The sequence below is a fragment of the Bradyrhizobium sp. MI1.7 genome (assembly GCF_055811795.1).
Genome location: NZ_JBVVPO010000040.1, coordinates 17,033 through 73,626, shown reverse-complemented (window position 1 = coordinate 73,626; position 56,594 = coordinate 17,033). Strand labels below are relative to the sequence as shown.

Below are 56,594 nucleotides of genomic sequence, written 5' to 3'. Positions count from 1 at the left end.
TCAACCATCCGATCCGATTGATCGCCAACGCGCTGGGCGTGCCGCCGAAGGCGATGATCGAGATGGGCAGGAAGCACGGCGTGCCGGTTGCCGCCCTCGTCGGCGCCAAGGAGCATGCGTTGCGGCAGGTTGCGGCCGGCGTCGACATTCTCGTGGTGCAGGGCACCGAGGCCGGCGGCCATTGCGGCGAGGTCTCCACCCTGGTGCTGGTGCCGGAGGTGATCAAGGCGATCAAGAACATCCGCGACGTGCCGGTGCTCGCGGCCGGCGGCATCATGACGGGACGGCAGATGGCCGCCTGCATGGCGATGGGCGCGGCCGGCGCCTGGACCGGTTCGGTGTGGCTCGCCACCGTCGAGGCCGAGACCACGGAGATCTTCCGCGAGAAGATGATCGCGGCATCCTCGCGCGACGCGATCCGTTCGAAGGGGCGCACCGGCAAGCCGGCACGCCAGCTCCGCTCGGTCTGGACCGATGCCTGGGACCGCGCGCCGGAAAGCCCAGGCGCGCTGCCGATGCCGCTGCAAAGCGTCATCAGCCGCGACGCCTTCAACGCGATCGACCGCGCGGCGGCGAGCGGCAACGCCAAAGCGCGCGACCTCGTCAGCTATTTCGTCGGCCAGGGCGTCGGCCTGATCGACAGCGTGAAGTCGGCGGGCGCGGTGGTGCAGGAGTTCAAGGAAGAATTTGCCGAGGCCGTCGAGCACATGAATGCGCTGGTGGCGGAGTAGCATCCACATCGTCATTGCGAGCGAAGCGAAGCAATCCAGACTGCCTCCGCTGATGCATTTCTGGATTGCTTCGTCGCTACAACGCAAAATTGCTTCGCAATTTTGTCGCGAGCTCCTCGCAATGACGAAGCAACTAACATCGTGAATCGAGATTATGACTGACAAGACCAATATCCCGGAAGACCTCATCCCCGTCATCGTCGGCGTCGGCGAGATCATCGACCGACCCAAGGAGATTACCGACGGCCTCGAGCCGTTGGATCTGCTCGAACAGGCGCTACGGCGGGCCGAGCAGGACGCCGGCGCAAAACTGCTTGGCGAGGTGCAGTCGCTCGACGTCGTCAACTTCCTGAGCTGGCGCTATCGCGATCCGGAAAAGCTTTTGGCGCAGCGGCTCGGCATTGCGCCGGCGCATTGCTATTACGGCCCGGTCGGCGGCGAGAGCCCGATCCGCTACATCCACGAGGCGGCAAAACGCATCGCGCGTGGCGAGTGCACGGTGGCGGCAGTCTGCGGTGCGGAGGCGCAGTCGACCGCGACCAAGGCTGAGCGCGCCGGGATCAAGCTACCCTGGACGCCGTTCGCCCATGACGTCGAGGAGCCCAAGCGTGGTGCGGCATTCCAGAAGCCGCTCGCGGTGAAGCTCGGCGTGTTCCGTCCCGTCACGGTTTATCCATTCTATGAGTCCGCCTCCTCCGCCCATTGGGGCCAGACGCCGCGCGAAGCCATGGCAGAGTCCGGCACGCTGTGGTCGCGCTACTCCGAAGCCGCCGCCGAAAATCCCAACGCCTGGCTGAAGCGGCGCTATGCGCCGGACGAGATCACGACGCCGTCGGCGGACAACCGCCTGATCGCCTGGCCCTACAACAAGCTCATGGTCGCCAACCCCAGCGTCAACATGGGCGGCGCGCTGCTGCTCACCAGCCTCGCCAGGGCGCGCGCGGCCGGCATCGCCGAGGACAAGCTGGTCTATCCGCTCGGTGGCGCCTCGGCCGAAGAGCCGCGGGATTACCTCCTGCGCGATCAGTTCCATGAAAGCCATCCACAGAATGCGGTGCTGAAGGCGGCGATGGACCTCGCCGGCGGCGACGGATTCGACGCGATCGAGCTCTATAGCTGCTTCCCTTGCGTGCCCAAGATGGCGCGGCGGACGCTTGGCCTCGGGGCCGACGTGCAGCCGACCGTGACCGGTGGTCTCACCTTCTTCGGCGCGCCGCTCAACACCTACATGACGCATGCGGCCTGCGCGATGGTGCGGCGTGTGCGCGATGGTGCCAAGCTCGGGCTGCTCTACGGCCAGGGCGGCTTCGTCACCAAGCACCACGCATTGGTGGTGTCGAAGACGCCACGTGCGGCGCTGGCGCAGGAGACCAGCGTGCAAGCCGAGGCCGACCGCAACAAGCGCGCGGTGCCCGAGTTCGTCACGGAGGTTTCAGGCAGGGGCAAGGTCGAGAGCTTTACGATGCTCTATGGCCGCGGCGGCGATGTCGAACACGGTGTGGTGATGCTGCGGACGGCGGACGAGCGGCGCACACTCGCGCGCATTCCGGCGAGCGACGCGGCGACGCTGGCGCATCTGCTCAACATGGATCGCACGCCGGTAGGCTCGCTCGGCGAGATCGCGATGGCCGCGGATGACGTGCCGGAGTGGCGGGTGGCGTAGCTTTCGTAGGGTGGGCAAAGGCGCTCTTGCGCCGTGCCCACCATTCTTCCTCCAATCACATGAAGACGGTGGGCACGCTTCGCTTTGCCCACCCTACGAGATCAACCTAGCCCTTCGGCGCCTGCTTCTCCGACGCCGTCGCCGGCTTGCCCTTGGCACCGGCACCGCCGGCGACGCGAACCTGGTCGCCGTCGGAAATACCATCCGGCGGGGCAGTGATCACGCGGTCGTCGGGTGCGATGCCCGAGGCGAGTTCAATCTCCTTGCCGAGATCGCGTGCGATGGTCACGGTCTTGAACTGCACCTTGTCGTCGGGACCGACGGTCGCAACACGCAGACCGCTGCCGTTGAAGATCAGGGCACTGGCGGGAATGCTCAGCGGCGCGGTGTCGCGCTGAAGGTTGAGCTTCACGCTGGCATAGCCGCCGGGCATCAACTCGCCGTTGGAATTGTCGAGCCGAAGCTGCATGCGGGTGGTTCCTGAGGCGACGTCGACGGCCTGCGAGGACGCCTCGACCGTCGCCTGGAATGTCCGGTTCGGGTATTCCGGCATGACCATGGTGGCCTTGGCGCCGATCTTGATCGCAGGCACGTAGTTCTGGGGAACGTTGACGTAAACGCGCAGCTTGGTGATGTCGGAGACCACGAACATCGCCGGGCCGGAGCCGCCGCCGGCATTGATCAACGCGCCGACGTCGGTATCGCGCGCCGTGACCACGCCATCGAACGGCACCGTGATCTTCTTGTAGCCGGCCAGCGCTTCAAGCCGTTCGACATTTGCCTGGCCTGAGTGGACGGCCGCGTTCTTGTTGGAGAGATCGGCGGTGCGCTCGTCGATCTCCTGCGCGGAGACGAAGTTGGAGGCGACCAGCGTCTTGCGCCGGTTGAGCGTTGCTTCCGAGAGCCTGGCACTGGCCTGCTGGCTGGCGAGGTCGGCGCGGGCCTGAAGCAGTTGCTGGTCGAGGTCGGGCGCCTCGATCTCGGCGATCACCTGCCCCGCCTTGACGCGCGCGCCCATGTCGACGCTCCAGCTCTTCAGATAGCCGGAGACGCGTGCGAAGATAGGCGCGCGGTAATAGGCTTCGAGCCGACCCGGCAGGTCGATGGTGCCGTTGAGGGATTTTGCGTTCGGCAGGGTCACCGCAACGCTGGGAACGGCCTGATCGTCGGTCCATTCCTTCAGCTTGGAGCCCTGCTCCTCGCGGGCACGAATGCCGGTACCCACGACGAGGCCTGCCGCAATCAGCGCCACCACGCCGAAGATGCCCAGTTTCCGGTGCGACACCGGGGAGCGGGGTTCAGTGGGCGACATGCGGAGTCTCCAATGGGGCGGCGGCTTTGGCGCCCTGTTTCTTGTGTACCATACTGAACACCACGGGAACAAACATCAGCGTGGCGAAAGTTGCAAAGATCAGGCCGCCGATCACGGCGCGGCCAAGCGGCGCATTCTGCTCGCCGCCCTCCCCGAGCCCCAAAGCCATCGGCGCCATGCCGATGATCATGGCGAGCGCGGTCATCAGCACCGGGCGGAACCGGACGAAGCCGGCCTCGAGTGCAGCGGCGATGGGGTCACCGAGCTCCTCGTAGCGCTCGCGGGCGAAGGAGATCACCAGCACGCTGTTGGCGGTGGCAACGCCCATGCACATGATCGCGCCGGTCAGGGCCGGCACCGACAGCGTCGTCTCGGTCATGAACAGCATCCAGACGATGCCGGCGAGCGCGGCCGGCAGCGCCGTGATGATCACGAACGGATCGGACCAGGACTGGAAGTTCACGACGATCAGGAAGTAGATCAGCACGACGGCACCGAGCAGGCCGAACAGAAGACCGGTGAAGGCGCTGTTCATGGTCTGCACCTGGCCGAGCAGCACCACGGAGGAGCCCTTCGGCACGTCCTTGGCGGTGTCGGCGATCACCTGGCGGATGTCGGCGGCGACCGCGCCGAGATCGCGACCCGAGGTCGTGGCAAAGATCTGCACCAGCGACTGGATGTCGTATTGCGACACCACCGCGCTCGAGGTCGAGCGCTTGATGTCGGCGATGCCGCCGAGGATCGGCGATTGCGAATTGCCGGTGGCCGTGATCGGCAGCGTCTGGAGCGCGCTGAGCGAGTCGATCTGGTATTGCGGCGTCTGCATCACGATCGAGTAGGACACGCCGTTGTCCGGATTCAGGTAGTAGGTCGGCGCTACCTGCGAGGAGCCGGCGAGATTGACCACGAGGCTGTTGGTGACGTCGCGCTCGGTCAGGCCGACATATTGCGCGCGGGTGCGGTCGACGTCGATGTTGAAGGTGGGATTGTTCGGCGACTGCTGGATACGCGCATCGGCAACGCCGGGAATCTTGCGAACCTTCGCCAGCAGGTTGTTGGCGTAGGCAAAGTTGGCGTTGATGTTGGCGCCGCGGATCTGCAGGTCGATCGGCGCCGGCGCGCCGAAGTTCAGGATCTGGCTGACGATGTCGGCGGGGAGGAACGCGAAGCTGACGCCGGGGAACAGGCGCGGCAGCTGCTCGCGCAGCACGCGCACGTGCTCTTCCGTCGGCTTGTGGCCCTCTTTCAGCTTGATCTGGATGTCGCCGTCCTGCGGGCCGATCACGCCCGTGTTGTTGTAGGTCATGTTGATGCCGGAGATCGGCATGCCGATGTTGTCGGTCAGCGTCTCGATTTCGCCGGGGATCAGCTTGCGGATCGCCTTCTGGACGTCTGCGAGCTGGTTGGCCGTCTCCTCCACGCGGGTGCCGACCTGGGTGCGGACATGCATCAGGATATTGCCGGCATCGACCGCCGGGAAGAAGTTGCGCCCGAGGAACGGCACCAGCGCGAAGGACGCGCCGACCACGCAGAGGAAGCCGATCACGAACACCGCGCGGTGCACCAGCGCCAGTCCCAGCAGATTATGGTAGCCGCCGCGGATGCGCTCGAACCGCTTCTCGAAGCCGCGCTGGAACCAAACCAGCGGATTGCGCGACTTCGGCGGGCCGCCCTCGTGATGGACGTGCGCCTGCAGCAGATAGTTCGCCATGGTCGGCACCAGCGTGCGCGACAGGATGAACGACCAGATCATCGCGAACATCACGGCTTCGGCCATCGGCACGAACAGGAAGCGGGCGACGCCGGAGAGGAAGAACATCGGCACGAATACGATGCAGATGCACAGCAACGAGACGAAAGCCGGCGTCACGATCTGGTTGGCGCCGTCGAGGATCGACTGCTCGACCGGCTTACCCTGCTCCAGATGGTAGTTGATGTTCTCGATGGTGACGGTGGCGTCGTCGACGAGGATGCCGACCGCGAGCGCAAGGCCGCCGAGCGTCATGATGTTGAGCGTCTCGCCGATCGCCGACAGCATGACGATGGCGCCGAGCACCGAGAGCGGGATCGAGACCGCGATGATGACCGTGGAGCGCCAGCTGCCGAGGAACAGCAGGATCATGACGCTGGTCAGCAGCGCCGCGATCACGCCTTCGATCGCGACGCCTTGAATCGCACCGCGGACGAACACCGACTGGTCGCCGATGAAGCCGATCTTCAGCGCGTCCGGCAGCTGGTCCTTGACGTCGATCACCTTCTGCTTGATGCCGGCGATGATGTCGAGCGTCGAGGTCGCGCCCGCCTTCAGCACCATCATCAGCACCGAGCGGTTGCCGTCGACATGGACGATGTTGGTCTGCGGCGGATTGCCGTCACGCACGGTCGCGACGTCGCGCACATAGACCATCGCGCCATTGACGGTCCTGATCGGCAGATTGCCGAGCTCGTCGATCTTCAGCGGCGAGTTGTTGAGCTGGATGTTGTATTCGAACTGGCCGATCTTCTGGGTGCCGACCGGCGTGATCAGGTTTTGGGCTGCGAGCGCGTTGGCGACGTCCTGGCCCGACAGGCCGCGCGCCTGGAGCGCGGTCGGATCGAGGTCGATCTGGATTTGGCGCTGCTTGCCGCCGAACGGATACGGGATCGCCGCGCCGGGCACGGTGACCAGCGGGGTGCGCAGGTTATTAATGCCGATATCGGCGAGGTTCTGCTCGGTCAGGCCATCGCCCGACAGCGCCACCTGGATGATCGGAACGGTCGAGGCGGAGTAGTTCAGGATCAGGGGCGGCGTTGCGCCCGGCGGCATCTGCTTCAGCAGCGTCTGCGAGATCGCGGTGACCTGCGCGTTGGCGGTGCGGATGTCGACGTTCGGCTGGAAGAAGATCTTGATGATGCCAAAGCCGTTATAGGAGTTGGCGGTAATGTGCTCGATGTCGTTGACGGTCGTCGTCAGCGCGCGCTGGAACGGCGTGGTGATGCGGCCGGACATCTGGTCCGGCGGCAGGCCGGTGTACTGCCAGACCACCCCGATCACGGGGATGCGGATGTCCGGGAAGATGTCGGTCGGCGTCCGCAGGGCCGCGAGCGGCCCGATGATCAGGAGCAGAAGCGCGAGCACGACAAACGTGTAGGGTCGGCTCAGGGCAATACGGACCAGAGCAATCATCGGTCAGGCAATTCCAAATCGGGGGACAGGGAACACGCCCCACGGGTTCCTGAGGCTGATTTACCCGAACACCGTGGAAATGGCCAACGACGGCGCCGCCCCGTGCGGTCACTTCCCTGCTATCGCACTGCGAAATCGCATTCCAGATATGCAGCCTGCGGCCGGAATATTACGGAAGCGGCTTACCCCCGTAAAAAGAAGCGGCTTACCCCCGTAAAAAAGCGGCGCCCGCAGGCGCCGCTTTCAGAACTGCGATCGTGTCCCGGCTCAGGCTGCGCGGACGTTGGTCAGGAACTTGCTGACCTCGGTCTTGAGGCGGCTCGAGTCGTTGGACAGCATCTGCGCTGCCGACAGCACCTGCGAGGAGGCCGTGCCGGTCTCGGTCGCACCGCGCTGCACGTCGGTGATGTTGGAGGAGACCTGCTGTGTGCCCTGCGCCGCCTGCTGCACGTTGCGGGCGATCTCCTGGGTCGCTGCGCCCTGCTCTTCCACCGCAGCCGCAATCGCCGAGGAGATTTCGGAGAGACGCTCGATGGTCGAGGAGATCTCCTTGATGGCGCCGACCGAGTCGTTGGTCGCCGCCTGGATGCCGGAGATCTGCTGGCCGATCTCGCCGGTCGCCTTGGCGGTCTGCTCGGCGAGCGCCTTTACCTCGGAGGCGACCACCGCGAAGCCGCGGCCGGCTTCACCGGCACGCGCCGCCTCGATGGTGGCGTTCAGCGCCAAGAGGTTGGTCTGGCCCGCGATGGTGTTGATCAGCTCGACGACGTCGCCGATGCGGGAAGCCGCCTTCGACAGCTCGCTGACGCGCTCGGTGGTGGCACGGGCCTGGCCGACGGCGTCGCCCGCCATCCGCGCTGATTCCTGCACCTGGCGGCTGATCTCGCCGACCGACGAAGCCATCTCCTCGGTGGCCGAGGCCACCGACTGCACGTTGGTCGAGGCTTCCTCCGAGGCCGCGGCGACCGTGGTCGCCATCCGCTGTGAGCGGTCGGCGGTCGAGGTCAGCGTCGAGGCGGAGGCTTCGAGCTGGGTCGAGGCCGACGACACGGTCTGGACGATCTCGCCGATCATCGTTTCGAAATCGCGGGTGATGCCGTCGACGCGGCGGCCGCGCTCGATCTTGGCTTCGGCATCGGCGGCGGCGGCCTCGTCGGCGGCTTTCTTGGCGATCAAGGCTTCCTTGAAGATCTGGAGCACGTCGGCCATGGCGCCGATCTCGGTCTTCTCGCCGCGATGCGGGACTTCGGCGGAGAGGTCGCCCTTGCCGAGCGCCTGCATCGGCTGGATGATCGAGTTGATGCCGGCGGAGACGTCCTGGACCAGGTAGAAGCTGACGCCGATGCCGATGATCACGGCGGCGCCGAGGATGATCGAGACCAGCATGAAGGCATAGAAATAGCTGTCGGCGGCATCCTGGGCAGCCTGGTCGCCGCCCTTGGTGTTGAGATCGATGTCCTTCATCAGGACCTCATCCGACGCAAGGCCGATCTTGTTGACCGTCTTGGTGTTCAGCTCCTGGGCGTCATGCGGGACCTTGCCGGCCTCCTTGCGTGACAGCGCCATGACGTCTTCGGTGCCCTTCTTGTAGTCGTCCCAGAGCTTGGCCCATTCGTTGTACAGCCGGCGTTCCTCGGGTGAAGTGATCATCGGCTCGTAGGCCTTGCGGGACTTGGCGAGCGCCTCGATGACGGTGCCGGCCGTCTTTTCGTTGGCGAGCTTCTCCTCGAGGGTCTCGGACAGCATGTGCTGGCGGACCACGTTGCGGTAGGTGATGACGCTGGCGCGGAGTTCGCCGAGCACCCGGACGCTGGGCAGCCAGCTCGTGGTGATGTCGGTGGTGTTGGCGTTCATCGACCGCATCTTCGTGACGGCGAGCAGGCCCATGCCGGTCATCGCGACCAGCAGGAACGCCACGACACTGATGATCTTGGCGCGAATGGAAATGGTGGCGAACATAATCGGGTCTCGTTGTGCTGGCGCGGGCGCGCGTCCGGGAGGTCTTAACAATCAACCAAAAGGAGCGACGCCGACATCAGACAACAGAGCGACTGAGCAGATGTTAACTACGACTCCGTTCGAGTACGGAGCCTGAAAGAAATGAACAGGCAGCTAAGAACGTCCTGCGCTCAGCGCATGAGCCCAAGCGCGTCCGCGAAGAATTCCGGCCCGCCGAAATTTCCGGACTTCAGTGCGAGCAGCATATCGCCTGCTTCAGCGCCGACGGCGCGCAGCACCGGGACGCCCGCAGCGATCTCCGCGCCGACCAGGAAGCCGGGAATCCCGAGGCGATCGACGACGGCGCCGGAGGTCTCGCCGCCAGCCACGACCAGCCGACGGACGCCTGATTTCACTAGGTTTTCCGCAATGTCGGCCATCGCCTGCTCGATGGCGTGACCGGCTGCATCGCGGCCGTGGCGCGCCTGCAAGGCGGCGACCTGATCCGGTGTCGCGCTCGACGCGATCAGGACCGGACCGTCGGCTAAACGCGGCTTGGCCCAGGCGATCGCGCGCTGCACTTCGTCCGCTCCCGTAAGAATACGGTCCTGATCGAGATGGAGCACCGCCATGACGCGTTCGGCATTAGCGATCTGCTGAAGCGTCGCCTGCGAGCAGCTTCCGGCGAGGCAGGCCGCCGGTCCGCCGACGGCGGCGTCCGCCCCGCCGCTGCCAGCGGCCGACTTGACCTTGCCCGTCGAGACCAGAGCCCGCGCCAGTCCGAGGCCGATGCCGGAGGCGCCGACCGACAGCCGATGCTGGGCAGCGACGAGGCCGATGGCCTCGAGGTCGCGGTCGAACACGGCATCGATGATCGCGGCACCGATGCCCTTGCCTGACAATTCGGCAAGCCGAGCCCGCACGGCCTCCGCGCCGCGGGCGACGGTCGCGAGGTCGACGAGACCCACCTGCGTCTTGCTCTGGCGCGCCAGCACGCGCACCAGGTTGGAATCACGCATCGGGTTGAGCGGATGGTCCTTGAGCGGGCTCTCGTTCAGCGGCACGGCGCCGACGAACAGATTGCCCTGATAAACCGTGCGACCGGTCTCCGGGAAAGCCGGCGTCACCAGCACGACGGCCTCGCCGCTATCGGCGCGCAGCGCGTCCATCACCGGGCCGATATTGCCCGCATCGGTGGAATCGAAGGTCGAGCAGACCTTGAACAGCACATGGTGCGCCCCGCGGCCACGCAGCCATTTCTCCGCCGCACGCGAGCGCGACACGGCAAGGCCCGCCTCGATCGAGCGGCTCTTCAGCGACACCACGACGGCGTCGACCTCGGGCAGCGTGAGATCGTCCGCGGGCACGCCGATGGTCTGCACGGTACGCAGGCCCGCGCGCGTCAGCGTGTTGGCGAGATCGGAGGCGCCGGTATAGTCGTCGGCAATGCAACCCAGTGCGAGCGTCACGGCTTCACTCCCGCATAAGGCCTGAACCAGGCGAGGCCATCGGTGGTCTTGCCGCGCGGATTGTATTCGCAACCGACGAAGCCGGTATAGCCGAGCCGGTCGAGTTCGGTGAACAGGAAAGGATAGTTCAGCTCCTCGCCGTCGGGCTCGTTGCGCGAGGGGACGCTCGCGATCTGGATGTGCCCGATGATCGGCATCATCTCACGCAGGCGCATGGTGACGTCGCCGTGGATGATCTGGCAGTGATAGATGTCGAACTGGAGCTTCAGGTTCGCCAGTCTCAGCTCCTGGATCAGGTCGCGCGCGAAGCCGAAATCATTGAGGAAGTAGCCGGGCACATTGCGCGCATTGATCGGCTCGAGCACGATGTCGATGCCGTGCGGAGCGAAGAACTCCGCAGCCCACGCCACCGACTTGTAGAACGCCTCGATCGCGACCCGCTCGCCGCGGTTGGCAATGCCGGCCATCAAGTGCAGCCGCTTGACACCGGTCGCCTTGGCGTAAGGCAACGCGGTCTCCAGGCTCGCCTTGAGATCGGCGAAGCGCGCCGGCAGCGCCGCAAAGCCTTTCTCGCCGACGTTCCAGTCGCCCGGCGGCAGGTTGAACAGCGCCTGCGTCAAACCGTTGCGCTTGAGCCGCTCGCCGACCACCTCGGCCGGATGCTCGTAGGGAAAGAGGAATTCGACCGCGGTGAAGCCCGCTTGCGCAGCGGCGTCGAAACGGTCAAGGAACGGCACCTCGGTGAACATCATCGAGAGATTGGCGGCGAAACGGGGCATCGGAATCCTCTTGGCTTACTTGTCGCCGGGAAGTTTTACGCCGGTGACCTGCGCGTACATGCGCGCCACCGAGGCGTCGTCATCGCGGCCCATGCCGGCAGCTGATGTCATCAGGAACATCTGGAGCGCGGCGGCCGAGACCGGCACCGGGAATCGGGCGCTGCGCGCCATGTCCTGGATGATGCCGAGGTCCTTGACGAAGATCTCCACCGCGCTGCGCGGCGTGTAATCGCCGTCAAGCACGTGGGGCATGCGATTCTCGAACATCCAGGAATTGCCGGCTGAGGCCGTGATCACCTCATAGACCTTGCGGATGTCGAGGCCCTGCTTGGCCGCGAACGCCATCGCTTCGCTGGCGGCGGCGATATGCACGCCGGCGAGCAACTGGTTGATCATCTTGAAGGCGGCGCCCTGCCCTGCGGCATCGCCGAGCTCGTAGAGTTTTGCCGCCATGGCATCGAGCGCCGGCCGTGCCTTTGCAAAGGCAGCGGGACTGCCGGAGGCGAGGATCGTCAGCTCACCTTGGGCCGCGCGCTGCGCGCCACCGGAGATCGGCGCATCCAGATAGTGACGGCCGGTCGCCTCCAACTGCTTTGCGAGGCGACGGGCCACATCCGGGTCCATGGTGGCGGAGGACAGGAAGACGCTGTCCTTCGGCAGGGTCTCGGCGGCGCCATCCTTGCCGAACAGGATGGTCTCGGTCTGCGCGGCATTGACGACGACGCTGACGACGATGTCGGCGCCCTTGGCCGCTTCCGCCGGCGTGCTGGCGCCTGCGCCGCCGTCCTTCACGAAACGCGCCACCGCGTCGGCCGAGACGTCGCAGCCGGTCACGGCATGACCGGCGCGCTTCAGCGAGGTCGCCATGCCGAATCCCATCGAGCCGAGCCCGATGACCGCGATACGCTGATTTTGCGACGTGGAGGCGGACATGCAACTGACCCTTGCGAACGTTTCCTGGACGGCCGCCCTTTGCGGCGGCTCACTGATCCGAATAACACGGCTTGGCCGCGCTGCCAAAGCGTGAGACAAGCGGGCATGACGGCTATGAGCAACGAGACCCGGCTGCGTGAGGATATCTGCCGCTTCGGACGGTCCTTGTTCGAGCGCGGCCTGACACCGGGCTCTTCCGGCAATATCAGCGTCAAGATGCACGACGGGGGTTGGCTCGTCACCCCCACCAACGCCTCGCTCGGCTTCCTCGACCCGGCGCGACTGTCGCGGCTGGACGCACGGGGGCGCCTCCTCTCGGGCGATGCGCCGACCAAGGAAGTTCCGCTGCACAACGCGCTCTACGATACGCGCGAAAGCGCGCGGGCGATCGTGCATCTGCACTCCACCCATTCGGTCGCGCTCTCGATGCTGCCCGAGATCGACCCGCGCGCCGCGCTGCCGCCGATGACGGCTTATTATCTGATGAAATGCGGCGCCACTGCGCTTGTGCCCTATTACCGCCCCGGCGATCCCGCGGTTGCGGATGTGATCAAGGGACTGGCGGGCAAATATTCGTCCGTGCTGCTCGCCAATCACGGCCCGGTGGTCGCCGGCGACACGCTGGAGGCCGCGGTGTTCGCGACGGAGGAGCTGGAGGAGACGGCGAAGCTGTACCTGCTGCTGCGCGGGATGAACCCGCGGTATCTGTCGCCGGAGCAGGTGAAGGATCTGGTGAAGGTGTTCGGGGTGACGCTGCCGGAGCATGGGCATGAGCATTAGCGCCCTTCGATCATGGGCGGACTAACGACGCCTCATCCACCACAGTCATTCCCCGCGGAAGCGGGGAATCCAGTACGCCGCAGCTTCTCCGTATCCAACTAGCGTCTCTGGAATACTGGATCGCCCGCCGGCGCGGGCGATGACACCGACCAGGTAGTAACTACAGCCCCAGATACGCCTTCCGTACGTCCGGGTTCCCCCTGATCTCCTCTGCCGGGCCCTGCATCAGCACGCGGCCGGTTTGCAGGATGTAGGCGCGGTCGGCGATCTCCAGGCACTCGGCCATGCGCTGCTCGACGATCAGCACAGTCATGCCGGCGTCGCGGATGCGCAGTACCGCCTGGAAGATTTCGTCGACCAGCTTCGGCATGATACCTTGCGAGGGCTCGTCCAGCATCAACAGCCGCGGGCGCGTCATCAGCGCGCGGCCGATCGCGAGCATCTGCTGCTCGCCGCCGGAGAGCGTCTCGGCGCGCTGCTCCAAACGTTCCTGGAGACGCGGGAACAGTGTGAAGACGAGATTGAGCGGCCCCTCGCGGTCGGCGTCACCGCGGTACAGATAACTGCCGAGGCGCAGATTGTCGCGCACCGACAGGCGCGGGAACAGGCGGCGGTTCTCCGGCACATAGGCGATGCCGGTGGCGGTGATGTGATGCTGCGCCATGCCGTCGAGACGCTTGCCGTCGAACGTCACCGTGCCCGAACGCGGACGCTCGGCGCCGGCGATGGATTTGAGCAGCGTCGACTTGCCCGCGCCGTTGGCGCCAGCGACGCAGACGATCTCGCCCTTCTGGACCTCGATCGAGACCGCCGAGATCGCGACCAGACCCTGATAGGCGGTCGTGACTTCATGCACCGACAGCATGACGATCTCCCAGATATGCGCTGATCACCTTGGGATCGCGGACGACGTCGGAAGGCTTACCCTCGACCAGCACCTTGCCGAGGTCGAGCACGATGGCGCGGTCGACCAGCGGCATCACGATCTCCATGACATGCTCGACCATCAAAACGGTGATGCCGGCATCGCGCACCTTGCGCACCAGCGCGACGCCGGTCTGCGCCTCGGTCGGCGTCAGGCCGGTGAGAACTTCGTCCAGCAGCAGCAGCTTTGGTTCGGTCGCCAGCGCACGGGCGACTTCGAGGCGGCGTTTCTCGGCCGGCACGAGGTCGCTCGCGAGCACGTCGGCGCGTGCGGCAAGGCCGGTGAATTCGAGCACCTCATGCGCCTTGCGGCGCGCCTCGCGCATCACAGTGTTGCGCACGAGAGCACCGACGATGACGTTGTCGATGACAGTCATGGTCTCAAAGCTCTTGACCACCTGGAAGGTGCGCCCGACGCCACGCTGGCAGCGTTCGGCCGCCGGCATGTTGGTGACATCCTCGCCGTCGAACCAGATCGACCCTTGCGTCGGCGGCAAGACGCCGGCGATGAGATTGAACAGCGTCGACTTGCCGGCACCGTTCGGCCCGATCAGACCGACGATCTCGCCGCGGCCGACCGAGATCGAGACATCGCTGTTGGCGACGAGGCCGCCAAACCGCTGCCAGACGCCGCGGGTTTCAAGGAGCGCAGTCATCGCGTGGCTCCTCTTGCCTTCGAACGGGAGAACAGGCTCACCAAGCCTCGCGGCAGGGCCAGCGAGATCGCAACGATCAGCGCGCCATAGACGATGAGGTCGACGCCGCGGCCGGAGCCACCGATATAGGAGCGCGTCAGCTCCGTCATCGGGATCAGGATGGCAGCCCCAAGCACAGGCCCCCAGAGGGTGCCGATGCCGCCGAGCACGGCCGGCAGCGCCATCAGCAGCGAGAACTGGAAGCCCATCACGCTTTCAGGATCGATATAGGCGAGAAACTGCGCATAGAACGCGCCCCCGATGGCGACGAGGAAGGCGGAGACCGCGGCCGCGCCCATCTTGGAGTTGAACACGACGACGCCGAGGCTCTCGGCCGCTTCCGGATTGTCCTTCACCGCGCGCCACCAAAAGCCCCATTTGGAGTCCTCCAGCCACCAGGTGACGAACCAGGCGAGGCTGCACAGCACCAGCGCGAAATAGAAGTACGGCAGCTTGCTGCGCATGAACTGGAATTTCAGCCAGCTGTCGCCGCGCACGGGAACGGTGATTCCCATCGCAGCCCCCGCCCATTCCCAGTTCTGGAACAAGAGCAGTCCGATCTCGGCGATGACGATGGTCGCGATCACGAAGTAATGGCCGCGCAGGCGGAAGAAGGGATAGCCGAGCCCCATTGCGATGATCGCCGCAATCACGCCGCCGGCGAGCATGCCGAACCAGGGCAGCACGCCGAACTTGGTGAACAGCAGCTCGGTGGTGTAGGCGCCGATGCCGAAATAGAGCGCGTGCCCCAGCGAGATCTGCCCGCAATAGCCGGACAGGATGTTCCAGCTCTGCGACAGCGCCGCATACATCAGGGTCAGGATCAGGATGTTCTGGACGTAAACATCCTTGATCAACAGCGGAGCCAGCGCTGCGAGCCCGGCCAGCACTGCGGCGATGATGAGATCGCGGCGGCGCCGCGCTGCAAAAGCCTTGTCCATCACATCGACCCGAACAGGCCACGCGGCCGGATGAAGACGACGAGGAGATAGACGGCATAGATGCCGACGGACTTCAGCGATGGCGGCAACACCAGCGCGGTCACCGCTTCGACCAGGCCAACAATGATGCCGCCGGCGAAGGCGCCGAACACGCTGCCGAAGCCGCCGAGCGCCACGGTGACGTAGGCGATCAGCGCGAACGACGCGCCGACATCGGGATAGATGTAGAAGAACACCGCCATGATCGCACCGGCGAGACCGACCAGCGCGGCGCCGAGGCCCCAGCCGAACGCGAACACGCGGTTCTTGTCGATGCCGACGAGCGCGACGGCGCCGGGATCCTCGCGGGTGGCTTCCAGCGCGCGGCCGAAGTCGGTGCGGTGGATGAAGAGGTAGAGCCCGGCGAAGGCCGCGATCGAGACCAGCGCACCGATGAGCTGCGGCTCGGGCAGGAAGATGCCGGCGACCGAGATGGTTTTACCGCCGAGCCAGGACTGTGGAATGCTGCGATAGTCCGGCGTGAAGAAGTACTGCGCGAGGCCGCGCATCACGATCGCAAGGCCGAAAGTCGTGAAGATCTGCACCATGCCGGCATTGGCCTTGGCCCGCATGGCGAAGCGTACAAGGAGTAGATAGACCACCGCTCCGAACACGAACATCGCCGCGGCGACCAATGGGGCCGACAGCAGGGGATCGATCGCGAAGAACGCGAACAGAAAGAAGGACAGGTACATCGCGAGCATCAGGAATTCGCCATGGGCGAAGTTCGTGACGTCCATCAGGCCGAAAATCAGCGCGAGGCCGACCGCGATCAGTCCGTAAAGCAGGCCCATCAGAAGGCCGCTCGCGAGACTCTGGATAATGGCTTGAGCTGTCAAAAGTCGTCCCCCGAAATAGATCCTCATCCTGAGGAGCGCGCACCAGCGCACGTCTCGAAGGATGGCCCAGCCCTCGTCCTTCGAGACGCGGGCTACGCCCGCTCCTCAGGATGAGGGCGGGAGCTACGTCCGAGCTCCCGCTTCCCAATCTTACTTCATCGGCCAGATCGCTTCCGCGATCGCGGCCTGCGGCGGGAAGATGGTGACGAACTTGCCGCCGACATATTGCAGCAGCACCGGGTCGGCGTCGTTGTTCTGGCCGGCCTCGTCGAACTTGACGCGCTTCCAGGGCATGATGGTCTGCTCGCCCGGGATGTCGGTCGCGGCCAGTGCATCGCGGATCTTCTCGCCGTCGGCCGACTTGGCGCGGTTGATGGCGTCGGCCAGGATGATCAGGCCCATGAACTGGCGCGAGGTCAGGTCGTTGAAGTCCTTGCCCGAGCGCGCCTTGAACATCTCGTTGATCTTGCCGACCATGGGACGCTTCTGCGCGAGATCGAGCGAGAAGGTGCCGCGCGAGATCACGCCTTCGAGCTTGTCGCCGACGGCATCATAGAGCGCCTTCTCCGAGAAGCCGGCGTCCTGCGCCACGATCGCGTTCGGCTTGTAGCCGAGCTCGCCCATGGTCTTGACGAGCAGGATGCCGTCCGTGGTGTAGCTCGAGGGCATCAGCACGTCGGCATTGGCGCTCTTGAGCTGCTGCACTTCGGCCGACAGCGACGGCGAATTGGCGCGATACTTGATGTCGGAGACGATCTTGTAACCGCGCTCGCCGGCGATCTTGGCCTGGGCGTTGCCGGAATCGGTGCCGAAGATGGTGTCCTCGTGGAACAGCGACAGCGTCTCGATCTTGGTGCCCTTCTTCTTCAAAGCATCGAAGAAGTCGAACATCGCAGCCGAGTACATCTCGTCATGCGGGGCGGCGCGGAAGTAATATTTGAGGCCGCGGCGATGCAGGCTCGGCGAGGAGTTGTCGGCGGAGACGAACGGGATCTGGTAGCGCTCGCAGATCTGGCTGACGGTGACGGCGACCGCGCTTTGATAGGTGCCGATGATCGCGGAGACCTTCTCCTGCGTGATCAGGCGCTCGGCCTCGGCGCGGCCCTTTTGCGGATCGGCCTGGTGGTCGGCGAACACGAGGCGGACTTTTGCGCCGCCGAGGCCCGGCAGACCCTCGCCCTTGGCCAGCGGCAGATCGAAATCGGTGTCCTTGTTGATGACCTCGAGCGCGGTCTCATAGGCCTTCTGCGCGTCGACGCCCTGCTGCGCGCTGCCGCCGGAGAACGGATAGATCACGCCGATCACGACCTCGGAGGTCTGGGCGCGTGCAGCGAGCGGCACCAGCGCGGCAGTGGCTGTGGCACCAAGCAGCACGTCGCGGCGAGAGATCGTCATGGCAAAGTCCCCTGTTACTAAATTTCGACTGATCGAATGGAGCGATTGATGGACGCGGTAAAGCCCGAAGAAGCAGCAAACGCTGCCTACTAAATCACGGCCATGTTCCGGTTCTTCAGATCCGTCACCAGCATCAGGCCGGGCGAATGCGTGATCGCGAACGGCAACCTGGCGGCGTTGATCACCGATTGCGGCGTCACGCCGCAGGCCCAGAACACCGGGATCTCGTCGTCGGCGACGGGCACGGGATCGCCGTAATCCGGCTTGGCGAGATCCTTGATGCCGATCAAATGCGGATGCCCGAGATGCACGGGGGCACCGTGCACGGCGGGATAACGCGAGGTGATCTGCACCGCGCGGATCGCATCGGCCGGCTTGAACGGACGCATCGACACCACCATGGGACCGGCGAACGGACCGGCCTCGCCGCAGGCGATGTTGGTGCGGTACATCGGCACGCGCACGTTCTGCTCGATGTGGCGGATCGGCATGCCCTCGTCGAGCAACGCCTCTTCGAACGAGAACGAGCAGCCGAGCACGAAGGTCACGAGATCGTCGCGCCAATGCTTGGTCACGTCGGTCGGCTCGTCGACCACCTCGCCGTCGCGCCAGATGCGATAGCGCGGCACGTCGGTGCGGATGTCGAGATCGGCGCCGAGCGCGGGGATGTGCGGGCTGCCGACATCGGACATGCCGATGATCGGGCACGGTTTCGGATTGAGCTGGCAGAAGCGGTGAAAGGCGCTGGCATATTCGGCCGGCAGGATCGCCAGATTGCCCTGGACGAAGCCGGGAGCGACGCCGGCGGTAGATCCGACCTGGCCGCCGCGATAGGCGAGCCGTGCCAGGCGGCTCGGGAGCGTGTCGGGCGTTTCAGTTTGCTGCGCTGCCACCAAAACAGTCATTTGATCGACCTGCCTATAAACTCGACAAAGACAGCCAACACCAAGCATGCTATAAAGTCTAATCTTCCTTTCTAATCGATATCGATAAATTCAATTTATCGATCGGGAAAATCCTTCTCAATGCTGGACTTCAGGTCGATCGAAACCTTTCTCTGGGTTGTGAAGCTCGGCAGCTTTCGCGGCGCCGCAGCACGGCTCAATACGACCCAGCCGGCGATCTCCCAGCGCATCGCCCAGCTCGAGCGCGAGATGGGCGTGAAGCTCCTCAACCGCGATCATCGCGTTGCTTCGCCGACGCCGAGCGGCCGGCAGATGATGGTCTATGCCGAGAAGCTGATCGGTCTGAGGGCGGCGATGATCGCCGAGATCGGCGATCGCTCGGCGATGCGCGGCGTGATGCGCCTCGGCGTCGCCGAGACCATCGTGCACACCTGGCTGCCGCGGCTCGTCAAGAGCATGAACGAAGTCTATCCGAACCTGTCGCTGGAGATCGAGGTCGACATCACGCCGAACCTCACTGCGCGCCTGCTCGCGCAGGAAATCGAGCTCGCCTTCGTGGTGGGGCCGCTGTCGGCGTCGGGCGTCCACAATCGCGTGCTCGCGGATTATCCGATCGGCTTTCTCGCAAGCCCCTCGCTCGGGCTCGGCGACGGCCCGGTGACGCGCGCCGACCTCGCGCGGTTTCCGATCATCACCTTCCCGCGCAAGACCAGGCCCTACGAGGTCGTGCGCGAAGTCTTCGACCGGCCGGAGCTGCCGCCGATCCGGCTGCATGCGTCCGCATCGCTGGCGACGGTCATCCACATGGCGGTCGAAGGGCTCGGCATCGCCGTGATCCCCGACGCCATCGTCGAGAACGAGCTCGCCGACGGGCGGTTGCAACTGCTCCAAACCGATCTCGCCATAGCGCCGCTGACATTCACGGCGAGCTGGCTCGCCTCGCCTGACGTCGTCGCGGTGGAGCGCGTCGCCGAGCTCGCACGGCAGATTGCGCAGAGCAGCCTCGCGGTTGACGAGTCCGCGCCGGCGCGTCATTGAAAAAGGCGCCGGACAACCGAGAGACCGACCGCATGAGCCGAGCCGCCACCAATCTGCAAATCGATTCCGCCCGCCTCTGGGGCTCCATCCACGAGACCGCCCAGTTTGGCGGGACGGCCAAGGGCGGCGTACGGCGGCTGACGCTGAGCAGCGAAGACAAGCAGGTGCGCGACTGGTTCCGCAAGGCTTGCGAGGACGCCGGCCTCGATGTGCACACCGATGCGCTCGGCTCACAGTTCGGCCTGCGCAAGGGCCGCGACATGACGAAGCTGCCCGTCGGGATCGGCTCGCATCTCGACACCCAGCCGACCGGCGGCAAGTATGACGGCATTCTGGGGACGCTCGGCGCGCTGGAAGTGATCCGCACGCTGAACGACGCAGGCATCGAAACCGAAGCGCCGATCTGCGTCGTCAACTGGACCAACGAGGAAGGCTCGCGCTTCGCACCGGCGATGATGGCCTCCGCCGCTTACGTCGGCGATTTCACCACCGATGACATCCTGTCGCGCAAGGATATCGACGGCACTTCCGTCAGCCAGGCGCTCGACAGCATCGGCTATCGCGGCGACAAGCCGGTCGGCTTCCAGAAGCTCGGCTGCTTCGTCGAATTGCACATCGAGCAAGGTCCGATCCTCGAGGCCGAGGGCAAGACCATCGGCGTGGTCGATTCCGGCCAGGGCGTGCTCTGGTACGACGGCAAGATTTCCGGCTTCGAGAGCCATGCCGGATCGACGCCGATGCCGCTGCGGCGCGATGCGCTCGCGACGCTCTCCGAAATCGTGCTGGCGATGGAGGCCATTGCGAAGAAGCATGGGCCCAAAGCAGTCGGCACCATCGGCGAGGCCGTGATCGCAAATCCCTCGCGCAACGTCATTCCCGGCGAGATCGCCTTCACCATGGATTGCCGCAGCGCGGATGGCGCCATCATGGACGCGCTCGATCGCGATCTGCGCGCCGCCATTGCCGAGATCGCCGCGCGCCGCAAGGTCGAGGTCAAGATCGACCTGGTCTGGCGCAAGCCGCCGACGCATTTCGATCCCAAGCTGATCGCGGCGGTCGAGAACGCGGCGAAGACGCTCGGCTATTCCTCTCGCCGCATCACCTCCGGCGCCGGCCACGATGCCTGCAACCTCAACACCGTCATGCCGGCGGCGATGGTGTTCGTGCCTTGCAAGGACGGCATCAGCCACAACGAGCTGGAAGACGCCACGCAGCCCGACTGCGCCGCGGGCACCAACGTGCTGATGCATACCGTGCTGGCGATCGCCGGCGTCGCGTCCTGATCGGAGAGAGCCATGCGCGGAGTTTTCGTCGACGCCAACGAAGCCCTCGCCGTGATCATGGAGCGGCTCGGGAAGCCCGGCGACCCCGAGGTGCGGATCCACAGGGATCCCGACATCAAGCCCGAACAATATCCTGAAGTCCTCGATGGCGCCGAGATCGCCATCGTCGACCACACCGCGCTGCCGACCGAGGTCGCGAAGACATGCACAGGCCTGAAGCATGTCGTGTTCCTCGGCACCGGCGCGCGCAGCTACATGAATCCGGAAGAGCTCGCCGAGCTCGGCATCTCCGTGCACCTGATCAAGGGGTATGGCGACACGGCAGTCGCGGAGTCCGCGATCGCCCTGATGTGGGCCTCCGCCCGCGTCATCGCGATGATGGACCGCGAGATGCGCGTCGGCAATTGGCTGCGCGAGGACGGCATGCAGCTAACCGGCAAGACGCTCGGCCTGATCGGCTTCGGCGGCATCGCCGCGGAAGTCGCACGCATTGCGGTCGGCTCAGGCATGAAGGTGATCGCCTGGAACCGGTCGCCAAAGAGCCATCCGGGCGTCGAGTTCACCGATCTCGACACGCTATTGGCGAGAAGCGACGTCGTGTCGCTGCATCTGCTGCTCAACGACGAGACCCGCGGCATGATTACGCGCGAGAAGATTTTTGCGATGAAGCCCGGTGTCATCCTGATCAACACCGCGCGTGCCGCCGTCGTCGACGAGACCGCGATGATCGACGCGCTGAAGTCCGGCCACATCCGCCATGCCGGCCTCGACGTCTTCAACATCGAGCCCCTGCCCGGCGACCATCCGTTGACGAAGATTCCGAACGTGACGCTGTCGGCGCATTCGGCCTTCCGCACGCCGGAAGCGAGCGAGAACCTGATTGAAGCGGCATGGGTCCATTGCCGCCGGATCGTGAAGGGATAAAAGCAACAACAATGGCCGACTATCGCACCATCAAGGCACAGCCGCTCACCAATGTCGTCCGTGCCATCGTCAAGGCGGGCGGATCTACGGACCGCGAAGCCGAGCTCGTGTCCACCAACCTCGTCGAGGCCAATCTTAGAGGACATGACTCGCACGGCGTCGGCATGATCCCGCGCTATGTCCAGAGCGTCACCACGGGCGGCCTCGCCGTGAACCAGCACGTCAAGATCGTGCTCGACACCGGTCCGCTTCTCACCCTGGACGGCCTCACCGGCTATGGCCAGGTGATCGGCCATGAGGCGATGGAGCTGGCGGCAGAGCGCGCCAAGCGCAACGGCGTGTGTCTCGTCGGCCTCTCCAACTCGCACCACATCGGCCGCATCGGCCATTGGGCCGAGCAGTGCATCGACCACGGGCTGGTCTCGATCCACTTCGTCAACGTGATCTCGCGCCCGATCGTGGCGCCGTGGGGCGGCAGCGATGCGCGCCACGGCACCAACCCGTTCTGCGTGGGCATCCCGCGCAGGGGCAAGGACCCGATCGTGCTCGACTTCGCCACCAGCAGGATCGCGCAGGGCAAGACCCGCGTCGCCCACAACAAGGGCGTCGAGCTCGAGCCCGGCACCATTATCGACAACGAAGGCAAGCCCACCGTCAATCCGCGCTACACCGTGATCCCGCCGCACGGCGCCATCCTGCCGTTCGGCGAGCACAAGGGCTCGGGGCTCGCACTGGTGTGCGAAATCCTCGGCGGGGCGCTCTCCGGCGGGCAGGTGGTCAAGGGCCCGTCCGACGGCAAGTACAACGTCCTCAACGGCATGCTCTCGATCGTCATCGACCCGAACAAGCTCGGCACCGGCGACAACCTTGCGAGCGAGGTCGAGAGTTTTGTTGCCTGGCACACCGGCTCGCCGCCCGCTCCCGGCATCGACAAGGTGAAGATCGCCGGCGATCCCGAGCGCGAGACCAGGAAGAAGCGTCTGGCCGAAGGCATTCCGGTCGACCCGACCACCTGGCAGGAAATCCTGGAGGCCGGGACGAAGTTCGGACTGGACCAGGCTGCGATCGAGAAGATCGCGGGCTAGTCGGGAACGAAGCGCATCGCTGAGAATAGCCCGGCCAAGTGCACTATCGCGCAACGAGGTCTGGACTAAAGCGAAGCATCACCGCACTCGTGGAGCGGATTTGAACCGGCCCGCGTCGTCTCACGACAACGCGAATATCCCGGTCCACATCCGCCCCCGAGGTTCACATGTTCTCCCGTCTTGCAAAGCTCATGTCCGGCTCGAGCGAGCCGTTACCCGAAATCGACTTCTACCGGCACCGGCTCGCGATCTATGAAAGCGAGCTGGGCGAGCCCGAGCACAGCTTCACGGACAGCGCGGAGCGCCGCATCGACATCCACGCCTTTGGCCGCGATTTCGTGCCGGTGTGCGAAGAGGGATCTGACGAAGGTTATGTGCTTCTGACCAACGGCATGAGCGAACAGCGAATGCCGGGGGTGCATGGCGACGCAAAGCCACGTGCCGAGCTGATGTGGTATGTCCGGGAGCCGACAGAGGAGGTTTGCGCCAATCTGCGCTGGCTCGCCAATCTGCCGTTCATCGACACGACCTGGTTCGGTTTTGGTCATCGCGTCGCGCTGCCGTGTCCGCCGGTTGCAGGAACGGACTTCCAGACGTTCCTGTTTCTCACACCGATCATCGGCCCCGATAAGCAGATCGCCGAGGCGCTGGAGATCGCGTGCGATCCCGTGGAGATCCTGACCGTGAACCTGATCTCGCATCAAGAGCTCGGCCTCATCAAGTCCCAGGGACTCGACCCGTTTCTCGATCTGCTCGACGAGAACGATTATCCGCCGATCTTCGATCCGACGCGGAAATCGTATGTGTAGGGTGGGTTAGCCCTGCAACTGCGCGAAGCGCAGTTGCTCGGCGTAACCCACCTCTTCTGTCTCCGCGGATACGAGCAGTGGTGGGTTACGCCTTCGGCTAACCCACCCTACGCAGCTCGCCCCGCCTCAATCCACCATATCCGCGACCGCCTTGCCGCAGGCGGTGGTGTCGGCGTTGCCGCCGAGATCCTTGGTGCGGAGCGTGCGTTCGGCGAGGGTGCGCTCGATCGCATCGACGATCGACTTACCGGCCTCCTTCTCGCCGAGGTGCTCGAGCATCATCGCGCCGGACCAGATCGCGCCGATCGGGTTGGCGATGCCCTGCCCCGCAATGTCGGGCGCCGAGCCGTGCACCGGCTCGAACACCGAGGGGAAATCGCCCTCGGGATTGATGTTGCCCGATGGCGCGATGCCGATGGTGCCGGTGCAGGCCGGGCCGAGATCGGAGAGGATGTCGCCGAACAGATTCGAGCCGACCACGACGTCGAACCAGTCCGGATGCAGCACGAAGTTCGCGGTCAGGATGTCGATGTGGTACTTGTCCCACTTCACGCCCGGAAACTTCTTCGCCATCGCCTCCACGCGCTCGTCCCAATAGGGCATGGTGATGGAGATGCCATTGGACTTGGTCGCCGAGGTCAGGTGCTTCTTCGGCCGCGACTGCGCGAGCTCGAAAGCGAATTTCAGGATGCGGTCGACGCCGATGCGGGTCATCACCGTCTGCTGCGTCACGAACTCGCGGTCGGTGTCCGGGAACATGCGGCCGCCGACGGAGGAATATTCACCTTCGGTGTTCTCTCGCACCACCCAGAAATCGATGTCGCCGGGCTTGCGGTTCGCCAGCGGCGACGGCACGCCGGGCATCAGCCGCACCGGGCGCAAATTCACATACTGGTCGAACTCGCGGCGAAACTTGATCAGCGACCCCCACAGCGAGACGTGATCCGGAATCTTGGCCGGCCAGCCGACGGCGCCGAAATAGATCGCGTCATGCTTGCCGATCTTTTCTTTCCAGTCGTCCGGCATCATCTGGCCGTGCTTCTCGTAATAGTCCCAGGACGAGAAGTCGAAATGGTCGAAATGCAGGGACACCCCGTGCTTCTTCGCCGCTGCCTCCAGAACGCGCAGGCCCTCGGGCATCACTTCCTTGCCGATGCCGTCGCCGGGAATGACTGCAATCCGGTATTGTTTCTTGCTCATCGAGAACGTCCCTGGTTGGTCCGGCAGCCGCCGCCTTTTTGACCGCACTGCAATGGACCAAACTCGGCAGCAGTGCAACGCTGCACTGCAATGTTGACCGTGGCGCGGCCGAGCGCCTACTGGTTTGATCCTGATGTTCCCACCGAGCGAGTACCCTTCATGGATCTGCATCTGCGTGGCAAGCGCGTCCTGATCACAGGCGCGTCCAAAGGCATTGGCGCAGCCGCCGCCGAGGCGTTTGCCGAGGAAGGCGCAAACCTCCTGCTCGCCGCCCGCAGCGGCGACCAGCTCAAGGCGCTGGCGGACCGCCTGCGCTCCGCGCACCAGATCGATGCCGCGACGAGCATCGTGGACCTGCGCAAGGCCGAGGATTTGGCGCGGCTCGCGAGGGAAGCCGCCGACATCGACGTGCTCGTCAATAATGCCGGCGACATCCCCGGCGGCTCGATCGACAAGATCGACGAGGCGACCTGGCGGCACGCCTGGGAATTGAAAGTGTTCGGCTACATCAACCTGACGCGGCAGATCTACGCGCAGATGAAGGCGAAGGGCGGCGGCGTCATCGTCAATGACATCGGCGCGGCCGGCGAAAAATTCGATGCCAATTACATCTGCGGCAGCGCCGGCAACGCCGCATTGATGGCCTTCACCCGCGCGCTCGGCGGCAAGAGCCTCGCCGACAACATCCGCGTGGTCGGCATCAATCCCGGCCCGGTCGGCACCGATCGCCACGTCACCCTGCTCAAGACGCGGGCAAAGCACCAATTCGGCGACGAGAGCCGCTACAAGGAATTCCAGAAGAGCCTGCCGCTCGGCCGGCCCGCGCATGCGCGCGAGATCGGCGATCTCATGGCGTTCCTGGCGTCCGATCGCGCCGGATATACGTCGGGGGTCATCTATACCGTGGATGGCGGCATCAGCGCGGGCTGGGGTTAACTCTATCCGCGTCATTGCAAGCGCAGCGAAGCTATCCAGATTGCCATCTCAGGTACATTTCTGGATTGCTTCACTGCGCTCGCAATGACGATTGAATAAGCACAGGAGTAGAATAGTTGTCTCAAGACCTGATCCGCGAAACGGCCTGCGCCGTCGTCGATAAGCTGCGATCCGGCGACGTCTCGCCGCTCGAGCTTCTGGATGTGCTGGAGAAGCGCATCGGTGAGGTCGACGGCAAGGTCAACGCGCTGCCGACGCTATGCTTCGACCGCGCGCGAGACAACGCCAAGGCGCTGATGCAGAAGCCGGCCGGAGCCCGCGGGCTGCTCGCGGGCCTGCCGGTACCGATCAAGGACCTGACCGATGTCGCGGGCGTGCTGAACACACAGGGTTCGCCAATCTTCAGGGACAATGTGCCCAAGCAGTCCGATCTCATGGTCGAGAACCTCGAAGGCAATGGCGCGGTCGTCTACGCCAAGTCGAACACACCGGAATTCGGCGCCGGCGCTAACACCTTCAACGAAGTGTTTGGCGCGACGCTCAATCCCTGGGATACGACGAAGTCTGCGGCCGGCTCCTCCGGTGGCGCGGCGGTGGCGCTGGCCACCGGCATGGCCTGGCTCGCCCAGGGCTCCGACATGGGCGGCAGCCTGCGCAGCCCCGCGGCGTTCTGCGGCGTCGTCGGCATGCGGCCGAGCATCGGGCGCGTCGCACATACGCCCAAATCGGCGATCGACCGCAATCTCGGCGTGGTGGGGCCGATGGCGCGCAACGTCGAGGATCTTGCGCTGCTGTTGGATGCCATGAGCGGTGACTATGCGGACGACCCGCTGTCGCTGCCCGCACCTGCGACCTCGTTCCTGTCGGCGGCGCAGTCAGGCAAGAAGCCGAAGCGCATCGCCTATTCGCCCGATCTCGGCATCACCCCGGTCGATCCCGAGGTCAAGGCGATCACGCGCAAGGCCGCTGAACGCTTCGCGGAGGCCGGCGCGATCGTGGAGGAAGCGCATCCGGACTGGCGCGAGGCGCATGAATGCTTCCACGTCCTGCGCGCCTTCGATTTCGCGATCACCAAGGCCAATCTGCTGCGGACCAAGCGCGACCTCCTGAAGCCCGAGGTGATCTGGAACATCGAGGAAGGCCTCAAGCTCACCGTCGAGCAGCTCGCGCGCGCCGAGGCGCAACGCGTCGGCATGACCGCGCGCGCGATCGAGTTCTTCAAAAACTACGACCTGCTGTTGACGCCAACCACGATCGTGCCGCCCTTCCCGATCGAGCACCGCTATGTCGCCGAATGCGCCGGCAAGAAGTTCGAGAACTATGTCGAATGGCTCGGCATCGTCTACGCTATCACGCTCGCCTGCTGCCCGTCGCTGTCGCTGCCCTGCGGCTTCACGGCGTCTGGCCTCCCGGTCGGCGTACAGGTCGTCGGTGCCCCGCGCGCGGATGCGCAGGTGATCGCCGGCGCGAAGGTATTGGAAGATATTCTGGGTCTGCGCGGCTCCACGCCGATCGATCCCAAGGTGAAGGCCTGACGCGAGCCGCACCGGCGGGGACTTGGCCGTCCCCGCCGTGCGCCGGTCAGACCCTAGTCGTTCGCTTTCGGCCCGCCGTGATACCGATGCGCATCGTATCCGGCCTCATCCGTTGGAGCGGCGAAGGCGAAGGAGTTCGGATGCGTTTCCGACATCTGGGCGGTGGCCGCCGAAGCCATGTGCGAGTGATTCATTGCCTCGTGGGCAGAGGCGGCGGAGCAAAGCGCGACCAGCATGGCCGACGCTGCGAGAACTGATTTCATCATGATGTGACGTGCCTCTTGTGAGTGCCACCAGCAAATTGCAGATGGATCTCGCCGCGTAGGATTGCCAGTTTGAATCCAGGCACGCGATATAGGCGCGGCATAAGCATTTCGCGCTCCAGTATAGGCTTCCAGCGTTTCTGGCTCGCTCCCGCGGCGGGGAAAGCCGCTCACCTCGAGGCGGTATTCGCCTCCAGGCCGCGACTGTACCGCGACATCGCAAAGCAAAAGACAAAGTAGATCGCGGCGACGAAGATGTAGACCTCGACCGAGAATTGCTGCCAGGCCGGATCGATGATCGCGGTCTTGGCCGTCGTCAGCAGGTCGAAGATGCCGATGATCAGGACTAGGCTGGTGTCCTTGAAAAACGCGATGAAGGTGTTGACCAGCGGCGGGATGACGTGGCGGATCGCCTGCGGCAGCACGATCAGACGATGCTTGCGCCAGTAGGACAGCCCGAGCGCATCGGCGGCCTCATATTGCCCGCGCGGCACGGCCTGGAGGCCGCCGCGGATGACTTCGGCAAGATACGCGCCCGCGAACAGGATGATGGCGATCTGCGCGCGCAGCAGCTTGTCGATATTGAAGCCGCTCGGCATGAACAGCGGAAACATCACGCTCGCCATGAACAACAGGCTCACCAGCGGCACGCCGCGGATCAGTTCGACATAGAGCACGCTGAGCGAGCGGATCGCCGGCAGCTTTGAGCGCCGGCCGAGCGCGACGAGGATGCCGAGCGGGAAACCAAAGGCCAATCCAAACGTCGCCAGGATCAGTGTCACCGGCAATCCGCCCCAACGGTCCTGCGAGACGAAGGAGAGGCCGAACACGCCGCCCCACATCAGTACGCTGATCAGCGCCAGCGCGCCGATCCAGATATAGGCCAGCTCGCGCCGCCACAGGGCGCGGCGGGTGGAGAGATAGAACAGCGCGATGAACAGCACCACCGACAGCGCCGGCCGCCACTGCTCGTCGAACGGATAGGTGCCGAACAGTATGAAGCGATATTTTTCGGGGATGATCGCCCAGCAGGCACCGAGGCCGCGCGCGGCGCGGCAGGCGCTGGAGTCGTTTGCCGGCGTGAGCCACACGGCATTCGCGATGCCCCACTGCACGAAGCTGAAGATGCCCTTGGCGAGGACTGCCAGCAACACGACCGAAAGAATAGCGTTCGGGATCGACGAGAACAAATTGGTGCGGAGCCAGCGCAGCACCGGGTTGCCCATCTGCGGGCGGCGGGCAGCGCGCGGGGCGTCCGGAATATCGGCGATCGCCGTCATGATCAGCGCTCCACCAGCGCGATGCGCGAATTGTACCAGTTCATGAAGAAGCTGATGCAGAGGCTGATGGTCAAGAACACCGCCATGATCAGCGCGATGGCCTCGATCGCCTGCCCGGTCTGGTTCAGCGTGGTATTGGCGACAGACACGACGTCCTGGTAGCCGATCGCGACCGCGAGCGAGGAGTTCTTGGTCAGGTTGAGGTACTGGCTCGTCATCGGCGGCACGATGACGCGCAGCGCCTGGGGCAGGATGATCTGCCGCAGCATGAAGCTGCGGCGCAAGCCGAGCGCATTGGCGGCATCCCATTGTCCGCGCGGCACGGACTGGATGCCGCTGCGCACGATCTCGGCAATGAAGGCCGAGGTGTAGGTCACGAGCGCGATCAGCAGCGCGAAATACTCCGGCGCGAGCGTCAGCCCGCCGACGAAGTTGAAGCCGCGCAGCTCCGGCCATTCGATCTTCCAGGACACACCAAGCGCCACCGACATTGCCGCCGGCAGCGCGACGATGAGGCCAACCGCAAAGGGCCACGCCGGCCGCGGCTTGCCGTCGCGCATCTGCTGCGCGATCAGCCATCGCCTGATGAGATAGAACACGGCAAGCCCGAGCACGGCTGTACCGAGCACCCAGAGCTGCGGCGAGCCGACCGGAATCGCCGGCAGGATCAGGCCGCGATTGGACAGAAATACGCCCTCGACCGGCCGCCAGGCCGCGCGCGCGGCCGGCAGCGCCTGCATCAACACGTACCAGAACAAGAGCTGAAGCAGCAGCGGGATGTCGCGGAGCGTTTCGACATAGACGGCGGCGAGCCGCGACAACAGCCAGTTGGCGGAGAGACGCGAAATGCCGATCAGCGTGCCCAGGATCGTCGCGAGCACGATGCCGATCACGGCGACGCGCAAGGTGTTGGCGATGCCGACGACGAAGGCCCACAGGTACGTGTCTCTCGGATTATAAGAGAGCAGGCTGTCGGCGATCGGCATGCCGGCTTCCCGGCCGAGGAAAGCGAAGCCGGTGGTGATGCGGCGGGCCGAGAGATTGGTGACGGTGTTGCACCAGAGGAAGGCGACAACCCCAAGCACGATTCCGACGACGAGCACCTGCCAGAACAGGCCTTGCAGCTCTCGGCGGCCAAATCCGCCGAAGAAGCGACGGCGGGGCGGCGGTCTTGGACTGTCTGAAGTCACAGCACAAAAATCCTTCTGGCGAGCAACGATTTCCGGCGGCGCACGTCAACTGTTGCACCAATCTTAAAAGCGTGCAACAAATGTTTCATGGCCGAGCCCACGAAATCCTCGCCCTTGAGCGAACTGCGCATTGCGTTGCCATCGCTCCCCCTGCGCCTGCAGGAGGTCGGCCGCTTCGTTGCCGCCAATGACTACGACGCCACCACCCGTTCGATGCGCGATCTCGCCGCCGAGGCCGGCGCCGACCCGGCTGCATTCACGCGGCTTGCCAAGGCCATCGGCTATTCCGGCTGGGACCAGTTGCGCGCGGCACTCACCGAAGCGCGGCGGCCTTCGCAGATCTCACCTTTCTCGGGCCGCGCCAAGAGCCGCCGTCACGGCCCGAACGCCGATGTCGCGCTCGTCACCGACAAGCTCGAGGCCGAGGGCGCCGGCCTTCTGCGCATTCCGGCCCAGCCGATTGCGGATGCAGCCCGCGCGCTGCACGACGCCAAGCGTATCTGGATTGCCGGTTACCGAAGCTGCCGGAGCGTCGCGGAGCTCTTGAACTACGAGCTCCGGCTGTTCCGTCCCGAACAGGTGCAACTCGTCGGCGCATCCGGCCCCGACGATCTCGATCTCGGCGCCTTTCGTACCGGCGAAGCCGTCATCGTCATCGGCTTCCTGCCCTACACGCATGCGAGCGTCCGCGTTGCGCAGGCCGCCCATCGTGCCGGCGCAGCGCTGATCGCGATCGCGGACAGCCTCTCAGCGCCGATGGCAGAAGGCGCCGACCACGTGCTGCTGTTCGAGGCGGCCTCGTCCCCCGGCTTCTTCCCGAGTCTCACGGGTGCCATCGCGATTGCGCAATCGCTCGCGGCGGTCACATTCTCGCTCGGCGGCACGGCCGCGAAGAAGCGCCTGGAAACCACCGAGGCGCGGCTCGCCGCGGCCTCCACATACATTTCAGAGAAAGGTTGACCCATGGCCGCTCGCACCAGCCGCGTGCTGCACCGTTCGTTGCGCGAAACGCCACCCAAGGCGATCGGCGGCGAAGGCGTCTATCTTTTCGCCGAGGACGGGCGGCGCGTGATCGACGCCTCCGGCGGCGCAGCCGTCTCCTGCCTCGGCCATCAGCATCCGCGCGTGATCGCGGCGATGGCAAAACAAGCCTCGACGCTGGCCTATGCGCACACCGCCTTCTTCTCCTCCGAGCCGGCCGAGGCGCTGGCCGAGACGCTGGTCGGGCATGAACCCGGCGGTCTCGCCTACGCCTATTTCGTCAGTGGCGGATCGGAGGCGATCGAAGCCAGCATCAAGCTGGCGCGGCAATATTTCATCGAGCGCGGCGAGCCGCAGCGGCAGCACTTCATTGCGCGGCGGCAGAGCTATCACGGCAACACGCTCGGCGCGCTCGCCGCCGGTGGCAATACCTGGCGGCGCGCGCCCTATGCGCCCCTGCTGTCCGGTGCCTTCAGCCATGTGACGCCGGCCTTCGCCTATCACGAGAAGCACGAGGGCGAATCCGATGCGCAGTTCGTGGCGCGACTGGCCGCGGAGCTCGAAGCCGAATTTCAGCGGCTTGGCCCCGACACCGTCGCCGCGTTCCTCGCCGAGCCCGTCGTCGGTGCCACCGCCGGTGCGGTGACGGCACCGGACGGCTACTTCAAGGCGGTGCGCGAGATCTGCGACCGGCATGGCGCCCTCCTCGTCCTCGACGAAGTCATGAGCGGCATGGGCCGCACCGGCACGACGCACGCCTGGGAGCAGGAGGGCGTTGCTCCGGATATCCAGGCGATCGCAAAGGGTCTCGGCGGCGGCTATCAGCCGATCGGCGCGATGCTCGCGAGCGGCAAGATCATCGACACCATCCGCTCGGGCTCCGGCGCGTTCCAGCATGGCCACACCTATCTGGCGCATCCCCTCGCCTGCGCAGCCGCGCTCGCGGTGCAGGATGTGATCCGCGAGGACCGCCTGCTAGACCGCGTCAAGGAGCGCGGCAAGCAACTCGAGCAGCGCCTGACCGAGCGCTTCGGCAATCACCGCCATATCGGCGACATCAGGGGCCGCGGCCTGTTCTGGGCGATCGAGCTCGTCGCCGATCGCGCCGGCCGCACCTCGTTCGATCCCGCGCTCAAGCTGAACCAGAAGATCAAGGCGGAAGCCTTCGCCAACGGGCTCGGCTGCTATCCCGGTGGCGGTACCGTGGACGGCGCCCGTGGCGACCATGTGCTGCTGGCGCCGCCCTATATCGCTTCGGCTGCCGAGATCGATCTGATCGTCGACAAGCTCGGCACCGCCGTCGACAACGTGTTGCGTAGTGTCAATCACTGAGGGGAGAGTCATATGATGAGGAAAGTGGTTATCGTAGCCGGCATGCTTGCAGCATCGACGGTTGCCGCGTCGGCGGCGACGCTCGACACGGTGAAGAGCCGCGGCACGCTGATCTGCGGCGTCAGCGCCGGCTTTGCCGGTTTCTCCGCGCCGGACTCGCAGGGCAATTACAAGGGTCTCGACGTCGATTATTGCCGCGCGCTCGCGGCCGGCGTGCTCGGCGACGCCAGCAAGGTGCGCTACGTCTCGCTGACCGCGCAGAATCGCTTCACCGCGCTGCAATCGGGCGAGATCGACGTACTCTACCGCAACTCGACGCAGACCTATCTGCGCGGCGTGACGCTGGGCCTCCGCCAGGGGCCGGTCAACTTCTATGACGGCCAGGGCTTTGTCGTGAAGAAGGACCTCGGCGTGAAGGAGATCAAGGATTTGAAGGGTGCGACTGTCTGCGTCGCGCAGGGCACCACGCATGAAGTCACGCTCGGCGATTACGGCCGCGCCAACGGCATCGACTGGAAGCCGCTGGTGTTCGACCGCGTCGACACCATGTACCAGACCTTCTTCGGCGGCCGCTGCGATGCCATGACCCAGGATGCCTCCGCGCTCGCCGGCGCCGTGACGACCGCGGCGCCGAATCCGGCCGACTACGTCGTGCTGCCGCAGACCATCAGCAAGGAGCCGCTCGGCCCGTTCACCCGCAACGGTGACGAAGTCTGGAGCGACATTATCACCTGGTTGCATTACGGCCTGATCGAGGCCGAGGAACTCGGTGTCACGCAAGGCAATGTCGACGAGATGGCGAAGTCACAGACGCCGGCGGTCCAGCGCCTGCTGGGTGCCTCCGGCGACCTCGGCTCGCGGCTCGGTCTCGATAACAAATGGCTGGTGACGGTGATCAAGGCCACCGGCAATTACGGCGAGATCTACGAGCGCAATGTCGGCAAGGCGAGCCCGCTCAAGCTCGACCGCGGCCTCAACGGCCTCTGGAGCAAGGGCGGCTTGATGTACGCGGTGCCGTTCAAGTAAACGGTGCTTCACCTCTCCCCGCCTGCGGGGAGAGGTCGACCGCGCAGCGGTCGGGTGAGGGGGAGCCTCCGCGAATTAATCCCTCACTTTCAACGTGGATAGAGCCCCTCACCCCGACCCTCTCCCCGTAAGAACGGGGAGAGGGAGAAGAGACACCGATGCGCATCGCCCTGATTCACGCCCTCAAGCATTCCATCGCGCCGATCGAGGCTGCGTTCGCGAAGGCGTGGCCAGAGGCGCGGCTGATGAACCTGCTCGACGACAGCCTGTCGGCGGATCTGGCCCGCGACGGCGTGCTCAACGATGCCATGACCGAGCACTTCCTCGCGCTCGGCGACTATGCGGCAGCTACGGGAGCGAACGGAATCCTGTTCACCTGCTCGGCGTTCGGCCCCTGCATCGAGGCCGTCGCGCGCGCACATGCGCCAATGCCCGTGCTGAAGCCGAACGAGGCGATGATCGAGCAGGCCGTGACCATGGGCAAGCGAATTGGCCTGCTCTCGACCTTCCCGCCGACACTGGCCTCGATGCCACCGGAGTTTCCGGCCTCGGCCCAGGTCGTGCCGAAACTCGCCGAGGGCGCGCTGGCGGCGCTCGATCGCGGCGATCGCGCCACGCACGACAGGCTGATTGTCGAGGCTTCAAAGGACTTGCGCGATTGCGACGTCATTGCGCTCGCGCAATTCAGCATCGCGGCAACCGCGCCGCTGGTCGCCGAAGCCACCGGCCGCCCGGTCGTGACGACCCCGGACAGCGCGGTCGACAAGTTGATGAGGCTGCTGAAAGCGAAGGCCTAGGCGCCGGCCTTTTTCCGACGACGCGCATCCTTGATCGCAGCAGCAAGCGCGGCCTTCGTTTCGTTCACAAAGTCCTCGACCAGTTCCTCGCGCGTGGCATGCGCGGCCTCGCCGGTGAACAGGCCCTGCTCGGCCAGCATCACCACGCCATGCAACGCCGCCCAGATCTTGAGCGCTTGCCGCTCGCGCAAGAAGCCGACCGCCGGCGCCTCGAGGGCTTCGATCACCAGCGCAAAAGTCTCGCGCGTGGCGTCGTGCAGCTCGCTGCCCTTTGCCGCGCATGACACGGTGCGGGAAGCGAACATCAGGCGATAGATGCCGTTGCGGCGCAGACCGAAATCGAGCGTCGCCTGCGCCAGCCGCGACAGTTTCGATTGCTTCGACGGCTTCGCCATCGCCTCGCGCAGAAGTGCACTGAGCTGCCGGAACGCTTCCGCCGTCACCGCCGTTAGCAGCGCATCACGGTCGGCAAAATGCCGATACGGCGCCGGCTGCGAGACGCCGAGCTGTTTGGCAAGCGCCTTGATGCTGATCGCCTCGGCGCCGCCCTGCTCCGCCTCGCGCAGCGCGGCCTTGATCAAGGCGTCACGGAGATCGCCATGGTGGTAAGTATTCTCCGGCTTACGGACGAGTTGTGAACGCATGTTACGTCAAGCCTATAAGTTTGCGCTTGACAGGGGAAGCCCGCCGCGAATGTAATAGCATATAACTTAAAGCGGCGGCAAATGCCGCCGATAAAATTGACATGAGGATCGCGCGGCCTTCGGGCCCCGCGCACACGACCGAGGAAGCCGCCATGACAGAGCGACTGAGGGTTCACGTCGATCCCGACAAATGCCAGGGCCACGCGCGCTGCAAGGCGCTCGCGCCGGAGCTGTTCGAGCTCGACGAATACGGCAACGCCCATGAGGCCGGGGACGGCACCGTGCCCCCCGGTCTCGAAGACAAGGCGTGGCTTGCCAAATCCAACTGCCCGGAAATTGCGATCGATGTGATCGAGGAGTAGCGCGGCCCCTGCCCGCTTGCGTGCTTTTAGCGAACACGAGCCCCGAGGGATTTCCTGCCATGTCCGACGTCAGCCAGCCTGTCGCCCACCCGCCCGTCACCGACTGGGTCAACGATTTCGACCACACCGATCCGCAATGGACGGAGGATCCGTTCTCGATCTGGGAGGAGCTTCGCTCCGCGAGCCCGGTGGTGCATACAAAGCGCTTCCTCGGCTGCTACATGCCGACGACTTATGAGGCGGTGCGCGAGATCGCCAACGACACCGAGCATTTCTCCTCGCGCCGCATCATCGTCCGTGACGTTCGACCCGAAGTCGCCAGGAACGCCGCTCCGCCGATCACCTCCGACCCGCCCGTACACAAGCCAGCCAAGCAATTGCTGTTGCCGCCTTTCACGCCGGACGCGATGAAGAAGCTGGAACCGCGGATGCGCGCGATCTGCAACGAGCTGATCGACGGGTTCATCGCCGATGGCAAGGTCGATGCCGCAGCGCGCTACAGCAAATATATTCCGGTTCAGGCTATCGCCCACATGCTCGGCATTCCCGAGAGCGACAGCGATCGGTTCATCGACTGGATCCACATGATCCTCGAGCTCGGCATCAAGGACGAGAGCAAGCTGCTCCAGGCCGTGCAGGAGATGAGCGCCTATTTCAGGACGCATATCGAGGAGCGCAGATCGAAGCCGACCGACGACCTGATTTCCTATTTGATGAACGCCAAGGACAAGGAAGGCCAGCCGCTGGAAGAGTCCCATGTGCTGGGTTCGCTGCGGCTGCTCCTGATCGCCGGCATCGACACCACCTGGAGTGCGATCGGCTCCTCGCTCTGGCATCTCGCCCGGACGCCGGCCGACCGCGAACGGCTGATCGCCGAGCCCGGGCTGATCCCGATCGCCGTGGAGGAGCTGCTGCGGGCCTATTCGCCGGTGACCATGGCCCGCGAGGTGGTCAAGGAGACCACGATCTCGGGCTGCCCGGTCAAGGCGGGCAACATGGTGCTGCTGTCGTTCCCGGCCGCCAACCGCGACCCCAAGATGTTTCCGGACGCTGACAAAGTCGTGATCGACCGCCGGGAGAATCGCCATGCCGCCTTCGGCCTCGGCATCCACCGCTGCGTCGGTTCCAACCTTGCACGCATGGAGATGCAGGTTGCGCTGGAGGAATGGCTGAAGCGGATCCCGGACTTCTCCCTCGATCCGGCAGGCACGGTGACCTGGTCACAGGGCACGGTGAGAGGCCCCCGCCAGTTGCCATTTCTGTTCGGAAAGGCGATGTAGGCCTTTCCAAGACCAACGGAGAGAGGCCGGACGTGACAGAGCAAGCAACCCTACCGGCCTCTGATCACATCGACATCGACATCGCCGACGCCAAACGGCGGATCAAGGCGATCTTCATCGGCTCGATCGGCAATCTCGTCGAGTGGTACGATTTTTACGCCTATACGGCGTTCGCGCTCTATTTCGCTCCGGCCTTCTTCCCTGGCAACGACCCCGTCGTCCAGCAATTGAACGTCGCCGTGGTGTTCGCGGCGACCTTCCTGATGCGCCCCCTGGGCGGCTGGCTGTTCGGCTACATCGCGGATCATTTCGGCCGGCGCATCTCGCTGACCTTGTCGGTCGTCTTCATGTGCTTCGGCTCGCTGATCATCGCGCTGACGCCGACCTATGCGACCATCGGTTTCGCCGCGCCGGTGATCCTGGCGCTCGCCCGCGTCATCGAGGGCCTGAGCCTCGGCGGCGAATATGGTGCCAGCGCGACCTATCTCAGCGAGGTCGCCGATCCCAAGCATCGCGGCTTCTATTCGAGCTTTCAATACGTCACCCTGATCGGCGGCCAGCTCACCGCGATCATCGTGCTGCTGCTCCTGCAAAAGGTCTTCCTCACGCCGGAGGAGCTCAAGGCCTGGGGCTGGCGCATCCCGTTTGCGATCGGCGCGGCGCTGGCGATCTTTGCCGCAGTGATGCGGCGCAATCTGCACGAGACCGAGGCCTTCGAGGAAGCCAAGAAGGTGGTGAAGCCGACCGGCTCGATCACCAATTTGCTGCGCTACCCCCGCGAGCTGCTGCTGGTGGTCGGCCTCACGGCCGGCGGTACCGCGGCGTTCTACACCTTCACCACCTACATGCAGACCTTCGTCAAGCTCTCGGTCGGCCTGACCGAGGACCAGACCACTTTCGTGATCTTCGGCACGCTGATCTTCGCGACCATCCTCCAGCCGATCTACGGCGCGATCTCCGACAAGATCGGCCGCAAACCGTTGCTGATCTTCTTCGGCGTCGCCGGTACGCTCGCGACCGTGCCGCTGCTGATGACGCTGAAGGAGACCAAGTCGCCGTTCATGGCCTTCATTCTGATCTGCTGCGCGTGGCTGTTCGTCGCCGGTTACACCTCGATCAACGCGGTGGTGAAGGCCGAGCTGTTCCCGACCAATGTCCGCGCCCTCGGTGTCGGCCTGCCCTACGCCATCACGGTCTCGATCTTCGGCGGCACGGCGCCGGCGATCGCGCTCTATTTCAAGAGCATCGGGCACGAGGAGTGGTTCTACTACTATCTCGCCGGCGTCATCTGCCTGTCGCTGATCATCTATTCCACCATGCGTGACACCAAGCACGCCTCCGCGATGCATCGCCACGAGTAGCTCATGGCCGACGACAACGAGCCGCCCGACAGCAAGCTGACGCGCACCAAGGAGAAATGGGCGCGCGAAGGCCGCTTCCTCACGGGCCGCGTTACGCGACCGGAGGATCAGCGGCTACCGCCGGGCCAGCATCTCACCAAGGACTGGCCGGTGCTCGATCTCGGAGTCGTGCCGCCGGTTTCGCGCGAGCGCTGGCGGCTCGACGTTTACGGTGCGATCGAGACCCCCGTGTTCTGGACCTTTGCCGAATTCGCGGCGCAGAAGCAGGCGCAGATCACCTCCGACATTCACTGCGTGACCACCTGGTCTCGCTACGACAATGAGTGGGAAGGCCTCGCCACGCGCGAGCTGCTTGCGGCTTGCCAGCCGCGCGAGGACGCGCGCTTCGTGGTCCTGCATTCCCATGACGGCTACACCACCAACCTCACGCTGGAAGACTTTGCCGCCGAGGACGCGCTGCTCGCCCACAGCTGGTCGGGTCAGCCGCTGACCGAAGAGCACGGCGGCCCGGTACGGCTCGTCGTGCCGCATCTGTATTTCTGGAAGAGCGCCAAATGGCTTCAGGCCATCGAGTTCCTGACCGAGGACGCGCTGGGCTTCTGGGAAGTCCGCGGCTATCATAACCGCGGCGATCCCTGGGCCGAGCAGCGTTATTCAGCCGATTAGGTTCACGCAAGGACGGGGGAAGCCCATGCCGACGGAACGCTTTCAATTCACCGGCGAAGGCGGTCATCAACTAGCCGCCGCGCTGGAGCTGCCCGATGGCGAGCCCGCAGCCTACGCGCTGTTCGCGCACTGCTTCACCTGCGGCAAGGACACGCTGGCGGCAAAACGCATCTCGGTCGCGCTCGCCGCCAAGGGCATTGCGGTGCTGCGCTTCGACTTCACCGGGCTCGGCTCCAGCGAAGGCGATTTCGCCAATTCGACGTTCTCCTCCAACGTCGCCGACCTCTTGCGCGCCGCCGATCATCTGCGCCAGGTCCGCACGGCGCCGTCGATCCTGATCGGCCACAGCCTCGGTGGTGCCGCGATCGTCGCCGCCGCCGGAAGGATTCCGGAAGCCAAGGCTGTCGTGACCATCGCGGCGCCGTCCGATCCCGCGCACGTCACAGGTCTGTTCAGCGAGCATCTCGACAGCATCCGCGCGCAGGGCGAAGTCGAGGTCTCGCTCGCGGGACGTCCGTTCCGGATCAAGCGCGAATTCCTCGACGACATCGCCGAGCAAGAACTGATGAAGGACATCACCGGCCTGCACAAGGCCCTGCTCGTGATGCAGTCCCCTGTCGACGACACCGTCGGCATCGACAATGCGACCAAGATTTTCGTTGCGGCAAAACACCCCAAGAGCTTCGTCTCGCTCGACCACGCCGATCACCTGCTGAGCAAGCCGGCCGACGCCCTCTACGCGGCCGACGTGATCACGGCCTGGGCCAGCCGCTACATCGACACCGCGAAGCCCGCGAAGGCGATGGATCTCGCGGAAGAGCCGCGCAGAGTGGTGGTGCAGGAGACCCGCAAGAGCAAGTTCAACCAGGCCATCACCGTCGGCCCGCATCATCTGGTGGCGGACGAGCCGATCGCGGCCGGCGGCGAGGATGCCGGTCCCGGCCCCTATGACTTCCTGCTGGCCGGCCTTGGTGCCTGCACCTCCATGACCATGCGCCTCTATGCCGATCGCAAATCGCTGCCGCTCGATCGCGTCACGGTCACGCTGAAGCACTCCAAGATCTACGCCAAGGACTGCGCGGAGTGCGAGACGCGCGATGGCATGCTCGACCAGATCGAGCGCGACATCGCGATCGACGGCGCGCTCGATGCGGAGCAGCGCAAGAAGCTGATGGAGATCGCCGACAAGTGTCCGGTGCACCGGACGCTGACCTCGGAGATCCGCATCGTGACGAAGGTCGTGGACTAGACGGCCAAGATAGTATTTTTCTTCTTGTCCGGAGCCTGGCGAAAATACTCCGTACCCGAAACAGCCGCACGGCTCATCCGCTTGGTGCCGCTGATGGGAAAGCAAGTCGAGATCGCTGATCGCGGTCGTTTCGAACTGCCTATCAAATGCAGGATCGAAGTTGCGCCCACATTGGGACTAGACCAAAAAACCCGGGGCGCGCTGGCCTGTGCGTAACAAGGATAACTTCGACAATAGGTTCGCCTAATGCGGGTGACACGGCATCCTGATCGCATCACGCGAATCAGGGAGATTGCCGATGGGCGTTTATTTGGTGACTTGGGATTTGAATAGGCACAAGCCGAACTACGCGCAGGCTCGACAGAACCTTGTCGATCACATGTCGCGCTACCCCCATATCAAAGATGAGGGTCTAGACTCCGTATGGTTCATCCAATCAACCTCCACGGCCGACGCGCTGGACTCTGACATTCGGGGCCACATGGATACCAACGACAGGTTGATGGTCACCAAACTCGTGAACGGGCAGCACCAAGGCTGGCTCTCGAAGGAGATTTGGGACTGGATCAATGCTCGCATCTAGCGACACCGCGCTAGGCATGTTCGAGTGGCTAAAGTATCTCGCGTCCGGACTGTCCTTCGCGACAGCCGTTACCCTGTTCTTTCGATGGCGCGACTACGAACGGAAGAAAGCGGCAGGTTCGACCTTGACGGTTACCGATGGAGTCGATCGCCGGAATGTGCGGTGGGCCAAGTTGAATTTGAGGAGCTGGACAGCCTCACCGATCCGGATAGGACGCCTCCGCGTCTTGTGGCCGCTTGGCCTTGGTGGGTACGCCTACACAGACGAAGACTCCGTAAAAGCGATCATGATCTACGACCGATCGATTGAACTCCCAGAGGGATGTCGGTCGATTGTGATCACTCCGCCTGCAGAAATACCGGAGAGCAACTCTCTCCGATTGACCTTCTTTGTGAAGGCGGATCAATCGCTCCGGCAATCGCGGCGACGATCGCGCCTATACGTTTGGGTCTCCGGTGAAACCGTTGACGCTCAACGTCGCCGCGTCGGCCTCCTGCTTCGGAGCGGGCCGGTAGATTGGTCGAAACCACCACAAAAGTGAGAGACCTAAACATGGAGAAAACCGGCCCCCCCAGCGGTCCGTCATTGAAGAGCACATTTTCAACGGCGCATTACGCCGCCGTGGTCTCGACCATTGCGCTGATAATCTCCGGCGGCAGCCTGCTTTTTACGAAGCGCTCCTACGACCTCAGCGCGGCAAAAGACCAGCGCGAACTTCTTGAGAAGTCACCGATCGTCGATGTGCAAGTCGCCCCCAATAGCAAGGCGAGAAGCGCCGACCTCACGATCTACATTTTCAATCGTGGGGACATCAACATCGTGCCGCAAGACATCACCGCCCTCCATCTACTCGAACATGGTGATCTCTATCTGTCGGGCTCGCGTCAAAATGTAGAGAAGCTCAGTACGTCCCTGAGCCTCAAATCGATGGGGGTCATTGCTCCAAAGAATTCAGCTACCATGAAGGGAACCGTATCCGGCGTAACCGACGAAAAAGACGATTGGCCTATCAATGGCGTTGACATCACATTCACTCTACGGATCAAGCTCGCCGATGAAGGCGAGACGCTCAAGACGATGAATGTGACTAGAGAGATCAAGCCGGGGCTTTAGGGAAGCACAGCCACCGCCCACTCGGCGATCGGACGACGGACTCCCTGTGAATAGAGTCGCGAAAAGCGATCGTTCGCTCCACCACTAGCGGCGAGAGTGCCATCCTCATCGCCCGCGAATCGATTCATGAGGGAACGAATGACGACAGACAGCGAGGGACGGAAGATCAACCGGAGCCTCCGAAAATCGCAAGCCGAGATCCAGCACCTGATCGACTGCTTCGGTGATCACCTTGCGCAGAAACACAAGTACGATCGATGGGGACTCGAGGCCGTCTGGTTCTACCTGGTCGAGCGGTATCACTGGACTCCCGCCATCGTTCGGGCGCCTAACACCGACGACCTCGATTTCCTGCTCCACGATGAGATGAACGGATGGAAGGCACCCAACGATGACAAGCCGAGCCAAGGTTACAGTTGATGCCGACGCCTGACGACACAAAAAAGTGGCAAGATCATCCAGTTGTCATCGCAATCGGCAGCGGCGCTGCCGCGCTGATCTTTGCGCAGACCGTGATCTTTCCGACGATGACAGCATCGCTTCAAAATGAAGTCTCGTCGGCGCGAAGCCAAACGCAAGAAGTTGCGGCGTTAAGGGAACAGCTCAAGAAGGCGACTGAAGACACTGCGAAGGCCAAGCTCGAGCTCAAAGCAGCCCAGATCAACAACGTATTCTCGGTGGGCAACCCTTATCCCATTGGTTTGAGCAAAGTGAAGATCGGCGACAGTCCTGAAGCCATTCTTGGTAACTATCCAGAGGAAAAAGTTACAAAGAACGTTGCCTCATATTGGTCGATTAAATTAGACCACGCCACGTTCAGGGAAGTTACGTATTTTTTTGATCGGCCGAAGAATCTGAAGGACAGAAAGATTCGAGCATTGCTCTTTTTCACAACTGAGCAATCGTCCGGGATTATCCGCGACAAACTGACAGAAGCACTCGGCAACCCTTCGATTTTCGGACCAAAGCCAGATTGTGCTGGTTGGTCGTTGGGCAAAGACCTATTCGCCAAGGCCGACGGATCTATATCGTTTTCGATCGTAAACACACAACCAGATTGTATTGTCGAGGAAAAATAGAGCCTTTTTTCTGCTCGTGGCAGCACGGCCACGGTGCATTCCGCGATCGCCGTCTTCAATCTACCGCCGCGCCATCGCCGGCATCTAACGAGAGAGAATGCCTTGCCAGTAACCCGAATCGAGAAATTCGATTCCAGCGGTTCGCCTACGCAGCGCGCCGAGCCCGATGCAGATGGCCAGTACCACTACTTCCACTTCGGAAAGAACGTTGATGCCGTCTGCTTTCGCGCGCTCGACGACGTGGCGGAGTTTCTTAGAAAGCCCCCGAAGGCCGGCGTTCGTATGAACCCGGGGTGGAGCAAGATTTCCCGTCGAATTTACATCGATGGAGTACCGCGCTAGCGCGGCTGCTCTAGAAGCACGACGCCATCGTCCGCACCGCCGCGCTGATCTCATTCTCGCGCCAGGCGGCGAAGCCGAGCAGCAGGCCATGGTCGCGTGGACGGCCGAGCGCCAGGCTGGACAGGGCCCGTGTTTCGACGCCTGCCTCGACCAGCCGTTGCACCGCCGCCTGATCGGCGCGACCGCGCTTGAGGCGAGCGACCAGTTGGATGCCGCCCGAGGGCACTTCAGCGGAGAGAACTTCGCCCAGATGGCGCTCCAGTCCCTCGACGAGGTGATCGCGGCGCGCGTGATAGAGCCGTCGCATCCGGCGCAGATGCGCGAGAAAATGCCCGTCTGCGATGAACTCCGCCAGCGCTTCCTGGATGTGGCTGGAGGCGATCAGCCCGACGTGTCGCTGTGCGATCTCAAGGGTGCCGACCAGCCCTGGTGGCGCGACGACATAGCCGAGCCGGATATCCGACGTCATCGCCTTCGAGAACGTTCCGACATAGAACACGCGGCCGTGGGCGTCTAACCCCTGCAAGGCCGGCACCGGCCGGCTGTCATAATGGAATTCGCCGTCGTAATCGTCTTCGACGATCCAGGTCTCGCCTGGCCTGCTCATGCCCAGGAATTCAGTGCGGCGCGCGAGCGACATCAGCCGCCCGGTCGGATGCTGATGCGAGGGCGTCATGAAGATGAGCTTTGGCGCGGCCAGTCCCGGCATCCGCTGCATGCCCTGCTCGTCCAGCTTCATTCCCATCACGCGCGCGCCGGAGGCGCGGAAAGCCGCCGCAGCGCCGGGATAGCCGGGGTCCTCGACCCAGACATCGTCGCCGGGCGTGATGAGCGCAGCTGCAATCAGGGTCAGCGCGGCCTGCGCGCTCGGCAGGATCAGGATCTGGTCTGCGGTGGCGCGGACGCCCCTGCTGGCGGCCAGATAATGCGCCAGCGCCTGGCGCAGGCGCGTCCGATTGACCGGTCCAAGCTCGCGCTTAGCTGCGCGCACCGCGCTGCGGCGCAGGCAGCGGGCCCACACTTCGTTCGGAAACTCCCGCGCATCTCCTTGCCCCGGACGCAAGGGTTTTAGCGGCGCCTGATAGGACATCGGCCAGTCGGTCTGCTTGAGCTTCGACGCCCAGGGTGAGAGCCGCGGCTTACCAGAGCGGACGCTCGGTGCGACGGCACCCGTCTCTTCGTTACGGCCGCCGTCGACCGTGACCATGGGACGACGACCGTGCGACGCCTCGAGATATCCCTCGGCGGCGAGCTGCTCGAAGGCATAAGTGACGGTGTTGCGCGAGACGCCGAGATCGCTCGCAAGCCGGCGGCTCGACGGCAGCGCGCGGCCTTTGCCGAGTCGACCGGTCGCGATCAGGTCTCGCAGCTGGCTCGTCAGTTGCGCCGTCAGCCCCTCGTCGTCGGTCCGCTTCAGCTCGATCAGGGCGGAGATCACACCTTCCGAAACTGGCACCTAATTCCTTTCCGATCTGGCACTTTTTCAGGTGCCAATCCGGATGCTATCCGCCGGACTGGACTGCTTCAAGGATTTTGCGATGAACTCCCTCTCCTCCCGCGCGGCCGTCGGCCTGTTCCTGATCGTCGTGCTGGCCTGGGGCGTGAACTGGTCGGTGACGAAGCAACTCGTCCAGTTCCTTCCGCCACTATGGACTTCGGCGATCCGGAGCTGGATCGCGCTGGCCGGATTGTTCGTGATCCTCGGGCTGAGCAACAATCTGATGATCCCGGAGCGGCGCGACATTCCGGTGATCCTGAGCGTCGCACTGCTGCACATGACGGTGTTCTCGGTCCTGGTTGCGGCCGGTGTGCGCTTCCTGCCCGCGAGCAAGGCAATCGTGCTCGGCTACACCACGCCGCTCTGGGTCGCGATCGCCGCGCCCTTGCTGGGGAAGGATACGCTGACGGCGCCCAAGCTCGCCGGCGCCTTGCTCGGGCTGATCGGCCTTGCCGTGATCCTGAACCCCACGTCGATCGATTGGACCAATACCAACGTCCTGCTCGGGGCCGGCATGGTCGTCCTGGCCGCGATGTCCTGGGCCGCGAACATCATCTATATGAGCGCGCATCGCTGGATTGCATCGCCGCTCCAGCTCCTGCTCTGGCAGGTGCTCGTGGCGACGATCGTACTGACGGGATCGGCTGTTATCACGGAAGGCCCGCCGCACGCGGAATGGTCGTGGAAGCTCGTGCTGCTTTTCCTGTATTCCGGCCTGATCGGAACGGCGCTGGCCTATTGGGCGATGTCGATGGTCAACAAGAGCATCTCGGCCCTGACGACGTCGCTCGGCACCACCGGGACGCCGCTCGTCGGTATCGCCAGTGCTGCGATCCTGCTGGGCGAGCCAATCGACATGAGTCTTGCTGTCGCGGCCGGACTGATCGTCACCGGCATCGGTCTTGCGACGCTGGGCGACCGGCTGCTGCGCGGTCAGGCCACCGCGAGCGGCTGAACCCGCAGTGCGCCGCGCAGGCCGGCCGTCGTGCCGAGCAGGATGCCGGCGACCGCGACGAACGAGCCCAGAGCGAGCGTCGATACGCCGGTGAGCCCCTGCCCGATCGAGCAGCCGAACGCCATCACGCCGCCGATCCCCATCAGCGCGGCGCCGCCGGCAGACCGCAGCATGTGGCGCGGCGAGGAATAACCTTCGAGGTGGAAACGGCCTGTGGCGAGCGCGGTGACAAGGCTGCCGGCGAGAACGCCGGCCACGGTGGCGATGCCGAAATTGAGCGTCAGACCGGTCGAGAGCATGGCATACTGCAGGCTATCGGCGATCGGCGCGACGAAGGTCAGCGAGGTCACCGGGACGGGATTGAAATCGTCGGCACCAAGATAGCCGGTGACGAACCAGCCGCTGGCGACCAGGAGGCCGACGACGACGCCGGCTGCAATCTGGCCGGGCGAACGCCGGAACGCCGGGTGCGCGAACGCAAACAGGATCAGCGCAACGACGATTATAGCAGCGCTCAGCGCACGCGAGGCCGCTTCGCCGGGACCGAGCGTCGCCAACAGTGACGGCAGCGAATTGGCGTTGACGGTCGTTTGCGAGGCCTGAACCAGCGCAATGCGCGCCGGCGCGATCAAGCCCTTGAGCGTCATCTGCGCGGCGATGGCGAGCACGATCACGACGACGAAGGAGCGGAGATTGCCGCGGCCGAGCAGCACCAGCGCCCGCGAGCCGCAGCCGTTCGACAACACCATGCCGTAGCCGAACAACAGGCCGCCGAGGAACAGCACCGGCACTGAAAAGGATTGTTGCAGATAGATCGACTTGCCGAGATCGACCATGCCGCTACCGGCAAGGAATTGGCTCGCAGCAACCGCAACAGCAATCGCCATCGCAAAGGTCCGCACCAGCCGCCCGTCTCCTTCGGCCAGCCAGCCGCGCATGCTGCTCATCAGGCAGAAGCCGCTGAGCAGGCCCACGGCGCCATAGATGAGCCCGATGATGAGGCCGGCGAGGATGACGAGTTGGGTGGACGAGTCCATGGTCAAGGCTTCAGGATCACGCGATCCCGCGACGAACCGGCGACCGCGACATAGGCCTCCTTGGCGCGCTCCAGCGGATAGACGGCATTCGCCTTGATCGGGAACGGTTTCAGGTGCCCGCTCGCAAAGCCGGGGCCGAGGTCGCGCAGCACCGCGCCGGTCGCGGCCGAGGACAGCCCGAGCGTGTCGATGCCGACATAGGTGTGTTGCCCGCGGTAGAATTCGAGGATGTTGAACTGCACGATGCGGTCGATCGCGGCGATCAGGATCTGGCGGCCGCGCAATCCGAGCGACTTGTGCGCGGCCTGGAAATAGGGATCGCCGACCGTGTTGAAGACGATGTCGGCCCCCTTGCCGCCGGTCAGTTCGCGTACGCGCGTGGCGACATCGGTCGCCGAGGCGTCAATCACCTCGATGGCTGCGTTGGCATGGCCCTCATAGGCTTCCGCCTTGCGCACCACGCCGATAACGCGCGCGCCCTGCCACGTCGCGATCTGGACCGCGGCCTGACCGACCTTCCCGTTGACGCCGAACACCAGCACGGTCTCGCCGGGCTTCGGAATGCCGGCGCGGCGAAAGCCTTCCATTGCGGTGACGAAAGGCACGCCGATGCCGGCGGCCTCCTCCCAGGACACCGTCTTCGGCTTCTCCACCACGGCGTCGGCTTCGACGACGAGATGGCTGGCATGGGTGCCGTCGCGGCGGATGCCGAGATCGCCGGAGGAGCCGAACACCTCGCGGCCGATCGTATCGGCCGGTCCGTCAATCACCACGCCGGCATAATCGCGGCCGGGCGTGCGGGGGAAGACCGCATAGGGCATCAGCCCGGTCGCAGCCTTCACATCGGAGGGGTTGACGGCGGCGGCCCTTATCTCGATCAGGAGATCCTTCGGACCGCGCGTGAGTAGATGACGCTCGATCAGCGGCGCGATCGCCGCAGCATTATCGGCCTTGGCATTGAGGCGGACGCAGCGCGCTTCGACGGTTTTGCAATCGGCTGGTGACATCGAAAGACCCACGATTTCTCGCGGGCCTTGTCGCCTTTGGGACCGGTCAAGTCAACCGCCTCCCCTCATCCTGAGGAGTCGCGCGAGCGGCGTCTCGAAGGATACAGGCCCGCGCTGCAGCATCCGGGCCTTCATGGTTCGAGACGCGCCTTCGGCGCTCCTCACCATGAGGAGCGACAGCTAGTCCTTCGGCCGCTTGTCGTAGAGGCGCTTGGCCTTGCCCAGCGAGCGCTCCAGCGTGGCGGGGGCGACCACCCGCACGTTGGAGCTGATTCCGATGGTGTTCTTGATGTGGGTCGAAATGCGGTCGGCATGATCGACCAGCCCGCGGCCGTCCCAGCTCTCCGGGCGCGCCTCGGCGATGATGGTCAGCTCGTCCATGCGGCCTTCGCGGGTCAGCTCCATGATGAAGTGACCGCCGCACCAGTCGGTCGCGAGCAGCACCTCCTCGATCTGGGTCGGGAACAGATTGACGCCGCGCAGGATGATCATGTCGTCCGAGCGGCCCGTCACCTTCTCCATGCGCCGCATGCCCGGCCGCGCCGTGCCCGGCAGCAGCCGCGTCAGGTCCCGGGTGCGATAGCGGATCACCGGGAAGGCTTCCTTGGTCAGCGAGGTGAAGACCAGTTCGCCCTTCGCGCCGTCCGGCAGCACCGCGCCGGTTTCGGGATCGATCACCTCGGGATAGAAATGGTCCTCCCATATGTGCAGACCGTCCTTGGTCTCGATGCATTCCTGCGCAACGCCTGGACCGATCACCTCCGAGAGGCCATAGATATCGGTTGCATCCATATCGAAGGCGTCCTCGATCTCCCCGCGCATCGCATTGGTCCAGGGCTCGGCGCCGAAGATGCCGACCTTGAGCGAGCACTGGCGCGGGTCGAGCTTCTGGCGCTTGAACTCGTCGAGGATCGCCAACATGTAGCTCGGCGTCACCGTGATGATGTCGGGTCGGAAGTCGTTGATGAGTTGCACCTGCCGCTCGGTCATGCCGCCGGAGATCGGCACCACGGTGCAACCAAGTTTTTCCGCGCCGTAGTGCACACCCAATCCGCCGGTAAACAGGCCGTAGCCATAGGCGTTGTGGATGATCATGCCGGTGCGGCCGCCGGCGGCGCGGATCGAGCGTGCCATCACCTCCGACCAGGTGTCGATGTCGCGCTGCGTATAGCCCACCACGATCGGCTTTCCCGTGGTGCCGGAGGAGGCATGCACGCGCACCAGCTTTTCGCGCGGCACGGCGAACATGTTGAAGGGATAATTGTCGCGCAGATCCGTCTTCACGGTGAACGGGAATTTTGCGAGATCGGAGAGTTCGCGAAAGTCGGACGGATGCACGCCGGCCTTGTCGAAGGCCTGGCGGTAATGCGCGACGTTGTCGTAGGCGTGCTTCAGCGACCAGGCCAGCCGCTGCGTTTGCAGCGCCATGATCTCGTCACGCGACGCGCGCTCATGCGCGTCCATCTCGGCGCGATAGGCGTTGCCACCTTCCTTGAGCCTCGTCAGAGCCATCCTCGTTTCCCCACATTGGTTGGTTCTTTTTATTGGAGTCTTACGGTTCTTGCGTCGGCAGCCACGTGCCGGGAATGACACGCGAATGCCCCCGGAATTCCGCGATGACGGTGTCGCCCGCTGTCACGCGCACGTCGTAGATGCCTGAGCGTCCGCCACGGCTGACCTCGCGCGCTTTTGCAACGAGGCGGTCATCAAGCCTGCCCGGCTTGATGAAGGTGATCTGGCCCTGTGCCGCCACGACACGTTCATTGTGCGAATTGCAGGCAAAGGCGAAGGCGGAATCGGCCAGCGTGAAGATGAAGCCGCCATGGGCGATACGCTGGCCGTTGACCATGTCCGGCCGCACATTCATCGCCAGCGTCGCAAAGCCCGGACCAATCTCGACGATCTCCATGCCGAGACCCTTGGAGGCATCATCCTCCGCCCACATCGCGTCGGCGCAGGCGCGGGCAACATCCTCGGGCGACAGGTTGGCTTTGACGTTCACGCGCTTCTCCCGGCCAAATGTTTGGCCATAATGCTCTGCTGCCCGGCCATAACTGTCAAACGTGATCGTAATCGACCACGACCCGCTCCGACGACGGCTTCGCCTGGCAGGTAAGGACGAAGCCGGCCTTCAACTCCCAGGGCTCCAGCGAATAGTTGACGTCCATCGGCGCCTCGCCCTCGACCAGCTTGGCGCGGCAGGTCGAGCACATGCCGCCCTTGCAGGCGAAGGGCAGATCGACGCCGGCGCGCAGCGCGGCATCGAGGATCGCCTCATCTTCGGCGACCGGCACGTCGCGGCGCTTGCCGTCGATGATCAGCGAGGCGATCGCCTTCGGCGGCGCGTCGGGTGCAACGATCTTCTTCGGTCGCGGCTTGCCGCCGAATTCGGAGACGAAGCGCTCCACGTGGATGCGCTCTTCCGCGATACCGAGATCGCGGCAGGTCGCCTCGATCTCCTCGCTCATGCCAAGGGGGCCACAGATGAAGATATGATCGACACTCGCGGCCGGCACCAGCGAGCGCAGCAACACCCTCACCTTGTCGCCATCGAGTCGGCCATGCAGGATCGGGATGTCCTGCTCCTCGCCGGAGATGACGTGGAAGATCGAGAGGCGATCGATGAAGCGGTCCTTGAGCTCCTCGAGTGCCTCCAGGAACATGATGTTGTCGGTGGCGCGGTTGCCGTAGAACAGGAAGAAGCGGCTGTCCGCCTCGCGCGCGAGCACGCCCTTGACGATCGACAGGATCGGCGTGATGCCGGAGCCTGCGGCAAAGCCGACATGGATGCGTCCGCTATCTGCCGGCGGGATCACGCCGAAGCGTCCGGTCGGCGTCATGACGTCGAGCTCGTCGCCGCATTTGAGTTCATCCGCCGCCCAGTTCGAAAATGCTCCGCCATCGACCTTCTTCACGGCAATGCGGATCTCGCCATCGTCAGGACCCGAGCAGATCGAATAGGAGCGCCGGACTTCCTCGCCATCGAGCATGGTGCGGAGCGTGAGGTACTGGCCGGGCGCGAAAGCGTAATCGCCCGCGAGTTCGCCGGGGACCGCAAAGGTCATCGACACCGCGTCGGCCGCCTCGCGGCGGAGGTCGTTGACGGTCAGGCGATGAAAGCGCGGTGCGGCTGCGGACATGATCAATGACACTTGAAATAATCGAAGGGTTCGCGGCAGGCCTTGCAGCGCCACAACGCCTTGCAGGAGGTCGAGCCGAATTCGGACAGAAGCTCGGTCTTGTCAGAGCCGCATTGCGGGCACGCAACGGCCTGCTCGCCGAACAGCGCGCGGCGAGAGCTTGACGCCTGCGGTGGCGCGATGCCGTAGGCGTGCAGCTTGCGGCGCCCCTCTTCGCTCATCCAGTCGGTGGTCCAGGCCGGCGACAGCACGGTGCGCACTTTCGGCTGGCGAAAACCGGCGCGTTCCAACGCAAGCTCGATCTCGAACGCGATCATGTTCATGGCCGGGCAGCCCGAGTAAGTCGGGGTGATCGCGACCTCGACATGATCGCCATCGAGAACGACATCACGGAGCACGCCGAGATCGGCGATGGTCAGCACCGGGATTTCAGGGTCAACGACGCTCGCCGCGGCATCCCAGGCGCGCCGGCGCAGCTCGCTGTCGCGCTCGAGCACCGTCACCATGTCTGCCCCGGAAATGTACGCTGCATCGACTGAAGCTCGGACAGGAGATGACCGAGATGCTCGCTGTGGCGGCCCACGCGGCCGCCCTGCTGCATCCAGTCATTCTGCGGCAACCTGAGCGTTGCTTCACCAACGACGTCAGACAACGTTGTCAGCCAGCGGCCGCGCAAGGTGCCGGGATCCACAGCGATGCCGGCATGGATCAAAGCGCGTTCGCCTTCGTCGACGGCAAACATCTCTCCGGTGAAGGCCCAGAGATGATCGATCGCGGCCTGCGCCCTGGCGTGACTCTCGCCGGTACCGTCGCCAAGCCGAATGATCCATTCCGAGGCGTGGCGCAGATGATAAGCGCTCTCCTTCTCGGACTTGGCGGCAATGGCCGCGAGCGTCGTATCGCGCGAATTCATCATCGCGCGCCAATAGAGGTCGGCGAAGGCGGAATAGAAGAACTGCCGCACCAGGGTCTGGGCAAAGTCGCCATTCGGCTGTTCGACCAGCAGCAGGTTGCGGTACTGCCTGACGTCGCGCAAATAGGCGAGCTTGTCCTCGTTGTTGTCCTTGCCTTCGGCTTTGGCTGCGTAGGTGTAGAGTTCACGCGCCTGGCCGATCAGATCGAGCGCGATGTTGGAGAGCGCCATGTCCTCTTCCAGCATCGGCGCATGTCCGCACCATTCCGACAGACGATGACCGAGAATCAGCGCATCGTCGGCGCGGCGCAACGCGTAGAGCACCAGCGGCGTTTCGGAGACCTGGATGTTGGCCACAAGCATCACATGTGCCCCACTTCCTCAGGCACCTCGTAGAACGTCGGATGCCGGTAGATCTTCGATTCCGCTGGCTCGAACATCATGCCCTTCTCGGCGGGATCGCTCGCGGTGATCGCGGTCGACGGCACGACCCAGATCGACAGGCCCTCGCCGCGGCGGGTGTAGATGTCGCGCGCGGCCTGCAGGGCCATGGTGGCGTCATTCGCATGCAGCGAGCCGACATGCTTGTGCGCGAGCCCGTTGCGGCTGCGAATGAAGACTTCCCACAGCGGTGTGTTCGGCGTGGCCATCGTGATCTCCTTATTCCGCGGCTTGTGCGGTCTGACGCTGCGCGCGCTTTGCGGCATAGCTAGCTGCCGCCTCGCGCACCCAGGCGCCCTCATCGTGCGCCTTGCGACGCGCGGCAAGCCGATCGCGGTTGCACGGGCCGTTGCCGGCGAGCACCTGCTTGAATTCGGTCCAGTCGATCTCGCTGTAGCGCCAGTGCCCTTCGGCGTCCCGCGTCATGCCGGGATCGGGGATGGCGAGGCCGAGATATTGCGCCTGCGGCACGGTGGCATCGACGAACTTCTGGCGCAGCTCGTCATTGGAGAAGCGCTTGATCTTCCACTTCGTCGATGTGTCGCTGTGCTGGCTCGTCGCATCGGGCGGACCGAACATCATCAGCACCGGCCACCACCAGCGGTTCAGCGCGTCCTGCGCCATCGCCTTCTGCTCATCCGAGCCGCGGCACAGCGTCAGCATGATCTCGTAGCCCTGGCGCTGGTGGAAGGACTCCTCCTTGCAGACGCGGATCATCGCGCGTGCGTACGGGCCATAGGAGCAACGACACAGCGGGATCTGGTTCATGATCGCGGCGCCGTCGACCAGCCAGCCGATGGTGCCGATGTCGGCCCAGGTCAGCGTCGGATAATTGAAGATCGAGGAATATTTGGCCTTGCCGGTGAGCATCGCGTCGACCAGCTCTTCGCGCGACGTACCGAGCGTCTCGGCGGCGGCATAGAGATAGAGCCCGTGGCCGCACTCGTCCTGCACCTTGGCCAGCAGCGCCGCCTTGCGGCGCAAGGTCGGCGCGCGCGTGATCCAGTTGCCCTCAGGCAGCATGCCGACGATTTCGGAATGGGCGTGCTGGGAGATCTGGCGGGTGAGCGTCTTGCGATAGGCCGCCGGCATCCAGTCGTTCGGCTCGATGCGCTCCTCGGCATCAATGCGGGCCTGGAACTGCGCAGCCTTCGCCGCATCCTCGAGACCGCGATCGTCAGTCTCGGCCGTATTCAGCGCCTGGGTATACATGCGCATCCTCCCGTTTATTGGGAGGCAATATATAACAAAAATTACGTCATGCAAGATATTTCTGTAACATATAAATCAGGCCTCGAACCGCCGCTCCAGGAGCTTTCGAGCCGGCGGCAGTGGCCCCTTCTCATTGGTTCCATGGCTATCAAGCCATTGTTCCGACGGCGCAAGCAGCGCGCGATAGACCTCGCCGCAGAGTTCACGTGCTGCCCTGCCGGGCCAGTCGCCCGGCAGCAAGCTCTCGGGCAGCAGCGGATCGCGCAACACAACACGGCGGTAATAGTGGATCAGCAGGATGCGCGCGGTGAAGGCGTCGGCCTCGGACAGATCCGCACCGCGCGCGATAGCGGCACGGAGCGGCTCGAACGTCTTCATGAATTTCAGATAGGCGTCTGCGGTGCGGTCCAGCGGCCAGCTCGCGCTGAGCAGACGGCGCCCGCTGTCATCCTCAGCCGAGACTTCGAGACGGATTGCCCCGCCAGCCTCGTCCGGCACCGGCACACCTGATGGCGCGACCCACACGCCGGGCAGCGGACTGCCGAAGCCGGCGTTGCGCAGCGCTTCGCGCGAGACGTCGCGATCCTCCCCGTTGCCGATCAGGAGCAGCTCGAAACGCCCGGTCCAGTCCGACGATGGCGGATCGTAGATGTGGCGCGTGGCGGCCTCGAAGGTCTGACTTCCTTTATCGGCCAGGCGATAAAAACTGTTCCGGCCAACCTTTTCGCGTGTCAGCCAGCCATCGGCAGCAAGGCGTGACATCGCGGTGCGCACCACGCCGCTATCGATGTCCACACTCTCGAAGAACTCCAACAGCGTGCCGAGCCACACCGAGCCGCCGCGCGGCACGATCGCGTCGCCAAACACGGTGATGACGATGGAGCCCGTGCGTGACGGCTCACGCTTGAGCTGGTCGATGATGCGGGACAATGGATGCGCCATGCGCGAGGCATAGCGCGTTTGGTGCGGGCGCGACAATGGACGGGAGCTACAATCAAAGCGAGAGCCGGGCTCGATCCTTCGAGACGGCCCTTCGCGCCTCCTCAGGATGAGGTCTGATCGCTTTCGCGCCGCATCACTAGCTCTCAGTCCTCATGGTGAGGAGCGCGGCAAAGCCGCGCGTCTCGAACCATGCAGGCCGCGCTTACCGATGCGGATCGGGATAGACCATGCTGCGCCAGCCGCTGCGGTCGAACGGCCGCCACTGGCCTTCCTTCTGCGCGAGGCGGTCGGCGACCGCATAGACGGCGGCGGGATGATGGCCCATGCCGCAATGGCTGCTCTCGACCTCGATGCTCTCGGTCTGCGCGCCCGTCTTCTCCATACAGCCCTGCCAGGCGCAGACGCCGTCGGTGCGGCTGAAGATGGCGGTGGTCGGCACCGGCGGCGGGACGGCGAGCTCGCCGCCGAACTGCGGATCGACCTCGTCGGACTTCCGGCCGCTCGCCCATTCATAGACGCGCCAGGCATTGGTCGAACGGGGATCGCCCGCGAAGGGGCTGCCGAGCGTGATCACCTGGCGCACGCGCGCCGGCATCATCTTGGCGAGCTGGCGCGCATAGAGGCCGCCGAGGCTCCAGCCGACCAGACTGATCCTGCGGCCATGCTTGTCGCTGAGCTCCTGCACGAGATCGACCATCGCATGCTGCACGCCCTCGCGCAGGCCGTAGTTGCGGCCCTGGCGCCAGCCGCTTGCCGCGTAGCCCTTGCTGGTCAGAAAGGAGCGCAGCGCGCGCGTCGACGCGTCGGAGGCCACGAGGCCCGGGAACACCAGCACCGGATGCCCATCGCCGCGGGGCGCGAGGCTCAGCAGCGGCAGCGCGCCGAGGAATGCGCCGAACTCGTGGATCGCGCGCCCTTCCAGGAACATCAAGGTACGGGACGGCGGACGCAGCGTCTGGGCAGTAGCGGTCATCAATGGTCCCCTGGGCAGAATTGCTGAAAAGGCTACCGGTTGCGATGCCGGCAAATGGGTACGAATTCCAACAGTCCGGCTTCTCGAACGTTCCGCAACGCAGCATGAATCAGCTAGGCGGCCGGTTCCAGACATTCAAGCGGGTGAAGCCCAAGGCGACAATAGGCCCGCAGGTGAATGCCAGCGTCCGTGACGCAAAAGTCACAACCATCGAAGCAGGAATTCTACGGAGTAGAGCGCAAGACCTGCGAGCCCGCCGATCAACGAACCGTTGAAGCGGATGTATTGCAGGTCGCGGCCGATGTTGATTTCAATCAGCGAAATCAACTGCGCCATATCCCACGCCTTGACCTGGTCGGAAATGAAGGTCGAGACGCCGCTCTTCTGATCCGCAACGAAGCTGCGCAGCACCGCCACCAGGCCCTTGTTGATCTCGCCGCGGAGCTCGGCATCGCCGGCGAGCACCTCACCCGCGGCGACGAACATGCCGGCGAGATGATGCTGCAGTACCTGCGTCTCGCCGCTTGCGCTGCGCTCGATGAAGGAGCGCATGTTGGTCCAGACGGTCCGGGCGAGATCGGCAAGCTCGGGCCGGGCGAGCAGATCGCGCTTCAATCCGTCGATACGATCGATATAGGCCTGATCGGTGCCGAGCCGATCGACGAAGCCCAGCACCATGCGATCGAACTCGCCGCGAAACGGATGTTTGGGATCGCTGCGCACCTCGTTGAAAAAAGCCGTGGCGGACGCCACGATCTTGTTCACCAGAAACTTGTCGGCGCGATAGAGCCTGAGCAGGGTCGGCAACTCCGCGCGCACCTTCTCGCGGATCATCGCCATCGTCTCGGTCTGGTTCAGCGTCTCGTGCATCACGCGCAGGAGATCATCGAACAGGATCTGATGCCGCCCTTCCGCGACGAAGCCGCGCAGCGTGCCGGCCGCGAGCGGCGCAAGGTCGATCGCCTGGAGCTGCGAGGACATGCGGCGAATGATGAAGGTCATCAGACCCGAGCTTTCCGTCGCGGAGACGGCCTCCGGCAGCAGGCGCAGCGCGAAACGCGCGAGATCATCGCTGCGCTTGCGGTCGCGCAGCCAGTCGGCGACGAAGGAGCCGAAATCGATCTCCCTCAGCTTGGCCTCGACGGGGCGGGCCTCGAGGAAATGCACCTGGATGAACTCGCCGAGCTTGTCGGCGATGCGGGCCTGATTGCTCTGGATGATCGCGGTGTGCGGGATCGGCAGGCCGAGCGGCCGCTTGAACAGCGCGACCACCGCGTACCAGTCGGCGAGCCCGCCGATGGTCGCGGCTTCTGCGAAGGCCGCGATGAAGCCGAACACGGGATGCACTGGCAGAAGCCATTTCGCAACGACGAACAGGGCAAGCGTCGAGGCCAGCACCAGCGTCGCCAGTGCTTTGACGCGGCGAAGCTCCGCCGCGCGTTCGGCGTCACCGGGGGTGTCGAAGGAGAAGGTAGCGGGCGGGGTCATCACTGCATCACCCTACTCGTCATTTCGAGCGAAGCGAAGCAATCCAGAGTCTTTTCGCAGAGGCCGGCGGGGTTTTGTTGGGGTGGGCGCGCAATGGGCGCCGCCCAAAAAAAAAACCCCC

55 protein-coding genes (1 of these 55 cut by a window edge) are annotated in these 56,594 nt (G+C 64.4%); 25 read left to right on the top strand and 30 right to left on the bottom strand.

All coding sequences use genetic code 11. The features are described 5' to 3' along the window. Both AC0L3X_RS30015 and AC0L3X_RS30010 read left to right on the top strand, forming a co-directional pair. Nucleotides 1-731 carry the 3' portion of a nitronate monooxygenase gene (locus AC0L3X_RS30015; RefSeq protein WP_063984690.1) on the top strand. Its footprint begins 403 nt before the window's first position, so only the last 731 of its 1,134 coding nucleotides appear in the window; its start codon lies off the left edge, out of view; the stop codon is at nt 729-731. A gap of 154 nt (nt 732-885) precedes the next feature. After that, nucleotides 886-2,394 (top strand): acetyl-CoA acetyltransferase, encoded by a 1,509-nt coding sequence (locus AC0L3X_RS30010; protein ID WP_063984691.1) that lies wholly within the window; start codon nt 886-888, stop codon nt 2,392-2,394. 106 nt (nt 2,395-2,500) lie between these two features. On the opposite strand, the gene AC0L3X_RS30005 is transcribed toward AC0L3X_RS30010, so the two are convergent. The 6 genes from AC0L3X_RS30005 to ltnD all read right to left on the bottom strand — a co-directional run bounded on the left by AC0L3X_RS30005 (nt 2,501) and on the right by ltnD (nt 12,213). Continuing rightward, nucleotides 2,501-3,706 (bottom strand): efflux RND transporter periplasmic adaptor subunit, encoded by a 1,206-nt coding sequence (locus AC0L3X_RS30005; protein WP_063984692.1) that lies wholly within the window; start codon nt 3,704-3,706, stop codon nt 2,501-2,503. Continuing rightward, nucleotides 3,693-6,872, bottom strand: coding sequence for an efflux RND transporter permease subunit (locus AC0L3X_RS30000; RefSeq protein ID WP_063984693.1), 3,180 nt, complete (start codon nt 6,870-6,872; stop codon nt 3,693-3,695). The genes AC0L3X_RS30005 and AC0L3X_RS30000 overlap by 14 nt, the downstream gene beginning before the upstream one ends. A 267-nt stretch (nt 6,873-7,139) precedes the next feature. Next, the gene (locus tag AC0L3X_RS29995; RefSeq protein WP_063984694.1) at nt 7,140-8,831 is read right to left on the bottom strand and encodes a methyl-accepting chemotaxis protein; all 1,692 of its coding nucleotides are present in this window, start codon (nt 8,829-8,831) and stop codon (nt 7,140-7,142) included. A 170-nt stretch (nt 8,832-9,001) separates the two neighbouring features. Further along, a complete protein-coding gene (otnK, locus tag AC0L3X_RS29990; RefSeq protein WP_063984695.1) occupies nt 9,002-10,279 on the bottom strand; it encodes a 3-oxo-tetronate kinase in 1,278 nt (425 codons plus the stop codon). Further along, entirely contained in the window at nt 10,276-11,058 is a 783-nt protein-coding gene (gene otnI / locus AC0L3X_RS29985) for a 2-oxo-tetronate isomerase (protein WP_473317071.1), read from the bottom strand. Before otnI ends, otnK begins: the two co-directional genes overlap by 4 nt. A 15-nt stretch (nt 11,059-11,073) precedes the next feature. Continuing rightward, on the bottom strand, nt 11,074-12,213 hold the full coding sequence (ltnD, locus tag AC0L3X_RS29980) for an L-threonate dehydrogenase (RefSeq protein WP_473317069.1): 1,140 nt from the start codon (nt 12,211-12,213) through the stop codon (nt 11,074-11,076). Here ltnD and otnC point away from each other — a divergent pair. Beyond that, a complete protein-coding gene (gene otnC, locus AC0L3X_RS29975) occupies nt 12,097-12,771 on the top strand; it encodes a 3-oxo-tetronate 4-phosphate decarboxylase (protein ID WP_063984697.1) in 675 nt (224 codons plus the stop codon). The two genes, ltnD and otnC, sit on opposite strands and share 117 nt — an antisense overlap. Nucleotides 12,772-12,931: 160 nt before the next feature. Here otnC and AC0L3X_RS29970 read toward each other — a convergent pair whose 3' ends face one another. The 6 genes from AC0L3X_RS29970 to AC0L3X_RS29945 all read right to left on the bottom strand — a co-directional run bounded on the left by AC0L3X_RS29970 (nt 12,932) and on the right by AC0L3X_RS29945 (nt 18,509). Further along, on the bottom strand, nt 12,932-13,636 hold the full coding sequence (locus AC0L3X_RS29970; protein WP_063984698.1) for an ABC transporter ATP-binding protein: 705 nt from the start codon (nt 13,634-13,636) through the stop codon (nt 12,932-12,934). Beyond that, entirely contained in the window at nt 13,620-14,351 is a 732-nt protein-coding gene (locus AC0L3X_RS29965; protein ID WP_028146884.1) for an ABC transporter ATP-binding protein, read from the bottom strand. Before AC0L3X_RS29965 ends, AC0L3X_RS29970 begins: the two co-directional genes overlap by 17 nt. Continuing rightward, the gene (locus AC0L3X_RS29960; RefSeq protein ID WP_063984699.1) at nt 14,348-15,331 is read right to left on the bottom strand and encodes a branched-chain amino acid ABC transporter permease; all 984 of its coding nucleotides are present in this window, start codon (nt 15,329-15,331) and stop codon (nt 14,348-14,350) included. The genes AC0L3X_RS29965 and AC0L3X_RS29960 overlap by 4 nt, the downstream gene beginning before the upstream one ends. Beyond that, the gene (locus AC0L3X_RS29955) at nt 15,331-16,209 is read right to left on the bottom strand and encodes a branched-chain amino acid ABC transporter permease (RefSeq protein ID WP_063984700.1); all 879 of its coding nucleotides are present in this window, start codon (nt 16,207-16,209) and stop codon (nt 15,331-15,333) included. The genes AC0L3X_RS29960 and AC0L3X_RS29955 overlap by 1 nt, the downstream gene beginning before the upstream one ends. 150 nt (nt 16,210-16,359) lie before the next feature. Next, nucleotides 16,360-17,604 carry an ABC transporter substrate-binding protein gene (locus AC0L3X_RS29950; RefSeq protein WP_063984701.1) on the bottom strand — a complete coding sequence of 415 codons (1,245 nt, stop codon included), beginning with the start codon at nt 17,602-17,604 and terminating at the stop codon, nt 16,360-16,362. Between the two features lie 89 nt (nt 17,605-17,693). Continuing rightward, nucleotides 17,694-18,509, bottom strand: a complete 816-nt coding sequence (locus AC0L3X_RS29945; protein WP_063984702.1) for a putative hydro-lyase — start codon at nt 18,507-18,509, stop codon at nt 17,694-17,696. Nucleotides 18,510-18,629: 120 nt separating this feature from the next. Between AC0L3X_RS29945 and AC0L3X_RS29940 the strand changes: the two genes are divergently transcribed. The 5 genes from AC0L3X_RS29940 to AC0L3X_RS29920 all read left to right on the top strand — a co-directional run bounded on the left by AC0L3X_RS29940 (nt 18,630) and on the right by AC0L3X_RS29920 (nt 23,648). Continuing rightward, nucleotides 18,630-19,547 carry a LysR family transcriptional regulator gene (locus AC0L3X_RS29940; RefSeq protein ID WP_063984703.1) on the top strand — a complete coding sequence of 306 codons (918 nt, stop codon included), beginning with the start codon at nt 18,630-18,632 and terminating at the stop codon, nt 19,545-19,547. A 32-nt stretch (nt 19,548-19,579) separates the two neighbouring features. Beyond that, nucleotides 19,580-20,830 carry a Zn-dependent hydrolase gene (locus AC0L3X_RS29935; protein WP_063984704.1) on the top strand — a complete coding sequence of 417 codons (1,251 nt, stop codon included), beginning with the start codon at nt 19,580-19,582 and terminating at the stop codon, nt 20,828-20,830. Between the two features lie 12 nt (nt 20,831-20,842). Continuing rightward, a complete protein-coding gene (locus AC0L3X_RS29930) occupies nt 20,843-21,754 on the top strand; it encodes an NAD(P)-dependent oxidoreductase (RefSeq protein WP_063984705.1) in 912 nt (303 codons plus the stop codon). An 11-nt stretch (nt 21,755-21,765) separates the two neighbouring features. Next, nucleotides 21,766-22,839 (top strand): malate/lactate/ureidoglycolate dehydrogenase, encoded by a 1,074-nt coding sequence (locus AC0L3X_RS29925; protein ID WP_063984706.1) that lies wholly within the window; start codon nt 21,766-21,768, stop codon nt 22,837-22,839. 167 nt (nt 22,840-23,006) lie between these two features. Then, complete coding sequence (locus AC0L3X_RS29920; RefSeq protein WP_063984707.1) at nt 23,007-23,648, top strand: suppressor of fused domain protein; 642 nt, start codon at nt 23,007-23,009, stop codon at nt 23,646-23,648. Between the two features lie 126 nt (nt 23,649-23,774). Here the strand turns inward: AC0L3X_RS29920 and AC0L3X_RS29915 are convergent, their stop codons facing one another. Next, on the bottom strand, nt 23,775-24,848 hold the full coding sequence (locus tag AC0L3X_RS29915) for a tartrate dehydrogenase (RefSeq protein WP_063984708.1): 1,074 nt from the start codon (nt 24,846-24,848) through the stop codon (nt 23,775-23,777). 159 nt (nt 24,849-25,007) lie between these two features. Between AC0L3X_RS29915 and AC0L3X_RS29910 the strand changes: the two genes are divergently transcribed. Both AC0L3X_RS29910 and AC0L3X_RS29905 read left to right on the top strand, forming a co-directional pair. After that, on the top strand, nt 25,008-25,784 hold the full coding sequence (locus AC0L3X_RS29910; RefSeq protein ID WP_063984709.1) for an SDR family oxidoreductase: 777 nt from the start codon (nt 25,008-25,010) through the stop codon (nt 25,782-25,784). Between the two features lie 116 nt (nt 25,785-25,900). Next, a complete protein-coding gene (locus AC0L3X_RS29905) occupies nt 25,901-27,319 on the top strand; it encodes an amidase (protein ID WP_063984710.1) in 1,419 nt (472 codons plus the stop codon). A 53-nt stretch (nt 27,320-27,372) separates the two neighbouring features. On the opposite strand, the gene AC0L3X_RS29900 is transcribed toward AC0L3X_RS29905, so the two are convergent. The 3 genes from AC0L3X_RS29900 to AC0L3X_RS29890 form a co-directional block, all read right to left on the bottom strand. After that, nucleotides 27,373-27,555 carry a hypothetical protein gene (locus AC0L3X_RS29900; RefSeq protein WP_135215961.1) on the bottom strand — a complete coding sequence of 61 codons (183 nt, stop codon included), beginning with the start codon at nt 27,553-27,555 and terminating at the stop codon, nt 27,373-27,375. 197 nt (nt 27,556-27,752) lie between these two features. Beyond that, complete coding sequence (locus AC0L3X_RS29895) at nt 27,753-28,862, bottom strand: amino acid ABC transporter permease (RefSeq protein ID WP_231144412.1); 1,110 nt, start codon at nt 28,860-28,862, stop codon at nt 27,753-27,755. Between the two features lie 2 nt (nt 28,863-28,864). Then, nucleotides 28,865-30,052: an amino acid ABC transporter permease gene (locus tag AC0L3X_RS29890; RefSeq protein ID WP_283018531.1), complete on the bottom strand. Its 1,188-nt coding sequence runs from the start codon at nt 30,050-30,052 to the stop codon at nt 28,865-28,867. A gap of 87 nt (nt 30,053-30,139) precedes the next feature. Between AC0L3X_RS29890 and AC0L3X_RS29885 the strand changes: the two genes are divergently transcribed. From AC0L3X_RS29885 to AC0L3X_RS29870, 4 genes are all read left to right on the top strand, one after another. Then, nucleotides 30,140-31,012: a MurR/RpiR family transcriptional regulator gene (locus tag AC0L3X_RS29885; RefSeq protein WP_063984714.1), complete on the top strand. Its 873-nt coding sequence runs from the start codon at nt 30,140-30,142 to the stop codon at nt 31,010-31,012. 3 nt (nt 31,013-31,015) lie between these two features. Then, nucleotides 31,016-32,365 carry an aspartate aminotransferase family protein gene (locus tag AC0L3X_RS29880; RefSeq protein ID WP_063984715.1) on the top strand — a complete coding sequence of 450 codons (1,350 nt, stop codon included), beginning with the start codon at nt 31,016-31,018 and terminating at the stop codon, nt 32,363-32,365. Between the two features lie 12 nt (nt 32,366-32,377). Continuing rightward, nucleotides 32,378-33,391 carry an amino acid ABC transporter substrate-binding protein gene (locus tag AC0L3X_RS29875; RefSeq protein ID WP_063984716.1) on the top strand — a complete coding sequence of 338 codons (1,014 nt, stop codon included), beginning with the start codon at nt 32,378-32,380 and terminating at the stop codon, nt 33,389-33,391. 158 nt (nt 33,392-33,549) lie between these two features. Further along, entirely contained in the window at nt 33,550-34,188 is a 639-nt protein-coding gene (locus AC0L3X_RS29870) for an aspartate/glutamate racemase family protein (RefSeq protein WP_063984717.1), read from the top strand. Here AC0L3X_RS29870 and AC0L3X_RS29865 read toward each other — a convergent pair. Further along, a complete protein-coding gene (locus tag AC0L3X_RS29865) occupies nt 34,185-34,832 on the bottom strand; it encodes a TetR/AcrR family transcriptional regulator (protein ID WP_063984718.1) in 648 nt (215 codons plus the stop codon). The two genes, AC0L3X_RS29870 and AC0L3X_RS29865, sit on opposite strands and share 4 nt — an antisense overlap. 152 nt (nt 34,833-34,984) lie before the next feature. Here AC0L3X_RS29865 and AC0L3X_RS29860 point away from each other — a divergent pair, with 152 nt between their 5' ends. The 10 genes from AC0L3X_RS29860 to AC0L3X_RS29815 all read left to right on the top strand — a co-directional run bounded on the left by AC0L3X_RS29860 (nt 34,985) and on the right by AC0L3X_RS29815 (nt 42,867). After that, nucleotides 34,985-35,194: a ferredoxin gene (locus tag AC0L3X_RS29860; protein ID WP_007607931.1), complete on the top strand. Its 210-nt coding sequence runs from the start codon at nt 34,985-34,987 to the stop codon at nt 35,192-35,194. Nucleotides 35,195-35,253: 59 nt separating this feature from the next. Beyond that, the gene (locus AC0L3X_RS29855; RefSeq protein ID WP_063984719.1) at nt 35,254-36,474 is read left to right on the top strand and encodes a cytochrome P450; all 1,221 of its coding nucleotides are present in this window, start codon (nt 35,254-35,256) and stop codon (nt 36,472-36,474) included. Between the two features lie 32 nt (nt 36,475-36,506). Then, complete coding sequence (locus tag AC0L3X_RS29850; protein WP_063984720.1) at nt 36,507-37,835, top strand: MFS transporter; 1,329 nt, start codon at nt 36,507-36,509, stop codon at nt 37,833-37,835. Between the two features lie 3 nt (nt 37,836-37,838). Beyond that, a complete protein-coding gene (locus AC0L3X_RS29845; RefSeq protein WP_283018529.1) occupies nt 37,839-38,501 on the top strand; it encodes a sulfite oxidase-like oxidoreductase in 663 nt (220 codons plus the stop codon). A gap of 25 nt (nt 38,502-38,526) precedes the next feature. Beyond that, a complete protein-coding gene (locus AC0L3X_RS29840) occupies nt 38,527-39,750 on the top strand; it encodes a bifunctional alpha/beta hydrolase/OsmC family protein (protein ID WP_063984722.1) in 1,224 nt (407 codons plus the stop codon). 298 nt (nt 39,751-40,048) lie between these two features. After that, nucleotides 40,049-40,333, top strand: coding sequence for a hypothetical protein (locus AC0L3X_RS29835; protein ID WP_231144411.1), 285 nt, complete (start codon nt 40,049-40,051; stop codon nt 40,331-40,333). 552 nt (nt 40,334-40,885) lie between these two features. Further along, a complete protein-coding gene (locus AC0L3X_RS29830; protein ID WP_063984723.1) occupies nt 40,886-41,446 on the top strand; it encodes a hypothetical protein in 561 nt (186 codons plus the stop codon). A gap of 138 nt (nt 41,447-41,584) precedes the next feature. Further along, a complete protein-coding gene (locus AC0L3X_RS29825; protein ID WP_084795234.1) occupies nt 41,585-41,866 on the top strand; it encodes a hypothetical protein in 282 nt (93 codons plus the stop codon). After that, nucleotides 41,866-42,525 (top strand): hypothetical protein, encoded by a 660-nt coding sequence (locus AC0L3X_RS29820; protein WP_231144410.1) that lies wholly within the window; start codon nt 41,866-41,868, stop codon nt 42,523-42,525. Before AC0L3X_RS29825 ends, AC0L3X_RS29820 begins: the two co-directional genes overlap by 1 nt. Before the next feature lie 102 nt (nt 42,526-42,627). Then, complete coding sequence (locus AC0L3X_RS29815) at nt 42,628-42,867, top strand: hypothetical protein (protein ID WP_187387770.1); 240 nt, start codon at nt 42,628-42,630, stop codon at nt 42,865-42,867. Nucleotides 42,868-42,877: 10 nt separating this feature from the next. Here the strand turns inward: AC0L3X_RS29815 and pdxR are convergent, their stop codons facing one another. Next, nucleotides 42,878-44,323, bottom strand: coding sequence for a MocR-like pyridoxine biosynthesis transcription factor PdxR (gene pdxR / locus AC0L3X_RS29810; protein WP_063984725.1), 1,446 nt, complete (start codon nt 44,321-44,323; stop codon nt 42,878-42,880). A gap of 82 nt (nt 44,324-44,405) precedes the next feature. On the opposite strand from pdxR, the gene AC0L3X_RS29805 reads away from it, so the two are divergent. Next, complete coding sequence (locus AC0L3X_RS29805) at nt 44,406-45,320, top strand: DMT family transporter (protein ID WP_071917623.1); 915 nt, start codon at nt 44,406-44,408, stop codon at nt 45,318-45,320. Here the strand turns inward: AC0L3X_RS29805 and AC0L3X_RS29800 are convergent. The 12 genes from AC0L3X_RS29800 to AC0L3X_RS29745 form a co-directional block, all read right to left on the bottom strand. Beyond that, nucleotides 45,299-46,357 (bottom strand): YeeE/YedE family protein, encoded by a 1,059-nt coding sequence (locus AC0L3X_RS29800; protein ID WP_231144408.1) that lies wholly within the window; start codon nt 46,355-46,357, stop codon nt 45,299-45,301. The two genes, AC0L3X_RS29805 and AC0L3X_RS29800, sit on opposite strands and share 22 nt — an antisense overlap. Before the next feature lie 2 nt (nt 46,358-46,359). Beyond that, nucleotides 46,360-47,364 (bottom strand): quinone oxidoreductase family protein, encoded by a 1,005-nt coding sequence (locus tag AC0L3X_RS29795; protein WP_063984726.1) that lies wholly within the window; start codon nt 47,362-47,364, stop codon nt 46,360-46,362. Nucleotides 47,365-47,544: 180 nt separating this feature from the next. Then, nucleotides 47,545-48,876, bottom strand: a complete 1,332-nt coding sequence (paaK, locus tag AC0L3X_RS29790; RefSeq protein WP_063984727.1) for a phenylacetate--CoA ligase PaaK — start codon at nt 48,874-48,876, stop codon at nt 47,545-47,547. Nucleotides 48,877-48,916: 40 nt separating this feature from the next. Beyond that, complete coding sequence (gene paaI / locus AC0L3X_RS29785) at nt 48,917-49,366, bottom strand: hydroxyphenylacetyl-CoA thioesterase PaaI (RefSeq protein ID WP_063984728.1); 450 nt, start codon at nt 49,364-49,366, stop codon at nt 48,917-48,919. Nucleotides 49,367-49,421: 55 nt separating this feature from the next. After that, on the bottom strand, nt 49,422-50,504 hold the full coding sequence (gene paaE / locus AC0L3X_RS29780) for a 1,2-phenylacetyl-CoA epoxidase subunit PaaE (protein ID WP_063984729.1): 1,083 nt from the start codon (nt 50,502-50,504) through the stop codon (nt 49,422-49,424). A gap of 2 nt (nt 50,505-50,506) precedes the next feature. Beyond that, nucleotides 50,507-51,010 carry a 1,2-phenylacetyl-CoA epoxidase subunit PaaD gene (gene paaD / locus AC0L3X_RS29775; RefSeq protein ID WP_063984730.1) on the bottom strand — a complete coding sequence of 168 codons (504 nt, stop codon included), beginning with the start codon at nt 51,008-51,010 and terminating at the stop codon, nt 50,507-50,509. Next, entirely contained in the window at nt 51,004-51,780 is a 777-nt protein-coding gene (paaC, locus tag AC0L3X_RS29770) for a 1,2-phenylacetyl-CoA epoxidase subunit PaaC (RefSeq protein WP_063984731.1), read from the bottom strand. Before paaC ends, paaD begins: the two co-directional genes overlap by 7 nt. Further along, nucleotides 51,780-52,067: a 1,2-phenylacetyl-CoA epoxidase subunit PaaB gene (gene paaB, locus AC0L3X_RS29765; protein ID WP_014496929.1), complete on the bottom strand. Its 288-nt coding sequence runs from the start codon at nt 52,065-52,067 to the stop codon at nt 51,780-51,782. Before paaB ends, paaC begins: the two co-directional genes overlap by 1 nt. Before the next feature lie 10 nt (nt 52,068-52,077). After that, nucleotides 52,078-53,070: a 1,2-phenylacetyl-CoA epoxidase subunit PaaA gene (paaA, locus tag AC0L3X_RS29760; RefSeq protein WP_063986562.1), complete on the bottom strand. Its 993-nt coding sequence runs from the start codon at nt 53,068-53,070 to the stop codon at nt 52,078-52,080. A 75-nt stretch (nt 53,071-53,145) separates the two neighbouring features. Further along, nucleotides 53,146-54,012, bottom strand: coding sequence for a phenylacetic acid degradation operon negative regulatory protein PaaX (paaX, locus tag AC0L3X_RS29755; RefSeq protein WP_063986563.1), 867 nt, complete (start codon nt 54,010-54,012; stop codon nt 53,146-53,148). Nucleotides 54,013-54,214: 202 nt separating this feature from the next. Then, nucleotides 54,215-54,985 (bottom strand): esterase/lipase family protein, encoded by a 771-nt coding sequence (locus tag AC0L3X_RS29750; protein WP_063984732.1) that lies wholly within the window; start codon nt 54,983-54,985, stop codon nt 54,215-54,217. Between the two features lie 201 nt (nt 54,986-55,186). Further along, on the bottom strand, nt 55,187-56,473 hold the full coding sequence (locus tag AC0L3X_RS29745) for a DUF445 domain-containing protein (RefSeq protein ID WP_063984733.1): 1,287 nt from the start codon (nt 56,471-56,473) through the stop codon (nt 55,187-55,189). Nucleotides 56,474-56,594: the final 121 nt, after the last annotated feature.

Bases quoted from the DNA above. Each gene is read 5' to 3' on its own strand.
- otnC (WP_063984697.1), top strand. From the start codon at position 12,097: ATGACGGCTATGAGCAACGAGACCCGGCTGCGTGAGGATATCTGCCGC.
- AC0L3X_RS29885 (WP_063984714.1), top strand. From the start codon at position 30,140: ATGGCCGAGCCCACGAAATCCTCGCCCTTGAGCGAACTGCGCATTGCG.
- AC0L3X_RS29820 (WP_231144410.1), top strand. From the start codon at position 41,866: ATGCCGACGCCTGACGACACAAAAAAGTGGCAAGATCATCCAGTTGTC.
- AC0L3X_RS29860 (WP_007607931.1), top strand. From the start codon at position 34,985: ATGACAGAGCGACTGAGGGTTCACGTCGATCCCGACAAATGCCAGGGC.
- paaK (WP_063984727.1), bottom strand. From the start codon at position 48,876: ATGGCTCTGACGAGGCTCAAGGAAGGTGGCAACGCCTATCGCGCCGAG.
- AC0L3X_RS30000 (WP_063984693.1), bottom strand. From the start codon at position 6,872: ATGATTGCTCTGGTCCGTATTGCCCTGAGCCGACCCTACACGTTTGTC.
- AC0L3X_RS29855 (WP_063984719.1), top strand. From the start codon at position 35,254: ATGTCCGACGTCAGCCAGCCTGTCGCCCACCCGCCCGTCACCGACTGG.
- AC0L3X_RS29865 (WP_063984718.1), bottom strand. From the start codon at position 34,832: ATGCGTTCACAACTCGTCCGTAAGCCGGAGAATACTTACCACCATGGC.
- AC0L3X_RS29895 (WP_231144412.1), bottom strand. From the start codon at position 28,862: ATGACGGCGATCGCCGATATTCCGGACGCCCCGCGCGCTGCCCGCCGC.
- AC0L3X_RS29915 (WP_063984708.1), bottom strand. From the start codon at position 24,848: ATGAGCAAGAAACAATACCGGATTGCAGTCATTCCCGGCGACGGCATC.
- paaD (WP_063984730.1), bottom strand. From the start codon at position 51,010: ATGGTGACGGTGCTCGAGCGCGACAGCGAGCTGCGCCGGCGCGCCTGG.
- AC0L3X_RS29945 (WP_063984702.1), bottom strand. From the start codon at position 18,509: ATGACTGTTTTGGTGGCAGCGCAGCAAACTGAAACGCCCGACACGCTC.
- AC0L3X_RS29950 (WP_063984701.1), bottom strand. From the start codon at position 17,604: ATGACGATCTCTCGCCGCGACGTGCTGCTTGGTGCCACAGCCACTGCC.
- AC0L3X_RS29930 (WP_063984705.1), top strand. From the start codon at position 20,843: ATGCGCGGAGTTTTCGTCGACGCCAACGAAGCCCTCGCCGTGATCATG.
- AC0L3X_RS29795 (WP_063984726.1), bottom strand. From the start codon at position 47,364: ATGTCACCAGCCGATTGCAAAACCGTCGAAGCGCGCTGCGTCCGCCTC.
- AC0L3X_RS29870 (WP_063984717.1), top strand. From the start codon at position 33,550: ATGCGCATCGCCCTGATTCACGCCCTCAAGCATTCCATCGCGCCGATC.
- AC0L3X_RS29965 (WP_028146884.1), bottom strand. From the start codon at position 14,351: ATGACTGCGCTCCTTGAAACCCGCGGCGTCTGGCAGCGGTTTGGCGGC.
- AC0L3X_RS30005 (WP_063984692.1), bottom strand. From the start codon at position 3,706: ATGTCGCCCACTGAACCCCGCTCCCCGGTGTCGCACCGGAAACTGGGC.
- AC0L3X_RS29970 (WP_063984698.1), bottom strand. From the start codon at position 13,636: ATGCTGTCGGTGCATGAAGTCACGACCGCCTATCAGGGTCTGGTCGCG.
- AC0L3X_RS29825 (WP_084795234.1), top strand. From the start codon at position 41,585: ATGACGACAGACAGCGAGGGACGGAAGATCAACCGGAGCCTCCGAAAA.
- paaB (WP_014496929.1), bottom strand. From the start codon at position 52,067: ATGGCCACGCCGAACACACCGCTGTGGGAAGTCTTCATTCGCAGCCGC.
- AC0L3X_RS29960 (WP_063984699.1), bottom strand. From the start codon at position 15,331: ATGGACAAGGCTTTTGCAGCGCGGCGCCGCCGCGATCTCATCATCGCC.
- AC0L3X_RS29925 (WP_063984706.1), top strand. From the start codon at position 21,766: ATGGCCGACTATCGCACCATCAAGGCACAGCCGCTCACCAATGTCGTC.
- AC0L3X_RS29940 (WP_063984703.1), top strand. From the start codon at position 18,630: ATGCTGGACTTCAGGTCGATCGAAACCTTTCTCTGGGTTGTGAAGCTC.
- AC0L3X_RS29910 (WP_063984709.1), top strand. From the start codon at position 25,008: ATGGATCTGCATCTGCGTGGCAAGCGCGTCCTGATCACAGGCGCGTCC.
- paaC (WP_063984731.1), bottom strand. From the start codon at position 51,780: ATGCTTGTGGCCAACATCCAGGTCTCCGAAACGCCGCTGGTGCTCTAC.
- AC0L3X_RS29845 (WP_283018529.1), top strand. From the start codon at position 37,839: ATGGCCGACGACAACGAGCCGCCCGACAGCAAGCTGACGCGCACCAAG.
- AC0L3X_RS29805 (WP_071917623.1), top strand. From the start codon at position 44,406: ATGAACTCCCTCTCCTCCCGCGCGGCCGTCGGCCTGTTCCTGATCGTC.
- paaE (WP_063984729.1), bottom strand. From the start codon at position 50,504: ATGTCCGCAGCCGCACCGCGCTTTCATCGCCTGACCGTCAACGACCTC.
- AC0L3X_RS29935 (WP_063984704.1), top strand. From the start codon at position 19,580: ATGAGCCGAGCCGCCACCAATCTGCAAATCGATTCCGCCCGCCTCTGG.
- AC0L3X_RS29745 (WP_063984733.1), bottom strand. From the start codon at position 56,473: ATGACCCCGCCCGCTACCTTCTCCTTCGACACCCCCGGTGACGCCGAA.
- AC0L3X_RS29800 (WP_231144408.1), bottom strand. From the start codon at position 46,357: ATGGACTCGTCCACCCAACTCGTCATCCTCGCCGGCCTCATCATCGGG.
- paaX (WP_063986563.1), bottom strand. From the start codon at position 54,012: ATGGCGCATCCATTGTCCCGCATCATCGACCAGCTCAAGCGTGAGCCG.
- AC0L3X_RS29900 (WP_135215961.1), bottom strand. From the start codon at position 27,555: ATGCTGGTCGCGCTTTGCTCCGCCGCCTCTGCCCACGAGGCAATGAAT.
- AC0L3X_RS29840 (WP_063984722.1), top strand. From the start codon at position 38,527: ATGCCGACGGAACGCTTTCAATTCACCGGCGAAGGCGGTCATCAACTA.
- paaA (WP_063986562.1), bottom strand. From the start codon at position 53,070: ATGTATACCCAGGCGCTGAATACGGCCGAGACTGACGATCGCGGTCTC.
- AC0L3X_RS29995 (WP_063984694.1), bottom strand. From the start codon at position 8,831: ATGTTCGCCACCATTTCCATTCGCGCCAAGATCATCAGTGTCGTGGCG.
- AC0L3X_RS29875 (WP_063984716.1), top strand. From the start codon at position 32,378: ATGATGAGGAAAGTGGTTATCGTAGCCGGCATGCTTGCAGCATCGACG.
- AC0L3X_RS29750 (WP_063984732.1), bottom strand. From the start codon at position 54,985: ATGACCGCTACTGCCCAGACGCTGCGTCCGCCGTCCCGTACCTTGATG.
- AC0L3X_RS29830 (WP_063984723.1), top strand. From the start codon at position 40,886: ATGGAGAAAACCGGCCCCCCCAGCGGTCCGTCATTGAAGAGCACATTT.
- AC0L3X_RS29835 (WP_231144411.1), top strand. From the start codon at position 40,049: ATGGGCGTTTATTTGGTGACTTGGGATTTGAATAGGCACAAGCCGAAC.
- otnI (WP_473317071.1), bottom strand. From the start codon at position 11,058: ATGCCCCGTTTCGCCGCCAATCTCTCGATGATGTTCACCGAGGTGCCG.
- AC0L3X_RS30010 (WP_063984691.1), top strand. From the start codon at position 886: ATGACTGACAAGACCAATATCCCGGAAGACCTCATCCCCGTCATCGTC.
- AC0L3X_RS29880 (WP_063984715.1), top strand. From the start codon at position 31,016: ATGGCCGCTCGCACCAGCCGCGTGCTGCACCGTTCGTTGCGCGAAACG.
- AC0L3X_RS29920 (WP_063984707.1), top strand. From the start codon at position 23,007: ATGTTCTCCCGTCTTGCAAAGCTCATGTCCGGCTCGAGCGAGCCGTTA.